Origin of the sequence: Sphingobacterium sp. LRF_L2, assembly GCF_965644235.1 — a bacterium.
GTDB lineage: Bacteria > Bacteroidota > Bacteroidia > Sphingobacteriales > Sphingobacteriaceae > Sphingobacterium.
In genome coordinates this window covers 57672-115342 of sequence record NZ_CBFFRI010000013.1, presented here as the reverse complement: position 1 = coordinate 115342, position 57671 = coordinate 57672, and the positions used below count along the sequence as shown (strand labels likewise).

The following is a 57671-nucleotide window of genomic DNA, read 5'->3' as shown; positions in this document are numbered from 1 at the left end:
CTATACCAGTAAAGAAGAATAGCAAACCAACAACGCCTGCATCACGTTGTTTTTTTCCAAAATGCCAAAACGCACCCAAAAGCCCTATAATCAATGGAAGAAAGAAGTAGGTATTTCTGGATGGATCACTTTTCGCAGAAGATGGCAGGTTGTTCTGTCCACCGATCAAAGCATTATCAATTGGTTTAATCCCACTTACCCAATTTCCCTCTGTAAAGGATCCATGCCCTTGTTGGTCGTTTTGACGACCCGCAAAATTCCATAACAAATAACGTCCATACATATGGCCAATTTGATATCCAAAGAAGAATTTCAAATTATCAGCAAAAGAAGGAGCCTCATCCGGGCCTAAACCTAAATATTCTCTATAGTAATCTGGGTGTCCCCCTTTATCACTATAGATACGAGGAAACAGCGTTTCTTTATCGTAGGTATAAACAGGATTACGTTTTGCAACCACATATTTATCACCATCTTTCCGGTAAATTTTCTTTCCTTCCTCCATACCCGTAGGTTTAGAGTCAAAAAAACGTCCCTTAAACAAAGGCTCATCACCATACTGTTCCCTATTGAGGTAACTTAAGAAAGAAAAGGCATTATCTGGATCACTATTGTTTAATGTAGGATTAGCCTTCGCCCGAATCATAATCATTGCAAACGAGCTATACCCGAGAAGAATAAAAGCTGTACTAATTAAAGCGATATTCAACAATGGTTTAGTCTTCTTAATCGAATAATAAATACCGTATGTTATTCCGCCAATAACCAATAGCGCAAAAACTGCAGCCCCATATCCAAAACCTGTACCTAGCGAATTCACAAAAAATAAATCGAAGTAGGCCGCGATTTTGATTGAATATTGTATAACCCCCCATAGAATTACACCTAAGATCACCACGCCCAACACGAAAGCCTTTAGAATACCGGCACTTGTACTTTCCTTAGCTTTTCTAAAATAAATAACCAAAGCAATAGCTGGAATAACCAAAAGGTTCAGCAAATGCACGCCAATAGAAAGCCCCATGACATAAGCGATAAAAACAAGCCATCTATCTGCTTGCGGCTCGTCGGCTCGGGCCTCCCATTTTAAGATACCCCAAAAAACGACAGCTGTACACAAGGAAGACATCGCGTATACCTCTGATTCGACCGCTGAAAACCAAAATGTATCGGTAAAGGCATAAGCTAGTGCCCCTACAACACCCGAAGACAACACAAGGAATAATTGCGTTGAGGAAAGAGAAGCTTCTCGCGAATTACCAACGAAAATTTTACGCCCCAACGCTGTGATCGTCCAAAAAAGAAAAAGAATAGTCAATCCACTGCTTACGGCAGAGCCCATATTCATCCAGAAGGCAATTCTGGATCCGTCTCCCATGGCCAAATTAGAAAATACATTTTGTACCATTAAAAACAAAGGCGCCCCAGGTTGGTGAACGATTTGCATCTTAAAAGCAGAGGCAATAAACTCACCACAATCCCACCAACTTACTGTACGTTCGAGCGTCATCACATAGACAATCGTGGCTATGGCTGCACAAACCCATCCCAAAAGGTTGTTAATCTTATTGTAATTCATTCTATATTGATAAGGTTATCCTATTTATGGCTCGAAAATAAGGAATACAAATCGACTATTAAACATTATTTACACATTTTAACGAAAGTTTTTGCAAAAAAGACCAGACAAAGAAAAAGAAGGCCTTCTCACAGGATGCGAGAAGGCCACAAAAAATATCACACTGAAAATCAGCCATGATAGCTCCATAAGCAAAAAAAGTTTTGGAAGTAATAAAATCTGCCGTATATTTGCATCGTCAAAACAAACAAACACAGTCTTGACAGCATGATTGTCCGATAGTATAAGGGTAGTACAAGTGATTTTGGTTCATTTAGTCTTGGTTCGAATCCAGGTCGGACAACAAAGAGGAGAGCGTAAAACTCTCCTCTTTTGTTTTATGCAGTGATACATTATGTTCTAAAAAATTGCAAAGCATCCTATTTTGTTTTCACAAACATTTGGCTAACTTTGCGACCATATAAAGAGCTGGTCTGTAGATAAAAATTGTCCGATAGTATAAGGGTAGTACAAGTGATTTTGGTTCATTTAGTCTTGGTTCGAATCCAGGTCGGACAACTTTCTAGATCATCTTTTAAAGAATTGGAAATATTGAGTAATCCAACATAAAATCACGCATAATGCCTTTGCAATTTAACACGGTAAAACTGTTCGCTGGGTCAGGAACAGTCGAGTTGGCAGAAAAAATCTCCAAATCGTACGGTAAGCCCTTGGGTAGCAAAACTCTCTCGAAATTTAGCGACGGAGAAATCCAACCATTTTACAATGAGTCCGTACGTGGAAGTGACGTTTTCCTTGTACAATCCACCAACCAACCAACCGACAATCTTCTAGAGCTTTTAATGATGATTGATGCCGCCAAAAGAGCGTCAGCACACTACATTACAGCGGTAGTCCCCTACTTTGGTTTTGCTCGTCAAGACAGGAAAGACAAACCACGTGTCGCGATAGGAGCTAAATTGATTGCGAATTTAATAACTGCTGCTGGCGCACATCGTATCATGACGATGGATCTTCATGCGGCTCAAATTCAAGGTTTTTTTGATATCCCTGTTGATCACTTAGATGGTTCGATTATTTTCGTACCTTATATAAAATCATTAAATCTTCCGAATCTCACTATAGCATCTCCTGATATGGGTGGCTCATATCGTGCGCGTACATTCGCTAAATTCTTTAATGCGGAAGTAATTATCTGTGATAAAAGGCGCAAAAGAGCGAATGAAATCGAATCGATGTCTATCATCGGAGAAGTAAAAGGGCAAGATGTAGTTTTAATTGATGACATTTGCGACACTGCAGGAACATTATCAAAAGCAGCAGCGCTGATTATGGAAAACGGGGCTAATTCAGTAAGAGCAGTATGTACCCATGCTGTATTTTCGGGTAAGGCTTATGAAACCATAGAAAACTCCGTATTAACAGAGATGATTGTCACAGACACTATCCAACTTGATCCAGAAAAATCACAGCTTTGCAGCAAAATAAAACTTCTTTCAACAGCTGATTTATTTGCAAATGCTATAAAAAATGTAAACGAGCATGGTTCTATTTCGGATTTATTCACGATTGAATAACCTAGCCATCAGTTCAATGATAAAAAAAGGATGATTTCATAAAATCATCCTTTTTTTATTTTTTACAAAAAAAAACTTATTTTTGCACCTCAAATTTAATTAAATATAAAAATGAAATCAATTGCTATTAGCGGTTCTGCTAGACAGAACGTAGGGAAAAGAGATGCGAAAGAGTTGCGTTACGAAGGACAAATTCCAGCGGTACTTTACGGAGGTAAAGAACAAACTCACTTTTCTGTATCCGCAGCTGATTTGAAACCAGTTCTTTATACACCAGATGTTGTATTTGTAGAATTGGAAATCAACGGCAAAAAATCAAGAGCTATCGTTCAAGAGGCACAATTCCACCCTCTAACTGACCTTGTTACACACGTTGACTTCTTAGAGTTATTCGATGACAAAGCAGTATCTGTAAACATTCCTATTAAATTGACAGGAACTTCTCCAGGTGTTAAAATGGGGGGTAAATTAGTTCAGAAATTACGTAGTCTTCGTGTAAAAGCATTACCAAACGCTCTTCCTCAAGAGATCGAAGTACCAATGGAATCTTTGGAAGTTGGTAAATCATTCCGCGTAGGTCAAGTAAAATTAGAGAATGCAGCAGTATTGAATAACGCTGATGATACAATCGTATCAGTTATCATGTCTCGTGCATTACGTCAAGCTGAACAAGAGGCTGCAAAAGCTTCAAAAGGCGGTAAAAAATAATTTAATCTACAAAAGATTAACCAAAAGGCACCGGATATCCGGTGCCTTTTTTTATAGCTCATATTTTTATATTTTTGCAGCCATGAATTACTTAATTGTAGGACTCGGTAATATTGGAAAAGAATACGAAGACACTCGTCACAACATAGGGTTTATCGTCGTAGATGAAGTTGCAAAACAAGCGAGCACAAGTTGGTCACTTCTCAAACTAGCTTATTATTCAGAATTTAAGCAAAGAGGCCGAAATGTGTACCTAATAAAACCAACGACGTTCATGAACCTTAGCGGAAAGGCTGTCAATTATTGGATGCAGCAATTGAAAGTTCCCATAGAAAATGTACTCGTTATCGTAGATGATCTCGCCATCCCTTTTGGTTCGCTACGAATCAAACCAAAAGGATCTGCTGCGGGACATAATGGACTCCGCTCTATAGAAGCAACCTGTGGTGGGCAGAATTACCCACGACTCCGATTCGGCATTGGAGACAACTACCCCAAAGGAAGACAAGTTGATTATGTCTTGGGGCCTTTTGACAAAGAGGAACAAAAAGATCTTCCAGCACTGATCGAACATGCAACCAAAATGGTGCAAAGCTTCGTTAATATTGGAATAGAACTGACCATGACAAATCTCAATACAAAGTAAAAGGAATACCGGTCAATAGCTAAATCGGCGGTATTCCTTTTCCATATTTTCAGGCGCGGAGCGCCTCCTTCACAAGTAAATTAATCGCCGTAAGAATGTTATTTACGTTCGATATAGGGAGAAGAGTTTTTAGATGGATCCACAATAAGTTCTATTCGACGTTGTCCATTATATATCGAAACAAAACTACCTCGATTCCTATTCTTATTTCCATCTGTAAGCGATAATACACCCATCACATTTTTAGGCAGATTACTATTTCTTTCTGTGAGATCTGTAGCGCTCAATTGAGAAACCTCTTCTGCTTTAATTTTTTTCAAATCAGCTTCGTTAGCTATCTTGCCATTGATAATCAATACAAAATCAGCTTTGAGGTCTATATTAGAACGATTATCATCTAAAAATTTCTTCAATTTTTCTGCATCAGATTCGTTGACTTTTTGAATATTGTCAAACGTTACATTGTCCATCTTTTTTCCAACAACAACAATCTCTTTAGCTCCGGTATGCCCTTCATTCTTCAAGTCACTAGTCGAATTAGATTGTTTTGATTTTGTTGTAATCAAAATGACACCATCCACCGCTCTGTTACCATATATCGATTTTCCTTTTGTATCCTTAAGCACCTCAACACTTTCGATTGTATTGGGATCAATTTTATTTATACCCGTAAATCCATTCTCCTGAGGTACACCATCGATGACATACAATACACCCTTTTTGATCGTATTAGTCTGATCAGCATGTTTGGTCGTAATTTCAATCACGCCATCTTTTGCCTCTTGCCCATAGATACTAACGGTTTTCGCCTCGGTTTTCCAAACAGCCATTTCCTTAATATCTTCAGGATTTAGGTCTTTAATTTCGAAATCCCTACCTTTTCGTACTCCGTCCACAACCAACAAAGGACGTTTTACACTATCTGGAGACGTTCTTATAAAAACTAATGGCTCGCCCTCCGTTTTCCTCGTCATCGTATCGATTTCTAAGGTATCCGTTCCAAGTACTTCCATCAGGGCCGCTCCTGCCTCTCCACCCATCTTTACCTTCAGCAGAGAATCTGGCTTTAAAATAGTCTGTAAATTTGTTTCTTTCACCAGACTTACCGCTTCCTCTATCGTGTCATCCGCTTTACTTACTGTAAATGCCCCTGCCGAAAAAATAATGATCGGAAGCAGGAAAGCATACTTGCTCAACTGGATCTTCGATGATCTCTTTTTGTTCATCATCATAATGCGCTTTTTTAAAAGTTTAAAATTAAATTGATTACTAATGCTTACCGAAGCCCCATGCTTCGATACTTGCAGCAAAGAATACTGATAGGCTTGCCGATCCGCCCCCTTGTCTAGCACCTGTTGATCAGTCAGGAATTCTAAATTTTGACGCACAGCTCTGCGCATGAGCCATACGAAGGGATTATACCAACATCCTATCAGCAACATCTCAAACAGCAGGATATCCAAACTATGAAGGCCTTTCACGTGGATATCTTCATGTTTGAAAATATCATAAAGCTCCACCTCTCGATGTTGCTCTTTATGTAAATAGATTTTATTTAAAAACGAAAATGGAACAATAGGGAACAACACATGTCGATACATATAATTTCTCCATGAAGCGTCAACAGAACGCAAATGTATACGTAACAAACTACCGAGTTGTATCCCCAAACGTATGGTAAACCACAATATGCCAAGAGCTACAAACAAATAAATCAAGTGTTCCAATGTATAGGCTGTAGACTTTTCATTTACGGGTTGTAACAAAGGCAACAAATCAATCCATTCCCCTACTGGCTCAATATGTCTTTGAAAGAGCGACTTGATATCCAAAAAAGGATAAGTCAGCGCGAAGACTACCGCAAACAAGAAATAGTATCTATTTAAGTTATAGAAGGTCAACGTTTTCAATAAAAGGACGTAACCTCCATACACAACCGCCAGTAGAATGTTTACCTGTAAAATATAAGCAAATAGGGAATCCATAACTTATGACGATTTGTTATTTTTAATCATATCCATAATTTCCTCCAGTTCCTTTGGACTTAACTTCTCCTCTTTGACGAAAAAAGAGACCATTTCTTTGTAGGAATTACGAAAGTAGTCGCCCACAAAGCCGTTCATAAATTTACCTTTATATTCTTCTTCAGAAATCAATGGCTCATACCTCTTTGCGTTGGCGTGCTTTACCGCTTTCACATATCCCTTTTTCTCTAAATTCTTAATCGTAGAAGCTAAAGTTGTATAAGGCGGCTTCTCTCCTTTTAAATTATCCAGCACGTCTTTCACAAAACCTCCTCCTAATTGCCAAACGGACAACATCGCATCTTCTTCCTGTATTGTTAACTTTTCCATAATCATTATTGAACAACACAATATTACGAAATTTTCGTAATTACCAAAAGAGAATTAACATTTTCCATAAATCATTCCAATTAAAGTCCTTATACCGAAAAACACCAAAACTTAATTCGACCTTTAAAAAGGACAGTACATGAATAAAAAAAGCCTAAAATGACGTATTTGTGTCATTTTAATTTCCAAGCATATTCGGATTTTTCACTGATTTTTATACATTTGTAGAAACTAGATTATTAAATATGTCGGATAAAGCAACAATAAATTTAGATGGTGGATCGTACGAACTGCCGGTTATTATTGGTACTGAAAACGAAAAAGCAGTTGATATCTCGAAATTAAGAGACCAATCGGGATACATCACCCTGGACCCAGGCTTCAAAAATACAGGCGCAACGAAAAGTGCCATTACCTTTTTGGACGGAGAGGAAGGGGTTTTACGTTACCGTGGGTACCCTATTGAACAATTGGCAGAGAAGTCTACTTTTTTGGAGGTAGCTTATCTATTGATATATGGAGAACTTCCTAGTAAGGAAGTTTTGGAGAAATTTCGTTCTGACATCCGGAAACAAATGATGATCCATGAAGACATGAAAAATTTCTTCACTGGATTTCCGTCCAAATCTCATCCTATGGGCCAATTATCCTGTTTAGTGGGTGCTTTGTCTGCCTTCTATCCAGAATCTTTAAATCCAAATGCGACAAACGAAGAGGAAAACAAAACCATTATCAACTTGTTGGCTAAAATGCCAACGATCGTATCTTGGATTCAAAAAAAATCATTAGGTCAACCTGTAGTATATCCTAAAAATAATCTAGGCTATATCGAAAACTTCCTGAACATGATTTTCGGAGAAGTAACTGGCGAAAGCACTTTTGATCCAGTCGTTATCAGCGCAATGCATAAATTGTTGATCCTACATGCCGACCACGAACAAAACTGTTCAACATCAACAGTCCGCATTGTTGGCTCATCAAATGCGAATCTTTATGCGTCTATCTCGGCAGGAATCAATGCGTTGTGGGGTCCTCTACATGGTGGAGCAAATCAGGCCGTTATTGAAATGCTTGAAGCGATCAAAAATGATGGTGGAGACGCCGAGAAATATTTAGCGAAAGCAAAGGATAAAAACGATCCTTTCCGCTTAATGGGCTTCGGTCACCGCGTCTATAAAAACTTCGATCCTCGTGCAAAAATCATCAAAAAAGCTTGTGACGATATCTTAGAAAAACTTGGCGTTAACGATCCCGTACTTAATATCGCTAAGAAATTAGAAGAAGCCGCATTAAATGATCCTTATTTCATCGATAGAAAACTGTATCCAAATGTCGATTTCTATTCTGGAATTATCTATCGTGCTTTGGGCTTTGAATCTGACATGTTTACTGTATTATTTGCATTAGGTCGCCTTCCTGGTTGGATCGCGCAATGGAAAGAAATGCGCGACAACAAAGAGCCTATCGGCCGCCCTCGTCAAGTATATACAGGTGCCGAAACTAGAGAATACGTTGATATTGACAAAAGATAGTTTCTATATATAACATAAAAAAAGCTCAAAGTTTGACTTTGAGCTTTTTTTATGTTACATCATTTGACCAATCTATTTCCGTTGAAATCTCATAATAACAATATCACCCATAATAAATTGTAATGTTTTTTCATCAACACTAAATGTATTGACTTTCTGCATTGTGGAGAAAAAAACGGCTTCTCCATTGCCTTCACAAGCCATCTTAGTGGACATTAGCGGTCCGAACTTAATTTTTGTTTCATTAATCTCAACCGATCCATTATAATTATTACATCCGCCATTCCCATTTACCCTTCCTTCATCCAAATCAAAATTTATAGTTGGCTTTTTTCCAGGAAATAATCCATCAAGGGCAATCTTACTACCGGAAATATAGTCCAATTCCCAAGTCCCGATGAGCGCTTCGGAATTATCTTGCCATAAAGAGAATTTTGCCTTTGTAGCTCCCCCTTTTTTTGATAATATCAGTATATTTTGATCTACTTCATAACTATCAATTGCCGCAAACAATTGCTTTAACCCGTGCTCAATACTCATATCTTCACAATACATCATAGTAGACATTCCAGGTTTAATTTCTATCCCCCCCTTTCCAGACAACTTAAATTCACCGCCAATGCCATTACATCCGCCATTGGCCTCATAACGTCCATCTTCAGTAAGAAACTTGATATAAGGAATCTGTCCGTTGACTTTTCCACTAATGGCCTTTCCATCTAGTTCTATCAATCGCCATTTCTTGTCCAACAATAAAGAAGTATTGTCCTTTGCTTGTCGTGAAACGGCACATCCCGCCAATAACAAGATACCAAAAACATAATAAGTCATTTTCCAACCTTTCATAAAATTCACTTTTTATCTGTTTAAATACAAATGAAAGAACGAAAGGTTTGTTTCCAACGCTACACTTGTAGTGGCTCTTTGCACATGCCCATACACCCCTATTCTACACCTATCAAAAAAAACTGTCATCCCTAAGTTGTATTCTCTACTGTTTTAGTATATTTTCTTTATTTTTATGGGCTTTTGCCTCGTTTTATGTATGTTTGCATCCAATTAAGAATAATTCTAAAAAAGTCACGTTGACCGATCTATTTATCCATATCCTTGTTCCGATAGCAATATTTACATTTATTGCTGGCTTCACGTTGTTTGCAGTTTATGCGGAACGGAAAATAGCAGGTTTTGTGCAAGATCGTCTTGGCCCAATGGAGACAGGAAAATATGGACTTATCCAAACACTCGCAGACATCTTAAAACTTCTACAAAAAGAATTTATTACCCCTTCTTCTGCTGATCGCATATTATTTGCACTGGCACCTATCGTTATTTTCACAGCAGTATTTATCGGGTTCAGTGTAATCCCTTGGGCCCCTGATTTCATGCCCGCGGACACCAATACAGGACTCTTTTTTATCATGGCCATTGTTTCTATCGATGCAATAGGTATACTGATGGCCGGTTGGGGTTCAAATAATAAATACTCCCTCTTGGGCGCTGTCCGAGCAATTGCACAGATGGTTTCCTATGAAATTCCTGTCGGCTTATCACTTATCGCAGCCGTGATGATCACCCAAACTTTAAATCTCAACGAAATTGGTCATCTACAAGGCATAAATTCTCCGGAAAGCATCTACTTTATGGGATTTTGGGATGTCACTGATATTGGCGGAATTTTCGCGTGGCATATTTTTCAAGCGCCACACCTCCTCATCGTGTATATCATCTTTTTTATTGCATCTTTAGCGGAATGCAATCGTGCACCTTTTGATATTCCTGAAGCAGAGTCTGAGCTCATCGGTGGGTTTCACACCGAATATGGTGGAATCAAATTTGCGTTCCTATTCCTAGCAGAATATGCCATGATGTTTTTGGTGTCTATATTGGGGGTTGTTATCTTCCTGGGAGGCTGGAACAGTCCGCTTCCAAATATCGGAAGTATACGGCTAGCTGATTGGACAACAGGATTAGGTTGGGGCCTATTTTGGACAATAACAAAATCGTTGACAATTGTAGGTATCCAAATGTGGATACGCTGGACATTACCTCGTTTCAGAGCAGACCAGCTTATGACCTTATGTTGGAAGATCCTTATACCGGCATCATTTATTTGTCTCTTGATCTCCGGATTATGGAGAATAATCGTAATGTTGTAAATTGTGATAGTAAAGACAACCATACAAGGCTTTTTAACAGCTGTTAAGGGAATGTCCTTAACAATCAAGCACCTTTTTGCAGCTCGGACTTCAAGAAGAGCGCTTGATATTCGAGACGAGAACTACTTTGATCAGCAACAGGGAGTAACCACAGTACAATATCCCAAAGAAAAGATGCCCATCCCCGAAGTGGCTCGATACCAGCTGGAGGTAGAAATTGATGATTGCATTGTATGTGATCTTTGTGCTAAAGCTTGTCCCGTTGATTGCATCGATATTCAGTCTATAAAATCACCAGAGGCAATTGGCAAAACATCAGACGGAAGTGTCAAAAGGCTTTATCCAGCCAAGTTTGACATTGACATGGCTAAATGTATGTATTGTGGTTTATGTACGGTAGTTTGTCCGACGGAGTGTATAACCATGACCAATCAATACGATAGGAGTACACAAAAGTTGACTGATCTCATCTACGGATTTTCGGAGATGAGCAATCAAGAAATTGAACAAAGAAAAGAAGAATGGACGCGTTTTCAAGCTGAAAAGGAGGCAGCAAAAAAGAAATAATGAACATTGAGCAATTTCTTTTTTATGCCTTTGCTGCCATGGCTATTCTTTCCGCCCTACTGTTGGTCAACATAAGAAATACAGCAAGAGCTTTATTTCTCCTATTTATCGTTTTGTTTGCTATGGCAGGACTCTATTTGTTCGCTTTGGCCGACTTTGTCGCTATCACTCAAATTTTAGTTTATGTGGGAGGCGTTCTGATCTTACTGATCTTTGCCTTTATGCTTTCCAATAAAGAACTATTAGCAGATTTACAATCGACTTCCAAGCGTTTTATTTCGTTGCCTAATTGGCAATCGCTATTACTTTCTTCTGCGTTCTTAGCTACCATGGTATACACTTTCCTTAATTGGTCAAGGGAAATGCCAGACTGGATTCAACGGGCACAACGACAAGGTACACTCATTGTATCTACAGATAATAATATTGAAACACTGGGATTCAAGTTTATGACGCAATATGTACTTCCATTTGAAATCATTTCTATTTTTCTTATGATGGCACTGATTGGAGCAGCCCATTTATCCCGAAAGGAGGACAAAAATTGATAACTTTCGGCCATTTTCTGATCGTCAGCGCTTGCATATTCTGTATTGGTCTTTATGCGATATTAGCGAAGCGGAATGCAATTATGATCCTTGTAGGAATTGAGCTTATGATTAATGCTGCAATTCTCAATTTTGTCGCATTTGCACGTTATGACAAAACAAACTATGGAGGGCAAATATTTGCTTTGTTCGCAATTGTATTGGCAGCTGCAGCTGTAGCTGTAGGATTAGCCATTATATTAAATGTATATCGACAGTTTAAAACGATCAATCCCAAAAATATACACGAACTGAAAGACTAACGTGAACGACCTCATCAACATATCGCCAATTACTGCTTCCATCTGGGCTGTGCTATTGCCTTTTCTTGCTTTTCTAATCCAAGCAATAGTAGGTAAGAAATACCGATCAGGTAATATCGGATTGGTAGCTATCATAGGAAGTACGACAATCAGCTTGCTGGCCGTTTTTTTAAAAATTTGGGATAGTGAACCGATGAGTGCTCAATTCACATGGTTTACAATAGGTGAAAGATCTATCGGATTTGGCATTTTGTTAAACAATCTCACAGCTCTGATGCAACTTATAGTCTGCATCATTGCCTTGCCTGTTCACATTTATTCAAGAGCCTACATGAAAGGAGATCAGGGGATACACCGTTATTGGATGTACCTTAGTCTTTTTTGCTTTGCTATGCTAGGTCTAACCGTATCCATCAATCTTCTACAATTGTATATTTTTTGGGAATTAGTAGGATTTGCATCCTATCTTCTCATCGGATTCTGGTTCACAAAGGACACTGCTGTACAAGCGAACAAAAAAGCTTTTTTGATAAATAGAATCGGTGACCTCGGATTTCTGATAGGTATTGCTTTGGTTTACGCGCATTGTGGGACCCTAGACCTCATCCAATTATTTGGTCCTCATGGACTGATCTCTACGACGGATACCTCCATATTTTTAGGTCAAGATACTTCTTGGATGACTTATGCAGGCTTAGGTTTCTTTCTGGGCGCTATGGCAAAATCTGCTCAATTCCCTTTACATGTTTGGCTTCCCGACGCCATGGAAGGCCCGACTTCTGTTTCATCGCTCATACACGCAGCCACGATGGTTGCCGCAGGCGTTTTCCTGTTATGCACGGTGTTCCCATTGTTTAATCAAAGTGTCCTACTCATTATCGCTATAGTAGGATGTGTCACAGCCTTGACAGCTGCAATCTTTGCTTTAGGGCAATATGATATCAAAAAGATTCTTGCCTTTTCAACCATATCACAACTTGGATTTATGATGGTGGGTGTGGGTATAGGCGCATGGGATGCCGCTATGTTTCATTTAGCGACTCATGCTTTTTTCAAATGTTTGTTATTCTTGGCAGCGGGAGCGGTAATCCATGAAATGGCTCACTTCAAAGAACATGCGCATCTTGATATTGACGCACAGGATTTACGAAATATGGGAGGTCTACGTCATTACATGCCTAAAACATTTATCTGCATGAGCCTCGCGTCACTCGCTCTAGCAGGTTTCCCATTAACTTCGGGTTATCTATCCAAAGATAGCATCGTTGTAAGTGCTTACGAATGGGCATCATCGCAAGGTGGATTCCATTTTCTTATTCCCATAATATTAATCACCGTCAGCATATTGACGGCATTCTATATCGGTCGATTGATTTTTAAAACCTTTTTCGGTACGTTCCGACATAGTACACATATTGATAGCCATCACCAGCTTCACGAAGCTCCGGCACAGATGTACGGGCCGATGTTTTTCTTAGCGATATGCAGCGTGTTTCCCTTATTCGGATTACACCCGTTTGATTATCATGCCAGCTGGATCATCCATACTTTTCACGTGGAAACATATTTTTCACAAATTCCAGCCGCTCATACGGTCATTCCAATAATACTGACCGGCGGAGCTATACTTTCTTGGTTACTTGGTTGGTATTGGTATGTTAAAAATCGTTATTCGCTTAAAGAGGATAATATTTGGGTCCGTTTCGCAAACAAGCAAGGATATCTCAATGAGATAAATCACAGTGTCTTCGTTAAAGGTACAGAAGGACTTAGCAAGGTACTATATGCTGTTGATAAGTATGTGGTTGATGGACTCACCAAACTCTTGTCCTATAGCACAAGACAGTTGTCCGTCGTTATAGATTGGTTTGATAAAAATATTGTTGATGGTTTTGTAAATTGGGTTGCCAATAGCACCTATTTTATAGGTCACTTAGCCCGGCAGGTTCAAAATGGACAGTTACAAGGCTATATCGGATTTACATTGACGATGGTTATTTTAGGGATTCTTTATTTGATAATTAAATAGAAATGGGCATATTATCCATATTGATATTTCTACCGCTCGTGGCGGCTTTGTTGATTTTAATATTACCTGCCACAAAAAAGGCGCTGTACAAATATATAGCCTTAGGCTTTACCTTCATTCAACTTGGACTTTCGCTCTACCTGTATCAGCATTTTGATCCATCTTTAGCGGGAATTGATCAGTTGTCCGGATACCAATTTGTGGAGCAATTACCGTGGATACGTCTTGATCTGGGAAGCATCGGAAAACTCGAAATCGACTATTTAGTCGCTGTCGATGGTGTTTCTCTGCCCCTGATTGTGCTCAGTGCTTTAGTGATGCTCATGGGAATTGGTGCCTCATGGCATATAACAAAAAGTACGAAAGGGTACTTTACGTTACTTATGCTATTGAATACCGCGGTGATGGGAATATTTGCCGCATTGGATTTTTTTCTATTTTATGTATTCTACGAGGTTATGTTACTTCCTCTTTACTTTCTCATCGGTATTTGGGGAGGGGAAAGGCGCGAATATGCCGCAATTAAATTCTTTATCTATACCTTGCTGGGATCTGTGCTCATGTTGCTCGTTATTGTAGGGCTTTATTTCTCCGTAATCAACCCAACAACCGGCGCACATACATTTAACATGCTGCATATGATGAACCCGAACAATTATATTGACGGTTCATTTTTTGGCTTTATCAACAACTATCACGAGGTATTCGGTATCCCTCCTCGTTTGATTGGTTTTATCATCCTATTTTTTGCATTTGCGATCAAAGTCCCTATTGTACCGTTGCATACATGGCTTCCAGATGCCCACGTAGAAGCACCGACGCCAGTTTCCATTATTTTGGCGGGTATTCTACTAAAAATTGGGGGCTATGGCATTATTCGTGTTTGTTACAGCATCTTTCCCGATGTCGCAGCAACCACCAATTGGTGGATCGCTTTGATCGGTGTAGTTTCGATACTATATGGTGCATTGAATGCCCTTGCACAAAAAGACCTGAAACGTATGATTGCATATTCATCCGTCTCTCACATGGGATTTGTTCTTCTAGGCATAGCTTCTTTAACCGCGGAAGGTGTTTCTGGAGCCCTATTTCAAATGATATCACATGGTTTTTTAAGTGCTGCCTTATTTTTCTTAGTAGGGGTTATTTATGACCGAGTACACGATCGATACATTTATAATTTCCGAGGGCTAGCCTCTATTATGCCAAAATATACGGCATACGTTGCAATCGCTTTTTTTGCTTCCCTAGGATTACCTGGCTTTTCAGCATTCATAGGTGAGGCATTTGTTATTATTGGTACATTTAATGCCGAAACGATGCTGACCGGAATACCGAGATGGATGGCCGTAGGCGGGTCGATAGGGATTTTGTTAAGTGCAGCCTATTTTCTGTGGACATTACAACGCATGTTTTTTGGACAAACTCGCCTTCAGGGAGGACAAGCTTGGCAGAATGCATTAGTTGATCTTTCCATTCGCGAACAAGTTATCTTATTTCCTACATTAGCTTTGGCACTACTTCTAGGCATTGTACCTTCGTTAATTTTCGGAAATCTGAACGCCTCAGTCTTACAGCTGATCGCACTAATAAAACCTTATTTGTAAGCTCAACTATTTAACAGTGAATCTTCCTATCACCGACATACTTGATCAAATCTTAGCTTCGGTCCCTCTCTTAAGACCGGAATTAGCGCTTATATGCGGGTTTATAATCTGTATTTTAGTTAGTCTTTTTTTTGGAAAAAGATGGAAAGCAGCTCCTTTTCTTATTTGTTTAGCGACCTTAACAATAACATTTTATCTACTTACTGTTCCTCTTAGTTTTTCAACTACTGGTTTTTCCGGAATGTGGCTCGTTGATCGCTTGGGTACACTTGCGCGTATGTTAATCGTCTTCAGCTCATTTATTATTGCCCTTTTCTTCCAGGAGAGACATAAGCGTAATAACGGCGACATCTACAGTATATTACTTGCGGCAACATTAGGTATGAACGTCCTCGCCTGCACAACGAATTGGTTAATGGCATTTATTGGCATAGAGACAATCTCTATAGCATCCTATATTTTGGTTGGCTATTTCTCCAGTACTAAAACGCAATCCGAAGCAGCCATGAAGTATGCATTATTTGGATCAGTATGCGCTGCTGTGATGTTGTATGGACTTTCACTAATCTATGGATTAACAGGTGACTTAGATTTCCAATCTCCCCAACACCTGCAGGGGTTAATGGCTGCTCCGCAAGCAATTACAACCTTAGCGTTGTTATTCGTCTTCGTTGGAATAGGTTTCAAGCTTAGCTTTGTCCCTTTTCACGTGTGGAGTCCCGATGTCTATCAAGGAGCACCAACAGCAGTTACCGCCTTTCTATCTACGGTTCCAAAAATAGCTGCTATTATTTTATTTACTCGATTATACCAAGCTTGGTCGTCAACTGATTTCTACTTTTCCGATCTCACGAATTGGTTCATCATTATTGTAGCCATTTCAACTATGCTCTTGGGAAATCTAGCGGCACTTCGTCAGACAGATATCAAGCGCATGATGGCTTATTCTTCTATTGCGCATACAGGATTCTTGATGATGGCAGTTTTTGCTTATCAGGATTCCTTCAATTATTTGCTTTTTTACATCATCGCTTACGTGATTATGAATTTAGCAACATTTATCTTTATCGATCACGTTGAGCAGCGCACCGGTTCAACTACATTAGCTGATTATTCTGGTTTAGGGAAAAAAATGCCTGTTTTATTCACGTCATTTACCTTAGTGGGTATCTCCCTGATCGGCTTACCCCCTACCATAGGCTTCATGGGTAAGCTACTTGTGTTTTCTTCCGTATTCGATCTTTACCAGGAAACTGGGGATATTGGTCCCCTAATACTCTTAATCGTTGGGGCACTTACTTCTGTGATTTCACTTTTTTTCTATTTTCGGATTCCACTTTATGCTTTTCTACGTGACAATAAAAAAAGTTATCCTCAAAATAGCGTGTCGCCTACATTAACTACGATAGCAGTGATATTCAGTTTTCTTATCATTCTATTGGGACTCTTTCCGAGTATATTATTACAGGCACTGTAAGTCAGCAAGGCGATTTGTTCACCATTTCGATTCTGTTTCCAATTTAGGGAATAAAAAAACATCTCTTCTAGGAACATTTAGTTCAATACGGATTAGGTTCGTGGAAATAAATTATTTACTATCTTTGCGCTTATGATTAGTGCAGTTGCCAACAAGATATTCAAGCAAGCTATTGATGATTATCATCAGTATGATAACATTGACCATCCTATCAATAACCCTTATGACAAAAGTTCCATAGAACATTTGTTATACCTCAAATGTTGGATAGATACCGTACAATGGCATATGGAAGACGTTGTCAGAAATCCTGAAATTGCACCAGCAGAAGGTCTTCATTGGAAGCGTCGTATTGATGAATCAAATCAATACCGTACCGATACCGTGGAATATATCGATAGCTACTATTTGCAGTTATTTGCACAAAGTAAGCCGAACGCCGACGCTCGTATTAATACAGAAAGTCCAGCTTGGGCAATTGACCGTCTCTCTATCTTAGCACTGAAAATTTATCATATGCAACAAGAGACCCTACGTACAGACGCCGCGAAAACACATATCGACGCTTGTCAATCGAAGCTGGACATTTTACTCGAGCAACGAATAGATCTTTCACAAAGTATCGATGAACTTATCGCTGATATACTGGCCGGAAATAAAATAATGAAGGTGTACAAACAGATGAAAATGTACAACGATCCTGCATTAAATCCCGTTCTTTACGGACAACAAAAGTAGGTACAACGCATGAAAAAGATCCGAGTGCTGGTCACACGCTTTTCGGCAATGGGAGATGTTGCCATGGTAGCTTCCGTACTTCGTGAGCTGAAAGCGCAGCATAAAAATCTTGAACTGGTCATGGTTAGCAGGCCACATTTTGCTCCTTTTTTTGAGAATATCCCTCAACTAAAGTTTCATCCTATTTTTCCAGAAGACCAACACAAGGGACCTAAGGGACTATGGCGCTTATTTAACGAGTTAAAAAATTACGATATTGACTATGTAGCGGATCTCCATAATAATATACGTTCAAGGATACTCACCTTATTTTTTAAAACTGCAGGTTATAGGTTAGCGACATTAGACAAAGGCCGACATCAAAAAAAAGATCTCGTACGAAAAAAAGGGAAAGTGTTTACGCCGTTACGTGCCACAGTGGAACGTTATGCAGACGTTTTCCGCGCACTTGATTTACCCCTAAAACTCCATCATCAATTAAAACATAGCGAAAGACCTGTACCCGTTGCTTTCCAAGCTGTATTAGAGACAGAAAAAGTAAAGATAGGCATAGCTCCTTTTGCACAACACCCCTATAAAGTTTGGAAAACGGCGAATTGGGAAACAGTATTTAATGAATTTCCAGCTTCAACGCATGAGTTTTTCATATTCGGGGGCGGAAAACAGGAGCAAGAAATAGCCGATCAATGGAAGTCTCAATATCCTCATGTCAAGAATACCATAGGCGTTATGAATGTCAAAACAGAACTCGACCTCATAAGCCATTTAGATGTAATGATAAGTATGGATTCATCAGGCATGCATATGGCTTCTTTAGTGGGCACTCGATGCTTATCCATATGGGGAGCAACCCACCCTTATGCCGGATTTTTAGGTTACGGACAATCGCTAAACGATTGTATACAAGTAGATCATCCCAATAGACCTAGCTCTGTATACGGGAATAAATCCTGTTTATGTGATGGTGTCGAAGCAATAGACTTGATCTCTCCTCAAATGGTAATAGAAAGACTGAAAAAAATCTGATTAAAATCGGCCATTATCTTCTTTATAATTTTTAACTAACTCTTGTTAAATTTGATTTTTTAATTGAACTGACAAGTTTATCTTTAGACAATTTTTACTCTCTATGCGAATAGGATACGATGCAAAAAGATACTTTAATAACCGATCCGGCTTAGGTAACTACAGCAGAGACCTCGTCCGCATACTACACGAATATAGTCCTGATAACGATTACGTTCTCTATACGCCAAAAAAACCAACTAATCCGCCAGTACTGAACAACGTCACTGTAAGATATCCTCAACATGGCATCATCAATAGAATGCTGCCTTCTTTTTGGCGTAGCCGAACTATTGTTGATGATCTACAACGTGATGAGATTGATATCTATCACGGTTTGTCAGGAGAAATACCGTTGAAGATGAAGTCCTCGGGAATAAAGTCTATCGTAAGTATGCATGACTTAATCTTTCTTCGATATCCCCAACTTTATAAACCCCTCGATCGTTATATCTACAAAAAGAAATTCAGCTATGCTGTTCACCACGCTGATAAAATCGTTGCCATAAGCAAGCAGACCAAATCAGATCTGATCCACTATTTTGGTCTACATGAAGAGCAAATAGATGTCATTTATCAAGGTTGCCATCCTGCTTTTAAAACGCATAAAACGAAAGCACAGCTCGACGAAATCCAAGCACGCTATAACCTTCCAACAGATTTTATCTTAAATGTGGGATCCATCGAACCGCGTAAGAATGCATTTCAAATCGTAAAAGCCATAGAAGATCTTGACATTCCTTTAGTCATCATAGGCAAAGAAACCGAGTACGCGCTAGAAATAAAGAAATACATACAATCCAAAAATTTGCAACATAAAGTGTTGTTTCGGAAAGTGCAGGGTATGGAAGATCTGGCCTGTATTTACAAACTATCAAAAGCGTTTGTATACCCATCAACTTATGAAGGATTTGGTATTCCAATAATTGAAGCATTATACGCTGGTACGCCCGTAATCACAACCGATTCCGGTGTGTTTCCAGAAGCAGCCGGTCCTTTCTCCTACTTTGTAAATCCAAAGCGTATAGAAGAGATCAAACATGGTATCAACTCCGTGTTAACGTCGAGCACTATGCAAGAAGAGATGATTGAGAAAGGACTTGAATTTGTGCAACAATTCAACGATGATATTTTAGCGAAACAATGGATAGACTGCTATAAAAAAATCTTTTAAAGGTCTGTATTAGGCTTGACGACAGGTACGACTTTCTGCAGCTTTTTCCAATGTTGTGAACGATCTCCATAGATAAGGATCTTTCCCAATCTATATTTAAATTTCATCATATCTTTATAGTCGTCGGCTACCACGCGATATGCCACAGATGGATTAAGCCTGATTTCATCTTCAATAGCTTTAGTATAGGCTGATGGACCAGTCATGGCATGAACGTCATTTGGAAAAGCATTTTTCTGAATATTAGCGACGATATAGTCTATCGTCCGCTTTAAAAATGGATGCCCTTGCTCAAAAACAAGTGCCCATTGCGCATAATACTCAGGATGGTTCTTCTCTTTTGTAATTACCGCCTTATCATTATCAAAAATATATTGATCTAAATTTTTTAAGATATCGCTGTCTAAATCAAGATAAATACCTCCCTTTATATACAAAATAGCGTATCGAAAGAAATCAGCTTTTGCTGCACCAATCTGTAATCTACTATAAGCTTGGTAAACTTCAAGAGGAAATGAGCTGCGAATAAAATCGTCTATACGTACATCGTCATAAAATTCATGCTGATATCCCGGATTTTTACGCATAAAACGCCAAATATAAAACCGGGTTACCAACGGTATTTTCGATGTTTTAAAAGTCTGATAAATTACTTTAGGTATTGCCACAAAAGATAGATACAAATATTCACTACAAATATAGAACTTTACTTATTTACCGAATAAGTAATTCCTGCAAAATATTTTCGACGTTACTTTTAGTCAGCTATTTCGGTAATTGAATTGACTGATAGGGTTGAATATCTAAAACATACCGCAACCAATTATGGAAGCTATATTTACTCTTCAACTTTTCCTCCAGTGGACAATACGGCGAATTAATAAATTCTTCCAGCCCTACATATTCCTCATCTTGAATAACAAAAATATTTTTTGGATTGTAAAAGTCATATTTAACAATTTCCTTGTTATCGGTAATTAGCTTTTTATCATCGCCTATCGCTTCAAAAACCCGAAATGAAAGACCATAATGTACACCGTGAAGTATATCCACTAATATCTTAGCTCGACTTACTAGTGACAGATTTTCCTCGTATGGGATGTAATCAGAGAGGATTTCAAAGTCGTAATGACTATTCTTTTCAACAATTTTCTTTTTGTTTGAAATGATCTTTATCACACTCCTCGCATTAATTTCTCGAAGATAAGCGCTGAGAGATTGAATTTTTTTAATGCGAGATCTAACAAAATTAGCGAGGTAATACACATCAATATTTTGCGTAACCCTATCATAATCTCCTTCAAAATAAAAATTCGTAGCAGGCAATGCATTTGGACGACTCAGGTCGTTGGGATCAAAAACAAAAAAACGATCAAAGAGGGGAATTAAATCGTCGATGCTAGGAAATCGATTTAAACCATCCCACTGATAACCAATCAAGCTATTTGCTTTTTGCTTTATAAGTTCGACAATCTCTTTCGGATAATAATCTGCACGCAGCAAAAGGGCATAGTCAACCCGCTTTGTAAGTCGATTCAGTTTAGTTGTTATCGCCCGGCCCGTATCTCGATATTTAAGATAAGCTTTATATTTCTTATCCCTTAAGAATACTTTCCTAATAAAATTATAGGCTCTATCATTGAAATTTTTGTATTTAAATTTCTCCGTAAAAGGTATTCCTATCACTTCAAAGCCTAAAATCTCCAATTCCTTTTTCAATTTATCATACAAAAACCAATCAGGCATCCCTAACAGAATTGTTTTCCCTATTCCAAAATTATCCATCTAACTGCTAAACTAACTTTTTATATATTGCCCAATATGATTGCGCAGCTTTATCCCAACTAAATTTTTTTGATCTAAATTGCACTTGCTCTCTTTGTTTATCATCAATTTCAAAAAGGGAACTTTCTGCTCCAAGTTGTATTAAATACTCCGTATCAAAACTATCGAAATAACGAACGACATCACCTCCTATCTCTGGTAAGCTGGTATATGGAGATAATAAGATATTAGCTCCAAAATGCATTGCTTCCACAACAGGTAAGCCAAAGCCCTCCGTCAACGAAGGAAAACAGAAAAGATTACAGGTCTGTAGAAAGTAATACTTTTGAGCTTCGCTGACGGGCCCGGTAAAAAACACACGATGCTCCACATTTAATTTCTTAGCAAGCGCTATGATCTCCGCATGGTACGATTTATCAAAGATCTCACCACTAATGACCAAATTTGCATCATTATTAACCAGCAAATAGAGTAGACTGTGAAAATTTTTCTTCGGCAGAATAGCGCCTACCGTGTAAATCAATCTTTTTTTGTCATCAAAATTCGAAATCTCTATTTTTTCTGGCTTAATCGTATCTGAGACCGTATTCCCATTATAGATAACTTGGACTTCTTTACCATCCAAATTACAATACGAAGCCAATTCTTTTTTCACAAATTCCGAAATACAGACCACCACATCAGACTTCTCTACATTAGCCGATAAACGTCGTAAATACTTCTCTTGTTTTAGCTCACTCTTCTCACGCAGAAAATTTAAATCATGTACCGTCAATATTTTCTTTATCCCTTTTGCACTAGGCATATATTGTGTTAACTGCTGTGTTGCATGCCATACTTTTGGCTTCTTACGAAAAAGATGAAAGAATTTATGATAACCTTTAACGAATGCATAGCTGGGATTATTATCAAATATTCTCCCGTCAACAGGCACATACAGGGTAAAGTTGATACTCAGGTCTTGTAAACTTTCCTTTATAAGTGAATTTCCAAGATTTTTGCAGAAATGGAAAAGACCAACATTTTTGTATTTTATTCTTTCTGCATCAAAATATATTAGACTCATCGACAAAAAATAAACCAATAATAGTAAACTAAACACACATACCAAAATAATCGACTATATATTGTAACGATTATTATACAATACCTTTAACTGTGACTTCACAGATCCCTCAACAGTGCATTGCTTTTCCTTTGGAACGAGATTAGATACAATTCCGCTACATTAACACGCATTTTAATACAAGATTCGAAAAAGTATCAACCATAGATGATACAACTTCATTAAAACAAGCCAGATCGAAGCCCATATTCAACGATTCAAAAATTTAAAAAACGATGTAGCTTTTTCTTCAATTTAACCGTTATTAAATGAAAGAAGTTGCTCGCTACACTTGTTATGTAATTTGTCTTACAGAAAGTATACGTGTTAGAAGAAGCAAAAGGTTAGGCGTACTACATTCAAAGAGGTGAATATGAAAAGCAGACTACTCTTCGAAAAGTATATAAAATTCGGTTCACCTTATTAATTTAATTGCTAAAATGATAAAGTTAAGAGAATCTAATGCAATAAAAACGTGTAACACAAATCTGGTAATTGACATCAAAAAAAACACGCTATAAAAAGTCATTTTACTACCTTTGTACGCAAATCTTCTATTACATCTACTAACAACATATCAAGCAACAACAGCTACCTCATGAGGTATTTTCAATTGTTGAGCGATATTTTACATTAAATCAGGAACAGGATCCATTACAATAATGAACGGTATTAATATTTTAGGCTACATAAATAAACAATTCGGGTTAGGCGAAGGCGTAAGGAGTAATGTAAGATCAATTAAAGCGGCTAATATACCTTTTGTTTTAAATGATTTTAAAGGAGAAATCTCTCCCGATATTTTAAATGATGAAGTAACCAAACTGCATATCACATCTGACAATCCCTATCCTGTAAATCTTATTCAAATCAATGTTGACAATTTTGACAGATTGATTAATGATAACGGCAGATCGTATTTCCTAGGAAAATATAATATTGGATTTTGGGCCTGGGAATTGGAGAAATTTCCGACAAGTTTCCAGCAATATATCGATATGCTAGACGAAATATGGGTTCCCAGTAATTTCTGTTTAAATTCTATTTCCCAGGTATCGAATAAACCTGTATTAAGATTTATGCACTCAATCGCGATCCCCGAAACTCAAGTCAATAGAGCATCTTTTAATCTACCTCAAGATAGGTTAATTTTTCTTACTATGTTTGATTACCATAGCAGATTGCAGCGTAAAAATCCGTATGCTGTAATAGAAGCTTATGAAAATTCTTTCGATGATGACGATCAATCGCCTCTTCTAGTGATCAAAACATCATTGGGAATTGATTATGAGGACGAGAAGGAAAAATTAAAAAACCGAATCAAAAGCCGTAAAAACATCATTCTTATTGAGGACATATTACCCCAGCAAAAACTATACGAACTCATGAACAGCTGTGATGTCTATATATCTTTACACCGATCCGAAGGCTTTGGTTTGACAATGGCCGAAGCAATGGCATTAGGAAAACCCGTAATAGCAACCGGCTATTCGGCTAATGTGGAATTTATGAATGAGCGGAACAGTTATTTAGCCCCGTTCAAACTAATACCGACAGGCGATCAATACCTATACCCTGAATTGGAAAATTTCTGGGCTGATGTAGACATTGATTGGGTGAGCAAAATCATGACTTTTTTAGCAAAAAATCCGGATGAACGAGAGAGAATTGGTCAAATAGCCAAAGAAGAAATCAGTGTATCTTTGGCTCCCAAAACAATAGGATTAAAGATTAAAGAACGTTTGGATTATATTTATTCAAACTGCCTATCGACTAAGGATCAAGAAGATATCACGCTGGAATTAAAACTCGACAACATTTTGCTTACTAAAAAAGTAGATGCATTAAAGAAAATCAAAGCGGTACAATGGAAGCTGTCTTTCAAAAATCTAAAAAACAAGTTATTTGGAAAAACGAAAAAATACATCTGGGAAGATTAATAGTTCTACCTAGCAGAACGAGTTCTGCTAGGTAGAACTATTAATCACGTTATCTGGTCATAAAAATGATTTTGAAGTTCTTGTTTTTCGAGATCCTTTTCATGATACAGGCAGTAAGTATAATCTTCATGAGGTAGATGCATCACCTTTTTATAACCAACCAATATCTCATGAACTTTATTAGACCAATAAATCTCCCGTTGTTTCAACTTGATTATCCTCATTTGAAAATCAGGAAAGTTAATATATCCATCTTTATTCTGCGTCCAATTCCACTTGACCAAATATGCGGCTGTAATCCCATTGACGATATTAATCCGAGGAACACAAAAACAATCTACTTTTCTGTTTTTTTGCAAGAATGGAATCAGATTATCCAGCAGCGTGAGAGAAGGAATTTCATCTGCATCAATCTGAAAAAGGTAGTCACCGGTAGATTCATTGATGAGCTTGTTTTTAAAGGTTGCGAAATCACCATTTAATTTCGCCTTTATATGTTTAACACGATCGCCATAGGCCGTAATCAGTGCTGTGACTGAATCTTCTTCATTCGTAATATCCTGAAGGATAATAACCTCATCCCTATCGCTTATATGCTTAAGAAGATGTGTTAGCAATTTTTTGAGTTCATTGTATTCATTGCATACCGTAATACCAAAACTAATCGTAGGTTTTGTTTTTTTTAAAAATGAAAATATTCCCATAATACGATCTCCTACTATCTTCTCTTTATTAACTCGTTTTCTGAATGCGCTAAGTGCGTGATAAGAACTTTTATCCTCCCAATACGAAACTTCCGGCTATTGAAAAATAGACGCTTAAAAAAATTTCTTTTTTTAGAAAGCTTATTCTGCAATCGTACAGGAAAATCCCTTAATGTCACAAAGTCCTTATCTCTCAACTTCTCCATATCAATAAGCAGCGTTATCCCATGATCATTAGCGGATTCATCTATAGGTTTAAACCTACTACGCAAATCGATACTGGTTTTACCTTGATATTTCTCTATATAAGCCTCCACATTTGCATCTGTATAAATAACCCCCACATAAGGTTCTAAATCGATCAAACGATCTACGTTTAAATGATCAACAATAGCCGCAATATCGTATCTATGCGTTAATGCAGAAGAAGGGCCAAACCTCCATTTTCTAAAAAAATTCGCTACCGAATGTTCTTCAATCAAACGTGTTTTTTGAGCATATTCCTCCGAAAACCGCGAAGTTTTACTGACAAAATGATAAGCAATAGCCTTGGGAACCTGCTTGTGTCTAATATTGTCCAGTTTAAACCGGAGTAATAAATCACTATCTTCACAGAACATCGGAGAAAAAAGAGGATCTAACCCTCCGAGCTCTAATAACCACGCACGATCCGCACATAAGAAAAAGCAAGGATCTTTCGTCTCAAAAGTCAAAAGGTTATCATCACCTAAACGTGTCCTCGCAAAAACAGCAAAATCATCGGCTCTAAAGCTTGCAAGATCATCTCCAAAATCTTTAACCACTTTCCATTGATGCTTATCCTCTGCAAAGATTGGGGGCTCTACAACGGTGTAAAAAAGAACAGTATTCTCCTCCCAAGCAGCGATCAGCTCTTCTGCAAAGCCTTCAGAAAGCACCATGTCATTATGGAGATAAGCAATCAAGTTTCCTGTAGCTATCTCTACTCCTTTATTGTAAGTGTCGGATAAGGTTTTCGACTCTACAGAATAAAAATGACGCACAAAATCATCAGCTAAAGACGCTAACCATTCATGTGTACCATCTGTACTACCGTAACTCACAAAAACAATCTCGAGAGAGGGATAAAGCTGCCTTACATTCAGGTAAAATGATTTGGTATACTCCAAATTATTCCGAAGTCCTACGATCAGGGATAAGTTCATTGTTATTTCTGGCATTGACGATTCCTTAATAAAGTATTGCAATTTACATACAATAATCTTCTTGTTTATCTTTTAAAACGAACTTACTTTATACACCGATACAATCAACAAAATATTTACCCTTCGTTAACTGTAATGTATTAACAGCACTCTTTTACCCTTCAAATTGTACACAAAAAAATTACTTTCTGTATCTTTAAGAATGGAAACGAAATCACTCTATATCATTCGACATGCCAAAGCCGAGGAATATTCCTTTTCAAAAAAGGATTTTGACAGAGATCTTATCGACCGGGGAGTATTACGGGCGACACAAATTGCACAGGATTTAAAGAAGCAAATAGATGCTCCTGCTCAAACTAAAACATTGATCATATCATCCACTGCCAATCGCGCTGCACAAACCGCACGTATTTTCTGCGATATATTGGCCTATCCACAAGAAGCTATTCTTTGGGAACCAAGTATCTACGAAGCGCATTACCTCATGATCTTAAAAGCATTAAACGATATCCCATCACAATACCAACAAGTTCTCGTGTTTGGACATAATCCTGGTCTATCAGACTTTATCGATTACATAGCTGACACGTATGTCAATTTAAAAACTTCTCACGCTGCTTTCCTCCAATTGGAACCTGGCATTGATTATTCGACTTTGTCAGCAAACACAGCAACACTAAAAAAAATATTTACGGCATCTTAAACACGTAAGACATATCAACAATAGCATTTTTCAGCCCATGTCAAATAAACTACTAAACGAAAATTCACCTTATTTAAAACAACATGCTTCCAATCCCGTAAACTGGATGCCCTGGGGGGATGAAGCATTAGAAAAAGCGAAAAATGAAAATAAGCTCATTATCGTAAGTATAGGTTATTCCGCTTGCCATTGGTGCCATGTCATGGAAAGAGAAAGTTTCGAAAACGAAGCGATCGCCCAAACGATGAATAATTTTTATGTTTCCATAAAGATCGATCGTGAAGAGCGACCAGACATCGACCAAATTTATATGATTGCTGTCCAACTCATGACAAATGCTGGAGGTTGGCCTCTAAACTGCATCTGCCTTCCAGACGGCCGTCCTATTTATGGAGGAACGTATTTCAAGCCACACGACTGGCAACAGGTACTCTTACAAATTGCAAAAATGTGGGAAGAAACACCGGAAGTCGCTATAGATTATGCGGAACGCTTAACAAAAGGCATTCACAAGGCAGAAAACCTTCCTATTGCACCTATCCCTAAACAATACACAACGGCCGATTTATCAGCAGTAGTTGATCCGTGGAAAGTACAATTCGACAGCACAGATGGTGGCTACAAACGGGCTCCAAAATTCCCGCTACCTAACAACTGGCTTTTCCTATTACGTTATGCGGTATTAAGTAAAGATACATCACTACTCAATCATGTACATTTCACGTTAGAAAAGCTTGCTAACGGGGGGATATACGATCATGTAGGTGGAGGATTTGCCCGCTACGCCGTAGACGGTAAATGGCATGTACCACACTTCGAAAAAATGCTCTATGACAACGGACAACTTATTTCCTTATATAGCGAGGCCTATCAACAAAAACCTACGCCTCTTTATAAACGAGTGGTCGAAGAAACAATACACTGGGCCCAACGAGAAATGTTAGCAGAAAATGGCGGTTTTTTTTCCGCTCTTGATGCCGATAGCGAAGGAGTGGAAGGTAAATTTTACACATTTCAGCAGGAAGAATTAGAAAAAATACTCGGCGAAGATGCCTCGCTCTTTATCGCGTATTTCAACTGTACTCCAGAAGGCAATTGGCAGGAAGAGCATACAAATGTTCTACATTGCGATATGGATAGTCAACAATTCATTCAAGAAAGCGGGTTCAGCGTAGCGCAATGGGAAAACTATTTACGGGAGATAAAGGATAAACTGCTCACCTATAGAGAAACCCGTATCCGCCCGGGACTAGACCATAAACAATTAACAACATGGAATGCACTGATGCTCAAAGGACTAATTGATGCATACCGCACTTTTGACGTAGAAAACTATTTGAATACGGCACGTCGTGTAGCGCAATTTATAACAGAGCAATGTTATTCTGCTGGCAACCTCTTACATCAGCCTGAAGACAAAAACAGGCAGATTCCAGGTTTCTTAGACGATTATGCTTTTACAATAGAAGCCTTTATAGCTTTATACGAAGCAACGTTTGAAGAAAGTTACCTAAAACATGCTGATGTATTAACCAAGCAGGCAATAACATACTTTTACGACGATGAAAACAAAACGTTCTATTATACCAGCGATAAAGATCAAACATTGATTGCACGAAAAAGCGAGATTATGGATAATGTAATCCCTTCTTCCTCGTCCACGATGGTGCGCAATCTTTACCGGCTTGGGGAGATGCTTAACCAGGAAGATTATATGGCCATCGCCGATCAGCTTTTCGCCAATGTATTTCCTCATATCCAACAATACGGCTCCGCTTACTCGAACTGGGCTATACAATTATTGGAGCATATTTATGGAAACAACGAAATTGCTATTACAGGACAGCAGCACATCAAATGGCGAAAGGAACTAGACAAATATTACATCCCCAACAAAATCACCTTAGGAGGAACAAAAAGTACATTACCTTTGTTAAAGGATAAGGAAGGTATCGAATCAAAAGCATACCTTTGTCGAAATAAAACCTGTAGTTTACCTCAACAGTCAATAACTGACTTAGTACAACTACTCAATGATAACGAGGACTCGTCCTCCATAAATTAAGTAAAATGGCAATAGAAAACAACAACGTAGTCACGTTGAATTACAAACTCCACACCATTGAAGAAAACGGCGAAAAATCATTTGTGGAAGAAACAACAACCGAAAACCCTTTAACCTTTCTATACGGTGTAGGCATGATGCTTCCTAAATTTGAGGAAAACATCGCAGGCTTAACAGAGGGCGACAAAACTTCTTTCACATTAGCTCCTTTGGATGCTTATGGAGAAAAAGACGAACGTGCAGTTGCGCAACTTCCTGCTGATATGTTCAACGAAACTGGACTTCCTCCGGTAGGTGAAGTGCTTCCTCTACAAGATAACCAAGGAAATCAATTCCGTGCAGTGGTAATCGAAGTAACACCGGAAGCTGTTGTTGCAGATCTTAATCACCCTATGGCTGGCAAGACATTAAGCTTTGAAATCGAAGTTTTGAATGTACGCACTGCTACAGAAGAAGAACTTGCTCACGGCCATTCACACGGTATCGATGGTGAATCAGGTCACTAAAAAATAAGTAAAAAAGGTGTCTAAAAGAAGTTTATTCAACGTTCTATTCTGCATTTAAACTGGGGTCATTATTTTTAACGACACCAATATTAAAAATCAGAAATACAACATTTTAGACACCTTTTTTAAACGCATTTTACAGCTCTCAACATTTCCCTTTTCCCTGGGGCTCCTGGAACTTTTTCAATCGAAAAACCAAGCGCTTTCATCGATCGCTTTAAATTACCAGTTATCGCATACGTTACGAAAACTCCTCCTTTTCGCAAGAAAGAACAAACATGCGCCAATGTCTCATCTGTCCACATCTCTGGTTGGTGTACAGCAGCAAAGGCATCAAAGTAAAGGACATCAAAAACTTGATCGGTATGAAATTCCAAAACTTTATGATGAGCGATAGTGAGCTGAATATGCTCTTCAATTGATACCGGTTCTTTTAATGCTTTTGTATAATTCTCTTGAAAATGTAACCATAGTGCTGGATCTACAAACTTGTCATAACCGGTATTGAAAATAATAGATTCCGGAAGTGGAAAAGCTTCAATACCGCAATAATCTAGATTGATCTTCGTATGAAATGCATAATCTGCGGTTAGAAGAAAATTCAATCCTGTACCAAACCCAACTTCCAAAATTGAAGCATGCTCCGTATGCTCTTTTTCTAAAAAGAAAGATAGTCCAGCGTTCAAAAATACATGCTGGCTTTCCTGCAATGCTCCATGTTTAGAATGATAATGTTCTCCCACTTCTGGATGATACAAGGTTGTAGAACCATCTGCGGTAATTACAAATTCCATAACTGTTTGTTTTAGCACAAAACTAAGACAAAAAACCACTATTTTAGTACGGATGAATAATATACTGCAGAATTACGGCAACATTATACTCCTACTAATCGGAATCATCTTAGGTAGTATGATCGGAATATGGATACCATCTGTTGTTGACTATATAAAACCACTCGGAGATATTTTCCTCAATCTTCTATTTGTTGCTATTATCCCCCTACTTTTTTTTGCCATAACATCCTCCATCGTCAATATAGAAAATGAACATCAGTTGAGTCGTATCGTCGGAATTATGGGCGTGGTATTTCTTACGACTATCGTCATAGCATCATTAGCCACCGTAGCTATACTTTATCTCTTCCCTATCAATTCCGGAATAGACACCACAGTAAATTTAACCAATCCGCTAACCGATGAAAACACAAGTTGGGGCGATCGTATTGTTAGTTTTCTAACCGTTAGTGAGTTTGGAAATCTGCTATCAAGACAGCATATACTCGCTTTTGTGATATTCTCCTTTCTGGTAGGTATATCCGCACGACAACGAAAAGTTCATACGCAAAAATTCATCGAGTTTATAGATGCGGCAAATGAAGTGATGAAACAACTCCTATTAAACATCATGAAGATTGCTCCAATTGGTTTAGGAGCTTACTTTGCTTATCAGGTGAAGACATTAGGCCCGCAGCTATTTGGATTCTATGCCAAACCCATGGCTCTTTATTATTTGTTTGGCTTTCTTTTTTTCTTAATTGCCTTTAGCATATATGCTTTCATTGCTAAGGGAAAAAGCGGCATCCCCCTCTTTTGGAAAAACAATATACTCCCTTCCTTAACGGCGCTAAGCACATGCAGCAGCCTGGCGACTATGCCTGCAAATTTTATTGCAGCAAAACGAATCGGTATTCCGCCAGCGATAGCAAATGTCGTCATTCCACTAGGAAATACCCTGTATAAAAACGGCTCCGCCATCTCTTCTATACTCAAAATTTATGTCGCGTTTTCTTTATTAGGTTGGAACTTTTTTACATGGGAAACAGTTTTAACAGCGGTAGCAATAACCGTTCTCGTCACCATCGTAGCAGGAGGCATTCCTAATGGCGGATACATCGGCGAAATGTTGATGATTTCAGTCTATGGACTTCCTGCTGAGGCGATTCCTGCTGTTATGATCATTGGCACGTTAGTCGACCCCTTAGCGACCATTTTAAATGCAACCGGAGACACCGTTGCAGCCATGCTTGTTACCCGATTTTCGAAAGCAAAATTTCTATCCCCTGAGGACGGCAAATCCATATAAAGCCAAAGCATCAACGTGGACTTAACAAAACATACTCCCATATATAAAAAAACATTAAATAGAACAGTTCTAAATAATATACAAAATTTGCCAAATTCCTTCCTTGTAAAAGCATTTCGTAATTTTGTACATTATTTAGAGGTAGTGCATTATGAAGAAAAGCTCAATTATCTTAATTGTAATCATCGCTGTAGCCATAGCTATGATATTAGTTATCTATACCGACTCGAGTACCTATTCGACTTTCACAGAAGCAAAGGAAAAGAATACAGAATTATATGTTGTTGGGGTACTAAACAAAGAAAAGGTTTTACACTACGATCCTGTTAAGGATGCAAATCATTTTTCATTTTTCATGTACGATAAAGACAGTACAGAGTGTCAAGTTGTATTTAATGGTGCTAAACCACAAGATATAGAACGCTCAGAGCAAATTGTACTTACAGGAAAAATGAACGGCAATGTCTTTCACGCTAGCAAAATTTTGATGAAATGTCCATCAAAATATAACAAAGATCAAGTAGAAGTAATTGAAACAACGGCTTATCTTCAGATGAATCCGCAACAAGAGTTTACTTTTTAAGGAAAAGATTACTTCGTCGAACTTTCCCTTATGTTGGGAAACCTTTGGAATACGACTTCCTAATTTTATAGTTTTAGTTTTTTAATTTTCAATTTGCATAATGGACGTTAACTACGTTGGAGAACATCTCTTACCAGGAAAAATAGGACAATTCTTTGTTATTCTTTCTTTTGGAGCCGCTTTTTTTTCTTTTATAAGCTATTTTTTTTCAACTCGGGAGCCTGAGGTAAAATCATGGAAAACACTTGCTCGCATTGGATTTTGGACCAATCTGATCTCGGTAGTTTCGATTGGTTCTATACTTTTCTATATCATCTATAATCACCTCTTCGAGTACCATTATGCATGGGCTCACTCCTCAAAATCACTTCCAACGCACTATATCATTTCTTCCTTTTGGGAAGGACAAGAAGGGAGTTTTTGGCTTTGGATGTTTTGGCAAGTTCTCATAGGAACGGTATTGCTATTTAAAGCCAAAAGTTGGGAATCACCCGTCATGACATTCATCATGCTGAGTCAGACGTTTTTAGCTTCCATGCTAATTGGGATTGAATTCTTCGGCTCACGCATCGGCAGTTCGCCATTCATTCTACTTCGGGATGCACTACAGGCCCCCATCTTTAGTGATCCAAATTATCTTTCGATGATTGCAGATGGTAGTGGTTTAAATGCAACCCTACAAAACTATTGGATGGTCATACATCCACCGACACTCTTTCTAGGTTTTGCATCTATGATCGTCCCATTCTCCTATGCTGCGGCTGGTCTATGGACAAAAAGATACAAGGAATGGATGAACCCTGGTTTGCCTTGGGCTTTATTTGCCGTTATGATTCTAGGTGCTGGAATTATCATGGGATCTTTTTGGGCCTATGAAGCGCTTAACTTTGGTGGCTTTTGGGCATGGGATCCCGTAGAGAACGTGTCGATTATCCCTTGGCTTACGCTAATCGCGGCAGTCCATGTTATGCTTGCCTACAAAAACTCGGGTCATGGTTTCTTCACCGCTACATTTCTAGCGCTAATAAGTTTCATTTTAGTTATTTATGCTTCTTACCTAACCCGTAGCGGTGTATTGGGCGAAACCTCTGTACACTCATTTACAAGTTTGGGGATGTCTGGGCAATTGATCGCATTTAATCTTACTTTTCTTGTGATCATGATCAGCATCTTGATTTGGAGAAATAAGGACATTCCTTCCACGAAACAAGAGGAAGATATCTATTCAAGAGAATTTTGGTTGTTCATTGGCGGGCTTGTACTTACTGTAGCCTGTATACAAATGATTGCGACAACATCAATTCCTGTATTCAATGCATTATTCGGAACAAAAGGAGCTCCTCCATTAGATCCTATTCCTCATTATAACAAATGGCAAGGTGCTTTTGCTGTTGTCGTTATGCTACTAACAGCTTTTACACAATTCTTAAAATACAAAAGAACAGATAGCAAAAAATTCTGGGCAGCTACCATAGCATCCCTCGTCATCACACTTATATTATCAGCGATCATTATCTACTTTACAAAAGTATACAGCAATGTCATGTATATTCTCTTGACGATTACTTGTGTCTTCTGTTTATTAGCAAATATGCGCATCTTAGGCGATGCATTTAAAGGAAAATGGAGGTTAGCAGGGTCCGCTGTTGCACATATAGGATTCGCTTTATTATTGTTGGGCGCATTGATTGCGGCTGCAACAAACGAAGTTTTATCGATTAATGAAAGTAAGTACATCGCTGTTCAAAATTTTGGTAAGGAAGGTGATAAATTTTCAGATCCAGGTGAAAACTTATTCCTGACGGAAGGCGAACCCGTCCAAATGGGCAATTATCGCGTCACTTATATCGGTGATAGCGTCGCTTCCCCCAATGTGTATTACCATATTAAATTCGAGCGTACAGATGAGGAAAGTGGTAAAGTAAAAGAATCTTTTGTTTTATCCCCATACGCGCAAAACAACCCAGATATGGGCGGGTTAATTGGAACACCAGGCACTCACCACAATATTACGCACGACGTTTATACGTTGATCACCGCGGCGGCATCTGATTCCCAAGCAAAAGCTGCAAATGTACCGGAAGAAGAAAAAACGGGCTATGAAGATTATGAGGAACCCGCTACGTACCAAGTCAGCCTAGGAGATACCTTACGTTATCGCAACGGTTTTTATGTTATCGAAGGAGTTAATAAAGATGCGAAATTAAACAACATCCCTAAAGGACCTGACGATGTCATCGTGGGTCTAAAAATCAAGGTTGTGGCAGCAGACAATAAGGAATATCATGTAGAACCTGTTTTCCTTATTAAAGATGGGCATAGCTACGATTTCAATAAAGATGTGAACGAGCAGGGCTTGCGCTTCCGTTTCAGCAATATTCTTCCGAAGGAAGATAAACTAGAGTTGATGCTGTACCAAAAGCCTCTTCCAGAAAAAAAATGGGTCGTTTTCAAAGCTATCAAGTTTCCCTACATTAACTTTTTTTGGGCAGGCACAATTATCATGACCATAGGCTTCTTGATGGCGATTTATCGCCGTGTTAAAGATGCTAAATTGTCCAAACAGTCAAAAAGCACACAGTAGCTATCGCGGAAATAGCAAGGGGTTTAGAAGATGAGATAAATTCTTACGCGTAAAACAACTAAGTTAATAGTCATGAAAATAGCCATCCTTGGAAGTGGAAATGTTGCTACACAACTGGGCAAAGCTTTTATTAAGGAACAACATACTATTGTACAAATCTATAGTAGAAATAAAGCCAATGCGAATGCATTGGCTTCTATATTACAGGCTAAGGCGATAGATAATCTACAAGTACTTGATGAGTCTGCAGATATTTATTTGCTAGCAGTCAGCGACGATGCGCTTTCCTCAATTATTCAACAGCTCCCAAAAACACTTAGAGGCACTGTTGTGCATTGTTCAGGTACCACTCCATTGAGCGTCTTAGCTGACTTTGCATCCAACGGAGTTATCTATCCCCCACAAAGCCTAAGGAAAGAAATAGAAACACCGTTCGCGGCTATTCCTTTTGCCGTGGAAGGAAATAGTCCCTCAACGACGCAAATGCTTGTAGATCTCTTGAAGTCTCTTGCTCCCAAAACCTTTTTTTGCACGAGTGCACAGCGCCTAGCTTTACATGTAGCGGCTGTCTTTACAAACAATTTCGCCAACGCACTCTTTCAAATTGGCTTCGAAATAGTAGAGCAACATAAACTCTCCTTTGATCTGCTAAGACCCTTGATTCTAGAAACCGCAGCGAACGTACAGCAAAACGAGCCAAAAGATGTGCAGACGGGCCCTGCTAAACGTGCAGACAACGCCACGATTGAAAGACATTTAAAGTTTCTCAGCGAAAGAAGCAATTGGCTTCAAATCTATCAACAACTTACCGAAGAAATAACGACAAAGAACAAATAAGAGGTTATCCATTAGCAAACCTATAATTCTTAACGATAGCACAAGGTTTTTATCATTTTCATCAAGTAACTTCCTAATTTTGCAATAAAATAGTAAGATTAGCGTCAGAACATCCAACACAGTAATATCTTCATGTTAGTGGCTCGCGTTTTGCTAGTTCTAAAGCATATCTTCGGGTATGTAGAACAAAATTGAGAAAGATAAACAACACTTTTTTATACAATCATCATGGCAGTTAGAAAGCTAATTCTTGCAACTATAGTTGTTATTAACTTGGTTATTTTTTCATTTGGTGTCATTTTCACATCAAGCTGGTTTTGGTTACTTATTGTTCCTTTCCCCCTATTGATACTCGCATGCTACAATAGCTTCCAAAGCAAACATGCAATCCTAAAAAACTATCCCGTATTGGGATACTTTAGATTCTTCTTCGAAAGTATCCGTCCAGAAATGAGACAATATTTTTGGGAATCGGATACCGATGGCAGACCTTTTAATCGGCGTCAACGCTCTATTGTATATCAAAGGGCTAAGAACGAACGAGAGACAGTTGCCTTTGGTATGCAATCCGATCCTCAAGCTATCGGGAACGAATGGGTGGCACATTCCGTATTTCCTTGTCATATTGAAAATCATGATCTCCGCACTACAGTCGGAAATCATCTTTGCAAACAACCTTATAGTTTGAGCGTATTCAATATCTCAGCAATGAGTTATGGAGCATTAAGTAAAACAGCGATAACCGCACTGAATAAAGGAGCAGCTTTGCAAAATTTCGCCCATAATACAGGAGAAGGCGGAATAAGTCCTTACCATATCAGTGGAGGGGATCTCATTTGGCAAGTTGGAACAGGTTATTTTGGTTGCCGTAATGAAATGGGGCTATTTGATGACGATCTTTTTGCGGAGAAAGCAAATCGCCCTTATGTCAAAATGATAGAATTAAAACTCTCCCAAGGAGCCAAACCGGGGCATGGAGGTATTCTTCCCGCAGCAAAGAACACACCCGAAGTAGCAGCAATTAGGCATGTTGTTCCAGGCACCGATGTGATGTCGCCTCCGGCACATAGTGCATTTAAATCGGCAGAAGAAATGATGACCTTCATACAACGGCTAAGGGAGTTATCTGGGTATAAGCCTGTGGGCTTTAAAATGTGTATTGGCGATAAACAAGAATTTATTGATATCTGTAATGCGATGCTTACCAGTCAGATATTCCCTGACTTTATTGCCATTGACGGATCTGAGGGAGGAACAGGTGCCGCTCCGTTGGAATTTACAGACAACATCGGCATGCCGCTATACGATGCATTGTCTTTTGTTACGACAACACTCATAAAATTCGGCTTAAAAAAACATATCAAGCTTATTGTATCCAGCCGGATTGTGACGGGATTTGATCTCCTGAAGGTTATCGCACTTGGAGCTGATGCTTGTTACAGTGCTCGTGGTATGATGTTCGCTTTAGGTTGTATACAAGCCCTAAAATGCAACGAGGATGTTTGTCCTGTAGGTGTTGCGACCCAACGTCCACAATTATACAAGGCATTGGATGTTGCGGACAAGTATGTACGCGTGGCCCAATTTCACCGCAACACACTACGAGCTACAGTAGAAATTATGGAAGCTTGCGGATTCAAAACACTGGATGATGTCTCTGCCGATAAATTCTTCAGAAAAGTGGACAACATCAATACATTGAGCTTTCAAGAAATCTATTTTAGAAATACAGGAAAATTAGTAAAAAACCATAGCGCCTTTGAAAGCCAAGAATTTTAATCCCTATAAAACCGGAAATGTAAACACTTTTTCTAGGCTTTACACCTAGAAAAAGTGTTTTTTTTGATTATTTCAAATTACTATACAAGACTTCTAACGTATTTTTTGCGTGTACCATCTCGTCGTATTTAAGCCCTTCTAAGGCTTGACCAATTGTACGCTTCGCTTGTCGCATACAAGCCTCCCGCAATTGCCGTCCCTGTTTTGTTAGGAAAATTAAATTAGAGCGCTTATCTTCTTTATCATTAACACGCATTACCAATTTGATTTTTTCCAGATTATTAATCAGTCGCGACACGCTAGGTTTATCACGAAAGGTTAAGCAAGCTAACTCTTGTTGCGTGCGTCCCTCTTCAATCCATAAGTAATAAAGGAGCGACCATTGCTCCGAAGTAATACTAATTCCTTCTTCCTTTAAATTCCGCTGTAACCGGCGCGCCAACGCAGCAGTAGCCTTCCCCGTAAGAAAAGAAAAAAATTCATCAGCATATTCAAAATTTGCAGCCATAATGGACAATATCTAGGTTAGTTGTTTATACAAACAAAGTAAAAAACGTGTTATAAAGCAAATAAAATTTCACATTTCGACATATTTTCATTATATTCCAACTATGGAAAACTTTTTACCTGTACTACTAATCGTGGGCGGAGCGATTTATAAGATATACTCTGAGTATAAAAAAGAGCAGGAAAAAGCTCGGCATAGGAAGCCAAACATTCCTCCCACGCCTCCTGTGACCACTATTCCGCCCCCTGTCATGCGAGAAACAATGAAAGCTAAACCAGCTATTCCTGTGGTCAAAAAGCAAAGTAATACGAAAGTAGACCTATATCCAGAGGAAGTCGCTCGTGTGAGAGAACAGAAAAAAACAACAAAGTCACAACATAAGGAAGTACCATCCTTAGAATTGGAAGTACTTAAAGAGCAAGAAATGGCCTTTGATTTGCGTCAGGCTATAATTCAGTCCGCTATATTAGAGAGACCATACAAATAAATAACGCCTAAATACCTCATAGGCCTTGGGAAAAACAGTTATCTTTCAAGTAACCTACAGCGAAAAATTATCGGCATCTTTTAAGAACGGTAATTGTTCTCGAGATTTCACAAGATCCGCCGGATTCAATGTAAACGTATATAAATCCTCATCTTCCGGCTTATAGTATACCACATCTCCCATCGGCGAGATACACATAGATCCTCCAGAATAGTAAATTTCATTTCCATCATACCCAACGCGATTTACACCAATCACATAAGCTTGATTTTCTATCGCCCGTGCAGGAATCAATGCCCGCCAATGTGCAGAACGTTTATCAGGCCAACTCGCCGTATACACCAGTAAATCATATGCTCCACCCAAGTTACGAGACCATACAGGAAAACGTAAATCATAACAAATCATAGGACAAACTTTCCAGCCTTTTAACTCCAGGACAATACGTGAACTTCCCGGCGTAAAGACAGCATCTTCGTTGGCCATTCCAAACAAGTGCCGCTTATCGTAATGCACAAAGCTACCGTCAGGAGACATCCAGACAAATCGATTAAAATATCGACCATTCTCTTCTATGATTAGTGTACCGGCAATAACGCATTCATAAGCTTTAGCATGCTCATACATCCAATGCATGGTTGGGCCATTCATTGTTTCAGCACACTTTTCAACATTCATAGTAAACCCCGTATTAAACATTTCAGGCAACAGAATCAGATCTGTTTTTTCCTTTAGCCCGGATAAACGCAAGGATAAATTATTCAAATTTTTCTCCACATTTTCCCAAAATAAATAAGCTTGAAATACTGTAATCTTTATCGGTTCCATATTCGTCATGCGCACGTCCACTAAATATAAGTTTAAACTATGATAATTTGACAAATTACAAAAAATCTGCCATTTAAGCAATTTCCATAAAGGAAATACTATTGAACCCGATGCATCAGTGCATCAGCCAGCCCGTATAATGCGGCCTTTTTATCTTGAGCTACCGCTATATGAGCGAGCTTCTCGTAAGCAATTGCTGTAAATTTCTCTTTCTGAAGAACAGCTAAGGTTTCTATGTCATACTTTGTATACAGCGCCTTCATTTTTCGGATCTTGTCTTCCGAACCATCTACTAGAAGTTGCTCTAGAAGAAGTGCATCTTCATCGTTCACTAACTCTTTCAACTTAACGAAAAGAATAGTTTTTTTATTAGAAAGGATGTCACCTCCAATTTGCTTCCCAAAAGTCTCTGGGTTACCATACACATCCAATAAATCATCCTGCAATTGGAAAGCAATCCCCAAGTTGACACCAAATTCATACAACAGTGTCTGCGCCTCATTATTCGCCTGAGCAATGATCGCCCCCATCTGCAGCGCACAGCCGAGTAAAACCGAAGTCTTTAAACGAATCATCTCAATATATTCCGTTTCAGACACCCATTCACGATCTTCGAAATCCATGTCGAGCTGCTGTCCTTCACACACCTCTAACGCAGTCTTATTGAACAACCGCAACAGTGCAACCATATTTTCGACTGGACATTTTGCTAGTTCCTCATAAGCTTTAACTAATAAAGCATCTCCCGATAAAATAGCAACACTATCGTTCCATTTTTGATGTACAGTAGGCTTCCCTCTTCTTAAAGGAGCTTTATCCATAATATCATCGTGAATCAGAGAAAAGTTATGAAAATATTCTATAGCAGTAGCAGCAGGTAAAGAGCTGGCGATCTTAGTTTCATCAAACAATGCTGTCCCCATAGCGACTAACGAAGGTCGAATCCGTTTCCCTGCAAGAGACAAAATGTAGCGGATAGGATCATATAGATTAGCTGGGTACGTTGGAAAATCAACCTGATCTAAATATGTTTTAAAGTCTTTTGCGTGTACTAATTCTTGGAACATATAGCTAAAAAAATGTTACGCGAAGATACGGATAATAGTGGAAATACTATCTTTGTGAAAATCCTTATACCCATGCGTATCTTAATTATTCATAATTTTTATCAACATGCAGGTGGTGAAGATACTGTTTTCCAACAGGAAGTTGAAATGCTCTCTAAACAACATCAAGTTGAAGTATTTACCGTAAAAAATCAGAAGGGCTTATCCGGTATAAGGCAATTCCTCACTTATCCATTCAACATATTAGAAAGTTATAAGCTAAAAAAAATCATCGCTAAGTTTACACCTGACATTGTCCATATCCATAATTTACACTATGCGATTGGTCCATGGTTTATTCATGCTATTTATCGACGAAAAATACCGATAGTGATGACCTTACATAACTTTCGTCTACTTTGCCCCTCCGCTAGTTTATTTTTCCACGGGCAAATATTTACGAATAGTTTGGCGGTCAATTTCCCATGGGAAGCAATCAAACTTCGCGTGCTGGATCATTCTTTCCTAAAAACATTGATCACCGCCTTCACCTATTGGTGGCATCGCAAAATTGGGACATGGAATAAGATTAATACATATATCGTCTTATCCGAATTCGCTAAGAATATTTTTAATGAATCTACATTTCCGGTCGCCGCCTCTCGCTTTGCGATACATCCCAACAGTGTGTCTCTTCATCCGTTAAAAATCCAAAAAACAGCATCATTTGTTTACATAGGGCGCTTGGCTGAGGAAAAAGGTATCATGCCTTTGTTACAAGCCATCAGTGGAATGGGAATTCCGTTATATATTTATGGCGATGGGCCTCAACGGGATCAAGTTTTGGATTTCGCAGAACGCTACCCTGATATTCATTATATGGGTTATCAATCACGAGAAGTACTATTGGAGGCTTTGGCACAGGCCGATGCCCTAATTGTCCCATCGGTATGCTATGAGGGAATGCCTATTACTATCATTGAAGCCTTAGCACAGGGTACGCCTGTATTGGCAAGTGCTATTGGTATTTTAAAAGAAATGATCATACCTTTGTATACGGGTATGCATTTCGATCCGTTCGACCGGCAAGATATCAAAAAAGTACTCCACGAGTGGAAAATGCTGTCGGCAAAGAAAAAGTTGGAGATCGCATCGAATTGCAAAGAGGAATATGCAAAAAAATACACCTTAGAAAGAAGCGAAGAACGGTTGCTTTCTATTTACAGAAACGCTATTAGACATTAAAAAAACAAATACTATGTCGATTATTATAATGGATAAATTGAATCTCGCAAAAGAAATTCAAGCCCAACTAGAAACAGTCTATGACCCAGAACTACGTCCTGCGAATATCGTCGACCTTGGTTTAGTATATGAAATTATAACCAAAGAAGATGGTATTGCCAAAATTGTGATGACGTTAACAGCGCCTGGCTGCCCAGTTGCGGGTGATATCATGAATGAGGTGCAAGAAAAAGTGGCCGCAGTAGATGGCGTAAAAGAGGCTTTGGTCGAACTCACATTTGATCCACCTTGGACAAAGGACATGATGAGCGAAGAAGCAAAACTAGAACTTGGCTTTTTATAATCAAAGTGGCTGTTTTGCCGATTGTTCTAACTGTTCTAATGTTTTCTTAGGCTTCAAAGGCGCTTGATCCTTTCCGAATAAGGCTGTCCACAGCTTACGTGATTCCTTTGTCAATAAAGGCGAAACAATGGAGAGGATCAAGACATATACGACAACAAAGGATTGAACGATTGGCAACAAGCCTCCAGCTTTCCCGATGTTTGCCATGATAATGGAGAATTCCCCTCTAGCAGATAATGTAAAACCAATATCAAATGATGCTTTTGGCTTTCTACCGGAAAACTTCGCTGCAAAGTAACCCGAAGCGAGATTCCCCAAAATAGTTACAACTGCTGCTAGTGTAGCCCAACCTACAGCTCCGCCTAAAGTATACATATCTATAGAAAGACCGAAGCTGAAAAAAAACATCGCTCCAAAAAAATCCCTGTAAGGAGAAATCATGCCCTCGATTTTCTTAATATATTTAGAATCAGCGAAAACCAGTCCAGCCATTAGTGCACCTATCGCCTCAGCAACATGTATTGTTTCTGAAAAACCAGCGATAATGAATAACAAACTAAACACAATAAGTATAAAAAGCTCCGAAGATTTCTCCTGAAGCAATTTATCGATTGCAGGAACAAGCTTACGTCCTAAAACCAAAAAGGTGAGGATAAAACCTAATGCCAATAAAGAAGTTCCTGCTACCGACCAAAAAGATGTCCCTCCCGTAAGGATTAGTCCGGAGAGAAACGAAATATGCATCGCGATGAAAAGATCATCAAACATGATCATTCCCATGATGACTTCGGTTTCCGGATTTGCAGTTCTCTTCAAATCCGTCAAGACTTTAGCGACTATTGCTGTGGACGAACTGGTCATCACGCCACAAAGTACCATCATCTCTTTAAAAGGAAGATCCATCAACCATCCAACCAATAGACCGGATACGAAATTCAATAAAACGTATATAGAGCCTCCAGTCACAATAGCCTTGCCTGATTTCATCAGGCGTCCTACCGAAAACTCCAGCCCTAAATAAAACAGGAGAAATAACACCCCTAAACGCCCCATAAAATCAATAAAGGGTTTGCTTTCGGTAAATGTCAAATCAATATGCCAAAACTGTGGCGCATGCTGACCAACCAACATACCAATAATAATAAAAAATGGTATAACTGAAAATCGCAATCTATTCGCCAATAAACCAACGACTGCCACTAAAAACACAGCGATACCGACTTCTAAAATTAAGGTAGGTGACAACATATTATCAAATTAGTATTTCTTTCAAAAGTTTAATGTTTGCTTTTTTGCCTGCAACAACCAACGTTGTGCCCGAGGTTATCACATATTCAGGCCCAGGATTAATCGTTGTCTCATCTTCTCGAATAGCAGCGATAATCGAAGCTCCAGTTCGCTGACGAACACCTAGTTCCCCAATACTCTTGTTCACTCCATCATTAGATTCGCCGACTTTATACCATTCGATGCGCAGATCATCCAAAGCAACCTCCATTGTTTCCAAAGCCTTAGGTTTGTAAGATAATCCTCCAATAATTCCGGCAACTTGACGAGATTCTTCATCAGAGAGCGTCATCACACAATGTGTTTCACTATCATCATCCTCCGAACGATAAAGCTCGCGCCGTCCATCATCATGTATAACAACAACCATGTTATCGCCCGCTTCCGTCTCGATCTGGTATTTTTTCCCAATACCTATCAGGTCACTTTCTCTAACTATTGACATAGCAAAAAAATTTATTTGATTTCGTATTATAAATACATACAATATTATATACAAAATTAGCTAATTTTACTGATATGCCCAAGCTACCGCTCAGGCCCTAAAAAATTAAAGCGTATCAATATTTAAAAAATCAAACAAATAACATGAAAAGAACCAGCTTAATACTTGCTTTCATTTGCTTTCTAACAGTCGCTTTTGCGCAAAAAAACAACTATGCTATAGATACTAAAAGTTCAATTATCAAATGGGACGCAAAAAAGGTCATTGGTGGACATGTAGGAACAATCCAAATTAACAACGGAACACTTCAAGTAGAGAAAAGTAAAATTGTAGGGGGAGAATTCATTATTAACATGAATTCCATGACGTGTACCGATGCTCCAAAATTAGATGATCACCTTAAAAATGAAGATTTTTTTAATGTACCCGCTTATCCGACGGCCAAGTTTGTTATCACCAAAGTAGACAACAGCAAAACAACGCCGACGATAACAGGTAATCTTACTATTAAAAACAAAACTAAATCAATCTCCTTTCCAGCAAAAATCACGAATACATCCGGAAACAGCATAGAAGCAGAAGCCAGTCGCATCAAAATAAACCGCTTGGATTTTGACATACAGTATAGATCGGCTAGCCTTTTCTCAGACTTGGGAAATCGTGCCATTGAGGACGAATTCACGCTAGATGTCAAGATTAAAGCTACTAAGTAAGGATATCATCTGAATTGTTTTAACGCAATTAAAAGGCCCTAAACTTCTTAAACTAGTTTTTAAAACAAAAAAACTTTAGCATAAAAACAAGGAGAGCAAAATTGCTCTCCTTGTTTTATTTGATACTGACATCACTAATTTTATACGTCTCATCGTCCTTCTTCTCTGCTTTCCCAATAGCAATGCTCTTCGAGTGGTAAAACAGATAAACCCAATCATCCACGCGTCCTTCCTCCCAGTATTTCTGGCGTAAGTCTCGGGCAAGTCGACCGTCGTAATCGTATTTTGCGATAAAATTCTTAAATATCTCTTCCGGTTCGGGTAAAACATCACCACCAAAAAAGTAATGCTCCCCTCCTACATGAATATGGAACGCCTGATGGAAAGGAGTATGCGCTCCATTTACCTCATAAGCTATTTGATGATCAATCTGTCCATCACCATCCAAAAGATTCAGGTTACCGCTGCGTTGTATCACATCGAAAATTTCGGTTTTGTAGGACGGGTTATCGCCACTAAAAGCATATTCCCATTCTCCTCGTTGAACGTAGTACTCCGCATTAGGAAAGGCAATACGCCCCACGCCATTATTAAAATCGACCATCCCGCCTGTATGATCTTTATGAAGGTGGGACATCAATACATATTTCACATCCTCAGGCTCAAAGCCTAGTTGGCGAATATTATGGTGAATCAACAATTCGCCATCATCTGTACGGAATCCTAATCCAGTGTCGCACAAAATCAGACCGTCATCGCCTACGATTAAAAAAGGATGCACATGAACGAAAATAGCGCCTTTTCGGGATAAAGGATCATCTTTTTTTGCATCAAATGGAACGAATTCTTTTGAAGCATCAACAGAGAAAGAGCCCTCATATAAAGAGTATGCTTGAATCATTTTTTATTTTTCTGTAATCACGTAAGTCACAAGGCCTTTATCAGCAAGCCCAGACATGTATTAGGTAAACCAATTTACAAAACGTATATTTACACGTTAAATCAGCGGCAAAGATATGCAAAAAAGGTGGGTAGTAAAGCCAAAAAATGATGTTCAAAAGACGACAAAACTCCGTGACGAACTTGGTGTAAGCCACGTCATGGCAGAATTACTTCTACATCGTGGCGTTGATACCTTCGAACAAGCAAAAAACTTTTTCCGTCCCACCTTGGAAATGCTGCATGATCCTTTCCTGATGAAGGATATGGACAAAGCCATTTCTCGCATAGAAAAAGCCATCGGAAACAAAGAAAAAATTCTGATCTACGGTGATTATGATGTGGATGGGACTACAGCTGTTTCCGTTGTTTACAGTTTTTTTCGTGATTTTCATTCAGGACTAGAATTTTATATTCCCGATCGATATTTAGAAGGCTACGGCATATCAACAAAAGGCATAGATTACGCAGAAGAAAACGGATTTTCATTGATAATTGCGCTAGACTGCGGTATCAAAGCAATTGAAAAAGTAAACTATGCAAAATCGAAAAACATTGATTTTATCATCGGTGATCACCACCTCCCTGGATTAACCATACCTGATGCTGTAGCAGTTTTAGATCCAAAGCGTTCCGACTGTCCTTATCCTTACAAAGAACTTTCAGGATGCGGCATTGGCTTTAAGATCATTCAAGCGTTCATACAGAAAAATGATATGGACATCCAATTGGCTTACCAATATTTGGATCTCGTCGCAGTCAGTATTGCTTCAGATATCGTACCGCTTACCGGTGAGAATAGAATACTCACCCATTTCGGACTAAAAAAGCTCAACACCAATCCCAATTGCGGTCTACAAGCATTAATCAATCTGTCCTCCAATAAAACCGGTCATTTCTCTGTCAACGATATTGTGTTTCAAATAGGTCCTAGAATTAATGCTGCTGGGCGTATTGAACATGCAAAGGATGCTGTCAAATTATTAATCTCAAAATCACTTCAGGAAGCGAAAGATTATTCCGCAACAGTCGATGATCAAAATAATTTACGGAAAGACTTTGATTTAAAGATCACAGAGGAAGCGCTCGATATTATCAATCAAAATGAAGTCCTACAGGCACGCAAATCAACTGTGCTGTTTAAAGAAGATTGGCACAAGGGAGTCATAGGGATCGTTGCCTCAAGGCTTACTGAAAAATACTATAGACCAACGATCATTCTCACACAAACAAACGGTCATATCGCTGGATCAGCACGCTCTGTTATTGGCTTTGACCTCTACGAAGCGCTGAGCGAGTGCAGTGATCTACTGGAACAATACGGTGGTCATAAATACGCCGCAGGGTTAACAATGCGTGTTGAAAATCTTTTAGCTTTTCAGGAAAAATTTGAGTTGGTCGTCAGCAATAGCATTAAACCGGAAATGCTCCAACAGGAGGTGTTAATAGATACGGAGCTACAGCTAAAGGACATTGACACCAAATTTTACCGCATATTGAAACAATTTGAACCATTTGGCCCACAGAATGAGGCGCCCATATTATTAACAAAAAAAGTTCATGGGTCGGGTTATATTGTAGGCACAAACCATATCAAAATTACGGTACGCCAAGCCGAAACAAACTCCTTTGAATGTATCGGTTTTGGATTAGCGGAATACATTGACCATATCAACGCTGGACATCCATTCGATATATGCTACACCATCGAAGAGAACAACTGGCGGGGTAAAAAGAATTTACAATTAAATATCAAAGCTATTCGATATTAAAATATATTTGTAATCAAACGATTAAGCAGCTGATGATTTTAAAGGCGGAACACCTAATCAAAAAATACAAACAACGGACAGTTGTTAATGATGTCTCTTTTCATGTAGAACAAGGAGAAATTGTAGGGTTACTAGGTCCCAACGGCGCTGGAAAAACTACTTCATTTTATATGATTGTGGGGCTTATCAAACCCAATGAGGGGCAGGTTTTTCTCGACGAACAAGAGATTACCCAGGACGCCATGTTCCAACGTGCTCAAAAAGGAATAGGTTACTTAGCACAAGAGGCCTCTGTATTTCGGAAACTATCTGTCGAAAACAACATCCTAGCTGTACTTGAAATCCATTATCCCAACAAAGAAGAGCGATTGGCGAAATTAGAGGAATTGTTATCCGAATTCAGCTTACATCGTGTTCGTAAAAACAGAGGCGATTTACTTTCCGGCGGAGAGAGAAGACGTACGGAAATAGCGAGAGCGCTAGCAGCGAACCCACATTTTATTTTACTGGACGAGCCCTTCGCGGGCGTGGATCCTATAGCTGTGGAAGAAATTCAGACGATAGTATCCAAACTAAAAAGAAAGAATATCGGCGTGCTGATAACGGATCACAATGTGCAGGAAACGCTCTCCATAACTGATCGCGCATACCTACTCACGGAGGGAAAAATCATGCTTACAGGTACACCGGAAGAAATAGCCGACAATGAGCTTGCCCGCAAATTCTATTTAGGGCGCCACTTCGAGCTCCGAAGAAAAAAATTATAAACATTGTAAAAATTATTGACCCTCTATGGCATTACTGAACTCCCTCTTTACGTGGATCATGAAAAAGCGTATTCATCAAATTGAGCTTTTCATGAAATACCCGCATGACGTACAAGATGAGTGGTTCCAAAGCTTAATATCCACCGCTGAAGCAACCGAGTGGGGTAAGAAATATGATTACAACAGTATATTAACTCCCGAAGAGTACAAAAACAGGGTACCGATCCAAGAGTATGAAGACATTAAGATCTATGTAGACCGGATGATAAAGGGAGAACAAAATCTTATTTGGCCTTCCGATATCAAGTGGTTTGCAAAATCTTCTGGCACAACATCAGACAGGTCAAAATTTATTCCTGTGAGTATGGAAGCCTTGGAAGATTGCCACTATCAAGGGGGCAAAGATATGCTCTCTATCTATTGTCACAACAAACCAGAAAATAAAGTCTTTACTGGCAAATCCGTCGTTATAGGAGGATCTTCCCAAATAAACAACTTCAGTCCCGATTCTTATTACGGCGATTTATCGTCTATCCTTATCCGGAATTTACCCTTTTGGGCAGAATTCAAACGGACTCCAAATCTAGAGGTCACGTTAAATCCAAACTTTGAAGAAAAGATTGAGCAGATTGCTCAAATCACCATAAAGGAAAATGTAACCAGCTTGGCCGGTGTCCCAACATGGAATATTGTTATGGCAAAACGTGTGCTAGAAATCACCGGAAAAAGTAATCTCCTTGAAGTATGGCCAAACTTGGAGTTTTATGGGCATGGAGGGGTTAGTTTTAAACCCTATCGCGAGCAATTCAAACAGTTGATTCCATCGGAGAACATGTATTATCTTGAAAACTACAACGCCTCCGAAGGATATTTTGGGTTACAAGATCAGTCAAATTCTGAAGATCTTCTGCTTATGTTAGATTATGGAATTTATTACGAATTTCTTCCTATGGAAAACATTCATGATGAACATCCGAAGACATTAAATTTAAGTGAAGTGGAGCTTGAGAAAAACTATGCACTGATCATTTCCACAAACGCTGGATTATGGCGCTATAAAATCGGCGATACCATCAAGTTCACATCGCTCTCCCCTTATCGTTTTCAGATTTCGGGTAGAACAAAGCACTATATTAATACCTTTGGAGAAGAAGTTATTGTAGATAATGCAGAGCAGGCCTTACACCAAGCCTGCCAAGAAACGGAAGCCATCATCAAAGATTATACCGCTGGGCCGGTTTATTTCGACAAGAACAAGGCTGGCGCACACGAATGGATTATCGAATTCGAAAAGCAACCAAACGACTTTCAACGTTTCTGCGAAACCCTCGATAAGCATTTACGGGAGATAAATTCAGATTACGATGCCAAGCGTTTCAAAAACATGGCTTTATCTTTTCCAATTGTGCACAACGCAAAAGAAGGCACATTTTACCAGTGGATGAAATCACGTGGTAAACTCGGCGGACAAAACAAAGTTCCTCGTTTATCGAACGACCGCACCTATTTAGACAGTCTCTTAAAAATGATAAAAAATTAGGTATAGCTATTCCTTTGCCATTTTTATCCTATTTTACATAAGTTCGGTAACAATCTATTGATTCTTTTTTCTAAATTGCACTCTATTAATTTTTAAAGTGATGAGCGAGACGAATACCTATTCCATTCGCGTAGAGCCGACACAACAATCAAGACTCTCGCAGGTAGATTTCAACAATTTGAAGTTTGGTCAAATCATGTCTGACCATATGTTAGTGGCTAACTATGAAAACGGAACATGGACAGACGTCAGTATTGTTCCTTATGGAGACCTAAGCATCAGCCCCTCCATGTCTGCAATCCATTATGGGCAGTCTATTTTTGAAGGGATAAAAGGCTATAAATTTGCAGACGGAACCGTTAGTATATTCCGCCCAGATCAAAACTGGGAACGTTTTAACAAATCTGCGAAACGTTTACAAATGCCGGAAGTACCAGAAGAAATTTTTATTGGCGGTTTAAAAGAGCTACTGCACACCGATAAAGATTGGGTACCTAGTGTAGAAGGAACTTCTCTCTATATCCGACCTTTCATGTTCGCGACAGAAGCAGCTTTAGGTGTACACCCTTCGGCTTCTTACAAGTTTATTATTATTACCTGTCCCGTAGGTGCATATTACAGTAAACCTATCAGTTTAAAAGTAGAAACTCATTATACAAGAGCAGCAGAAGGTGGTGTTGGTTTCTCAAAAAATGCTGGAAACTATGCACTATCCTTATACCCTACACAACTTGCTAATGAAGAAGGATATGATCAAATCATGTGGACAGATGCTGCCGAACATAAATACATTGAAGAAGCTGGAACAGCAAATTTAATCTTCCGCATTGGTGATACTATTATAACACCTCATGGTGATACCATTTTACATGGAGTCACTCGCCGAACAATCATTGAACTTGCTGAAAAATGGGGATACAAAGCCGAACAACGCAAAGTATCTGTACAAGAATTGATCGATGGAATTAAAAATGGCTCAGTTTCAGAAGCATTTGCAGCCGGAACAGCGGCAACTATAACCCATATCTCTAAAATAGGTTATAATGGTGAAGATTTCGAACTACCCCCGGTTGAAGGACGTGAGTTCTCTAACAAGGTTTTAGACTATTTGAATCAACTACGATACGGCAAAATAGAAGACCCTTTTGGTTGGAACTTTATCGTTTAAATAACATAAAAAAGGACAACACATGTTGTCCTTTTTTATGTTTGAATAGTTTTACGCCGATCTGAAGAAAGGCTTTCCATGTTTTCCAGATTACGATTTTTTAAACACCTTCCTCAATATAGGAAACAATAGCGTCAAATTCAGTTGGCTTAAACCATGTTGTATTGCCATATTTTTTAAACCAGGTTATTTGTCTTTTTGCGTAGCGTCGCGAATTCTGTTGAATGCTAGCAATCGCCAAACCCAAAGGCACCTTTCCTTCTAAATAATCAAATATCTCCACATAGCCCACGGTTAATAAGGCAGGTTTGTGTCTGTAAGATATGAGCGCTTTCACCTCCTCGACAAGACCTTTTTCTATCATGCGTTCTACCCGTTCATTGATCCTATTGTAAAGTTGTTCGCGTTCCATATCGAGTCCAATAGTTACAATTTCAAACGGACGAGCATCCACATCCCGTTGTCTGAAAGAAGAAAAAGGCGTGCCCGTTGCTTCAAAAATTTCTAATGCACGAATCACTCTTTGAGGATTTTGTATATCTGCATTTTCATAATAATCAGGATCAACCTCTTTCAATCGGCTTTGCAAAGGTTCAATCCCATACTCCTCAAACATATTGTTTAGCTTATCGCGTATTTCTGAAGGAACTTTAGGCAGATTATCTAAACCTTCACAAACAGCTCTCACAAATAGCCCAGACCCTCCCACCATAACAACATAGTCATATCGTTTAAAAAGATTAGCTAGAAGCGCTAAAGCATCCCGTTCAAAATCACCCGCTGAGTAGTCTTCTTCGATCGAATGAGAATCAATAAAATGGTGCTTAGCTTGATGCAGTTCTTCTGCATCTGGCTTAGCCGTTCCAATGGTCATTTCCTTATAAAACTGCCTAGAATCCGCAGAAATGATCTCCGTAGAAAAGTGTTTAGCAAGCGCTATTCCTAATGCCGTCTTTCCTACTGCCGTAGGGCCTACCACCACGATAAGTTTCTTTCTATTTGCTATCATAACATAAGAAAAATACCCCGAGCTAAGCTCGAGGTATTCTATTTTTAGAGGTTATACCCCAATTTAATATTCTTCCTCATATCCACTCGATTCTTTACTGCTTTCCTCCTCGCCGCTTTCTCCTTCTTCATCATCGAACATATCAAAATCTTCATCATCATCTACACCATATTCTGTATCATCTGTCGGTGTTTCGTCGTCATCGTCATCATCCTCCACTGCAGCAGACAGCGGAAAGTTCGACGCCGCAGCATTTTTTGGTGGGTCGCCTACAGTTTTAAATATCGACGGATAATCCTTTCCATCCTCTTCTTTTAAGATTTTAATGAGCTCTACATGAAAATCATAGGGACGATCGAAGTTATAAATGTAATAAAACTTCTGATGGGGATCATCGATAAACTTACTTAAGCGGATATTCTCCATGATTAGAACACCTGTATCCTTCTTGCGATCGGAAGGAAGTAATGCAATCTCAGTACCTTTCTTCCATTGATCGTTACTCACATAGAAAGAAGAAGAAACATCAGACCTGTAGCCTGTCGACGTGTGAATTGCTTCATGAAGTTGCAAAAAAGTACCTTTTGAAGGCATATCAATCTCACGATATACATCTTCATAATCCTCAAAAGTTACTCGAAATCTGTAAATAGCCATTCTTTATTTATTCGTTTAGTTGCTTATCGAAGGATAAAATTACAATATTTTTTAAACAATTAAAGTACTGTATTTTCCTTCCGCACAAGACCCATACTTTCACCCTTGGAAATTACAAAGCGGAGCGCCTCTTCACGGGAATTTGCAATCTCGCCTTCAAGGATTGCCTCACGCATCGCGTTTTTAAGAATACCTATCATACGACCAGGACCTAGATCAAATAGGTTCATAATATCTTCTCCTGTAACAGGAGGCTGCCAATTCCTTATCTGGTCTCGTTCCTCAACATCCTTCAACTTTTGCTTGACCAGCTCAAAATTATCGCGGTATTTCCTTTTTTTATACTCGTTCTTTGTCGTCACATCAGCATGACAAAGCAACATTAAAGCATCAATATCATCTCCAGCTTCAAAAAGCAAACGTCTCACCGCTGAATCGGTCACAATATCCTGTGCCAACACGATTGGCCGTAGATGCAATTGCACTAGTTTTTGTACAAATTTCATCTTCTCATGAAGGGGCAATTTAAGTTCGCCAAAAAGTTTGGGAACCATCTTTGCACCACGATCTTCATGTCCATGAAAAGTCCAACCTACTTTTTTGTCGAACCGCTTCGTAGCTGGCTTGGCAATATCATGCATTATAGCAGCCCATCTCAACCACAAATCGTCGGACATCTCGGCTACGTTATCTAAAACTTCCAATGTGTGATAGAAATTATCCTTATGACCACGACCATCAACAACATCTACTCCCTGTAAATTTTCCATAGCAGGAAAAATATGGTGCAACAATCCTGTATCAAATAGATAACGAAAGCCTACAGAAGGTTTAGCAGACAATACAATTTTATTCAATTCGTCAGCGATACGTTCCTTCGAAATAATCTTTATCCGTTCCACATTGTCCACAATAGCTTGAATGGCTTTCGCATCGATTTTAAAGCCCAACTGACTTGCAAAACGAATAGCTCTCATCATCCGAAGTGGGTCATCAGAAAACGTAATATTAGGATCTAATGGCGTGCGAATGACGCGCAAATCGATATCTTGAAGTCCATCAAATGGGTCTAGTAGCGCTCCAAATTGTTCACCATAAAGACCATAAGCCATAGCATTTATCGTAAAATCCCGCCGATTTTGATCATCTTCCAATGTTCCATCTTCCACAATAGGATTTCTAGAATTTGCTCTGTAGGATTCTTTTCGCGCTCCAACAAATTCTATATTGATATTATCATAAACAAGCATTGCAGTGCCGAAACTTTTATAAACGGCGACCTTTGTCTTTAAGATATCTCCTAGCTTATTAGCAAATGCTATACCACTCCCTATAACGACAATATCTACATCATTTTTAAAGGGACGTCCCATAATTCGGTCACGAACATAGCCCCCAATAACATAGCATTCCACTTCTTCCTTATTAGCTAAATCACTGATTATCTGAAAAATAGAATGTTGTAAATTTTCTCGCATAGCAATCTTCTCTAGGCTCAAGCCTATTAAGGTGCAAAAATAAGGATTATTTAATAAAAACTGTACGAAGCCAAAGCAAAGTCACGAGAATTCAATGGCCACATCGGGACTATCTTAACTTCTTGAGATCAGAAATTTCACCTGTAAAGTTCGAAATTTTAGTCCCGATCCTTTGACAGGCGACGGAAAGCTAACGGATTAGCGGCGAGTTCAGCTTGTTCTCGGCGTCTACGAACGATATGAACAGCATAAAAAATAGCTTCTAAAAAAGATTCATGTGAAGCTAAATTCTTACCGGCAATATCGTAACCTGTCCCGTGATCAGGAGATGTACGAACGAATGGTAGACCAGCTGTATAGTTCACACCTTTGCGAGACGCAATATGTTTAAAGGGAATAAGGCCTTGATCATGATACATCGCTAACACGCCATCAAACTTGGTGTACGTATCACTTGCAAAAAAGCCGTCGGCAGGATAAGGGCCAAAACAGAAAATACCAGCTTCTGTGGCTTCCAAAATAGCTGGCTTAACAACATCTTCATCTTCTGTGCCAATCAACCCATTATCCCCAGCATGTGGATTAAGACCTAGTACCGCAATTTTTGGCTTTTGAATCCAAAAATCTTTTTTCAAGCTATCATTCATCAGGATTAACTTCTCCAAAATAGCTTCTTTACTGATCGCGCTACTGATATCCTTCACGGGAATATGTCCACTAACAACACCGATGCGAAGCTCATCCGTTACCATAAACATCAAAACATCAGAAGCATTGCTTTTAGCCTGTAAATATTCCGTATGTCCAGGAAATTGAAAACCTTCTTGTTGAATATTATTTTTATTTATTGGCGCAGTGACTAACGCATCAATCTTCCCATTTTGCAGATCATCAACAGCTTTGTTTAACGACAAAAATGCATATTTCCCTCCCACTTCATTTTGTTCACCCAACGAAATCTTCACATCCTCCTGCCAGCAGTTGATCATATTGGCGCGTTTAGGGTTGGCTTGCTCAGGACTGTTAATAACATTAAAACTAAAATCCTGAACACCAATAGCCTTCCGATGAAATGAAGCAACTTTGGTATTTCCATACACAATAGGGGTAAAATATTCTAAAATGCGATTATCCATTAAAGACTTGATTATAACCTCTAATCCTATTCCATTGATATCCCCTACTGTAATACCTATTTTCAATTTTTCACTCATCTTCTGAAAGCTTTAAACCAAAATTACAAAATTTAGGTTAATAATAAAGTCTCCCGAACTCCCATTGTCACTATTATTACCAGTAAAGCTTTGATATCCTTAAACTATCACCCCTCAATCGAGGCTGTTGCGATGCAGTTGTTTCGTAAAAATCCCCATTTTCTACATGTACATTGAGCCAATGTACATGTACACTAAACAAAACGCAATGTAAAAAACAAAAAACTTCATGTAGTTGACAAAGAAGTTCATGAAGTTTTACGCAATGTACATATACACTGAGCCAGTGTATATGTACAAAATCAACAATTACATGAAGTTTACGCGAAACTCCATGTAAATGTTCAACAACTTCATGTAGTTTACAAAAAAGTGCATGGACATGTCGAACGACTACATGGAGTTCACAAACGACTACATGGAGTTTATCAATAAGTTCATGTAGTTTTCGAAAAACTCACCTGCGTTGCGCACAATGTACTTATACACCAAGACAATGTACATATACATTAAAGCAAAGTATGTATTGGGCGAGTCTTTGGATAAGTAGAAAAGGTTGTCGACAAAGCTGTCCGAAACAGCAACATCGTTAGGAAAAACGTCCACAAAGAACAACGTAAACAAGTCTAAAGACAACAGAACAATGTCACTATACAGCAGCGCCATGTCACCTGTCATTGACACAGTGTACAGCGACATTGAAACAATCTACCCCTACAACAGAAAACAAACATCAAACAACAGCAGCCTCTCGCTGTACAAGAAAGTCCTGTATTTGGAGTTACTGCTATCCGATAAACTTTCTATCAAGGGAAGATATTCTTAGTTTTTCCAATCCGCCGATTCGGCGATGCCATAGCCTACTCCACTATTTTAAAAATAGTATCTTTGTACAAAGCATAAATATGAGTACTGTACGCGCAAAAAAACACCTGGGACAACATTTTTTAAACGATAAAAATGCTGCAAAAAAAATTGTAGATGCCCTAGATCCTTCATTAGGCTTCACACAAGTCCTAGAAGTGGGACCAGGAATGGGCGTTTTATCCGATTTTCTTCTTCAACGCGAAACATACGAAACCTGGCTTATTGATGTTGACGACGAATCTATAGCCTATCTTGCGGACAAGTATCCACAACTAGAGCACCGATTGATCCATGGCGATTTTCTCAATTTGGATTTCCAAGCCCACTTTCACCCCCATATCGCTGTCATAGGTAACTTCCCCTATAATATTTCTTCACAAATACTTTTTAAGATACTAGAAGAAAGAGACCGCGTTATACAAATGACAGGAATGTTTCAAAAAGAAGTTGCAGAACGCTGTGTAGCAAAACCCGGTAGCAAAGAGTATGGAATTCTAAGCGTATTTCTGCAGGCATATTACGAAGTAGAATATTTATTTACAGTCAAAGCAGGGGCTTTTAATCCGCCTCCAAAAGTACTATCTGGCGTCATAAAAATGACACGCAATAAAATACAGACATTAGATTGCGACGAAAAGCTATTTTGGCGTGTCGTCAAAGCGGCATTCAACCAACGAAGAAAAACGCTACGCAATGCGCTTTCAGCCGTACTTCCTAAAGAAAAAATGAGTGACAATCCACTCTACGAACTACGCGCAGAACGACTGCATGTAAATGACTTTGAACAATTAACACGCGAGATCAGCGCTGTGTTATAAGAAGATTATATGGCGAAAAATTTTGCTATTATTGGAGGAGGGGTCGCCGGTTTAACCGCAGCCATAGGCCTACTGAATTTAGGCCATCATGTCACGATATTTGAACGTGTAGCGAAATTAAAAGGTATAGGCGCAGGCTTCGGTTTAGGTGCAAATGCTATGCATGCGCTAGCTATGCTTGGTTTGCGGGATGGTGTAGAGAAAATCGGGCATTTTTTACCCTCATACAATATCTTGGACCAAAAAGGCCACATATTGCTTGCCCCAGACACCAATAAATTAACAACAAATTTTAACCAAAAGAACTTCGCCATTCATCGTGCGGACCTACATCGTTTTCTGATCGACCAACTCCCGGCAGAAGTTATTCGAACGGGAAAAGAGGCGACCGGACTAAGACAGGATGAAAACAAAGTATATATAGAATTTGTAGATGGAGACAGCATGGAAGTGGACGCACTTATCGTTGCCGACGGAGTCAAATCGAAACTTCGACAACTATTGGTTCCCACTGCTACTCCCCGATATGCAGGCTATACTTGTTGGCGAGCGGTTATAGACAACAGCGAAGTAGCGCTGAAATTAGCTACTGAAACATGGGGCACCAAAGGCCGA

At 38.8% G+C, this 57671-nt stretch carries 54 protein-coding genes (2 of these 54 cut by a window edge); 33 read left to right on the top strand and 21 right to left on the bottom strand.

Annotated features, from left to right (window positions below):
* Positions 1-1579, bottom strand: the 5' portion of a protein-coding gene (locus ACSZOX_RS21750) for a glycosyltransferase family 117 protein (protein WP_437922322.1). It extends 1451 nt beyond the left edge of the window; the window shows 1579 of its 3030 coding nt (coding positions 1-1579); it begins with the start codon at positions 1577-1579; its stop codon lies beyond the left edge, outside the window.
* Positions 1580-2199: 620 nt separating this feature from the next.
* On the opposite strand from ACSZOX_RS21750, the gene ACSZOX_RS21745 reads away from it, so the two are divergent.
* The 3 genes from ACSZOX_RS21745 to pth all read left to right on the top strand — a co-directional run bounded on the left by ACSZOX_RS21745 (position 2200) and on the right by pth (position 4510).
* Positions 2200-3156 carry a ribose-phosphate pyrophosphokinase gene (locus ACSZOX_RS21745; RefSeq protein WP_437922321.1) on the top strand — a complete coding sequence of 319 codons (957 nt, stop codon included), beginning with the start codon at positions 2200-2202 and terminating at the stop codon, positions 3154-3156.
* Between the two features lie 111 nt (positions 3157-3267).
* Positions 3268-3864, top strand: coding sequence for a 50S ribosomal protein L25/general stress protein Ctc (locus ACSZOX_RS21740; RefSeq protein WP_437922320.1), 597 nt, complete (start codon positions 3268-3270; stop codon positions 3862-3864).
* A gap of 82 nt (positions 3865-3946) precedes the next feature.
* Positions 3947-4510, top strand: coding sequence for an aminoacyl-tRNA hydrolase (gene pth / locus ACSZOX_RS21735; RefSeq protein WP_437922319.1), 564 nt, complete (start codon positions 3947-3949; stop codon positions 4508-4510).
* Positions 4511-4608: 98 nt separating this feature from the next.
* On the opposite strand, the gene ACSZOX_RS21730 is transcribed toward pth, so the two are convergent.
* Together ACSZOX_RS21730 and ACSZOX_RS21725 are read right to left on the bottom strand one after the other, a co-directional pair.
* Entirely contained in the window at positions 4609-6495 is a 1887-nt protein-coding gene (locus ACSZOX_RS21730) for a TonB-dependent receptor plug domain-containing protein (RefSeq protein ID WP_437922318.1), read from the bottom strand.
* A gap of 3 nt (positions 6496-6498) precedes the next feature.
* A complete protein-coding gene (locus ACSZOX_RS21725) occupies positions 6499-6864 on the bottom strand; it encodes a BlaI/MecI/CopY family transcriptional regulator (protein WP_437922317.1) in 366 nt (121 codons plus the stop codon).
* A gap of 245 nt (positions 6865-7109) precedes the next feature.
* Between ACSZOX_RS21725 and ACSZOX_RS21720 the strand changes: the two genes are divergently transcribed.
* Positions 7110-8396: a citrate synthase gene (locus ACSZOX_RS21720; protein ID WP_437922316.1), complete on the top strand. Its 1287-nt coding sequence runs from the start codon at positions 7110-7112 to the stop codon at positions 8394-8396.
* A gap of 72 nt (positions 8397-8468) precedes the next feature.
* On the opposite strand, the gene ACSZOX_RS21715 is transcribed toward ACSZOX_RS21720, so the two are convergent.
* Entirely contained in the window at positions 8469-9242 is a 774-nt protein-coding gene (locus ACSZOX_RS21715; RefSeq protein ID WP_437922315.1) for an META domain-containing protein, read from the bottom strand.
* Positions 9243-9481: 239 nt separating this feature from the next.
* Here ACSZOX_RS21715 and nuoH point away from each other — a divergent pair, with 239 nt between their 5' ends.
* From nuoH to ACSZOX_RS21665, 10 genes are all read left to right on the top strand, one after another.
* The gene (gene nuoH, locus ACSZOX_RS21710; protein ID WP_437922314.1) at positions 9482-10555 is read left to right on the top strand and encodes an NADH-quinone oxidoreductase subunit NuoH; all 1074 of its coding nucleotides are present in this window, start codon (positions 9482-9484) and stop codon (positions 10553-10555) included.
* On the top strand, positions 10556-11122 hold the full coding sequence (locus tag ACSZOX_RS21705) for a NuoI/complex I 23 kDa subunit family protein (RefSeq protein ID WP_437922372.1): 567 nt from the start codon (positions 10556-10558) through the stop codon (positions 11120-11122).
* Positions 11122-11670 (top strand): NADH-quinone oxidoreductase subunit J family protein, encoded by a 549-nt coding sequence (locus ACSZOX_RS21700; protein ID WP_437922313.1) that lies wholly within the window; start codon positions 11122-11124, stop codon positions 11668-11670. Before ACSZOX_RS21705 ends, ACSZOX_RS21700 begins: the two co-directional genes overlap by 1 nt.
* Positions 11667-11972, top strand: a complete 306-nt coding sequence (gene nuoK / locus ACSZOX_RS21695; RefSeq protein WP_437922312.1) for an NADH-quinone oxidoreductase subunit NuoK — start codon at positions 11667-11669, stop codon at positions 11970-11972. Before ACSZOX_RS21700 ends, nuoK begins: the two co-directional genes overlap by 4 nt.
* A 1-nt stretch (position 11973) precedes the next feature.
* Positions 11974-14001 carry an NADH-quinone oxidoreductase subunit 5 family protein gene (locus ACSZOX_RS21690; protein ID WP_437922311.1) on the top strand — a complete coding sequence of 676 codons (2028 nt, stop codon included), beginning with the start codon at positions 11974-11976 and terminating at the stop codon, positions 13999-14001.
* A 2-nt stretch (positions 14002-14003) separates the two neighbouring features.
* Positions 14004-15608 carry a complex I subunit 4 family protein gene (locus tag ACSZOX_RS21685; RefSeq protein ID WP_437922310.1) on the top strand — a complete coding sequence of 535 codons (1605 nt, stop codon included), beginning with the start codon at positions 14004-14006 and terminating at the stop codon, positions 15606-15608.
* 16 nt (positions 15609-15624) lie between these two features.
* Positions 15625-17085 carry an NADH-quinone oxidoreductase subunit N gene (locus ACSZOX_RS21680; protein ID WP_437922309.1) on the top strand — a complete coding sequence of 487 codons (1461 nt, stop codon included), beginning with the start codon at positions 15625-15627 and terminating at the stop codon, positions 17083-17085.
* 132 nt (positions 17086-17217) lie between these two features.
* Complete coding sequence (locus ACSZOX_RS21675) at positions 17218-17823, top strand: DUF4254 domain-containing protein (protein WP_437922308.1); 606 nt, start codon at positions 17218-17220, stop codon at positions 17821-17823.
* Between the two features lie 9 nt (positions 17824-17832).
* Positions 17833-18849, top strand: a complete 1017-nt coding sequence (locus tag ACSZOX_RS21670) for a glycosyltransferase family 9 protein (protein WP_437922307.1) — start codon at positions 17833-17835, stop codon at positions 18847-18849.
* A gap of 103 nt (positions 18850-18952) precedes the next feature.
* Positions 18953-20062 (top strand): glycosyltransferase family 4 protein, encoded by a 1110-nt coding sequence (locus tag ACSZOX_RS21665; protein WP_437922306.1) that lies wholly within the window; start codon positions 18953-18955, stop codon positions 20060-20062.
* Here ACSZOX_RS21665 and ACSZOX_RS21660 read toward each other — a convergent pair.
* The 3 genes from ACSZOX_RS21660 to ACSZOX_RS21650 form a co-directional block, all read right to left on the bottom strand.
* Entirely contained in the window at positions 20059-20730 is a 672-nt protein-coding gene (locus ACSZOX_RS21660) for a glycosyltransferase family 32 protein (protein WP_437922305.1), read from the bottom strand. The two genes, ACSZOX_RS21665 and ACSZOX_RS21660, sit on opposite strands and share 4 nt — an antisense overlap.
* A gap of 97 nt (positions 20731-20827) precedes the next feature.
* Complete coding sequence (locus tag ACSZOX_RS21655) at positions 20828-21847, bottom strand: hypothetical protein (protein WP_437922304.1); 1020 nt, start codon at positions 21845-21847, stop codon at positions 20828-20830.
* A 7-nt stretch (positions 21848-21854) separates the two neighbouring features.
* Positions 21855-22913: a glycosyltransferase family 4 protein gene (locus ACSZOX_RS21650; protein ID WP_437922303.1), complete on the bottom strand. Its 1059-nt coding sequence runs from the start codon at positions 22911-22913 to the stop codon at positions 21855-21857.
* Between the two features lie 701 nt (positions 22914-23614).
* Here ACSZOX_RS21650 and ACSZOX_RS21645 point away from each other — a divergent pair.
* Complete coding sequence (locus ACSZOX_RS21645; RefSeq protein ID WP_437922302.1) at positions 23615-24892, top strand: glycosyltransferase; 1278 nt, start codon at positions 23615-23617, stop codon at positions 24890-24892.
* Between the two features lie 44 nt (positions 24893-24936).
* Here the strand turns inward: ACSZOX_RS21645 and ACSZOX_RS21640 are convergent, their stop codons facing one another.
* Together ACSZOX_RS21640 and ACSZOX_RS21635 are read right to left on the bottom strand one after the other, a co-directional pair.
* On the bottom strand, positions 24937-25596 hold the full coding sequence (locus ACSZOX_RS21640) for a glycosyltransferase (RefSeq protein ID WP_437922301.1): 660 nt from the start codon (positions 25594-25596) through the stop codon (positions 24937-24939).
* Between the two features lie 14 nt (positions 25597-25610).
* Positions 25611-26795 (bottom strand): glycosyltransferase family 2 protein, encoded by a 1185-nt coding sequence (locus tag ACSZOX_RS21635; RefSeq protein WP_437922300.1) that lies wholly within the window; start codon positions 26793-26795, stop codon positions 25611-25613.
* Positions 26796-26982: 187 nt separating this feature from the next.
* On the opposite strand from ACSZOX_RS21635, the gene ACSZOX_RS21630 reads away from it, so the two are divergent.
* From ACSZOX_RS21630 to ACSZOX_RS21620, 3 genes are read left to right on the top strand one after another with little or no spacing between them, the layout of a single operon-like run.
* The gene (locus ACSZOX_RS21630) at positions 26983-27486 is read left to right on the top strand and encodes a SixA phosphatase family protein (RefSeq protein WP_437922299.1); all 504 of its coding nucleotides are present in this window, start codon (positions 26983-26985) and stop codon (positions 27484-27486) included.
* 37 nt (positions 27487-27523) lie between these two features.
* The gene (locus tag ACSZOX_RS21625; protein ID WP_437922298.1) at positions 27524-29551 is read left to right on the top strand and encodes a thioredoxin domain-containing protein; all 2028 of its coding nucleotides are present in this window, start codon (positions 27524-27526) and stop codon (positions 29549-29551) included.
* Positions 29552-29556: 5 nt separating this feature from the next.
* The gene (locus ACSZOX_RS21620) at positions 29557-30057 is read left to right on the top strand and encodes an FKBP-type peptidyl-prolyl cis-trans isomerase (protein WP_437922297.1); all 501 of its coding nucleotides are present in this window, start codon (positions 29557-29559) and stop codon (positions 30055-30057) included.
* 125 nt (positions 30058-30182) lie between these two features.
* On the opposite strand, the gene mnmD is transcribed toward ACSZOX_RS21620, so the two are convergent.
* A complete protein-coding gene (gene mnmD, locus ACSZOX_RS21615) occupies positions 30183-30851 on the bottom strand; it encodes a tRNA (5-methylaminomethyl-2-thiouridine)(34)-methyltransferase MnmD (protein ID WP_437922296.1) in 669 nt (222 codons plus the stop codon).
* A gap of 52 nt (positions 30852-30903) precedes the next feature.
* Between mnmD and ACSZOX_RS21610 the strand changes: the two genes are divergently transcribed.
* The 5 genes from ACSZOX_RS21610 to ACSZOX_RS21590 all read left to right on the top strand — a co-directional run bounded on the left by ACSZOX_RS21610 (position 30904) and on the right by ACSZOX_RS21590 (position 37925).
* A complete protein-coding gene (locus ACSZOX_RS21610) occupies positions 30904-32142 on the top strand; it encodes a dicarboxylate/amino acid:cation symporter (RefSeq protein WP_437922295.1) in 1239 nt (412 codons plus the stop codon).
* A gap of 151 nt (positions 32143-32293) precedes the next feature.
* Positions 32294-32725 (top strand): cytochrome c maturation protein CcmE domain-containing protein, encoded by a 432-nt coding sequence (locus ACSZOX_RS21605; RefSeq protein WP_437922294.1) that lies wholly within the window; start codon positions 32294-32296, stop codon positions 32723-32725.
* Between the two features lie 100 nt (positions 32726-32825).
* Positions 32826-35309 carry a cytochrome c biogenesis protein CcsA gene (gene ccsA, locus ACSZOX_RS21600; RefSeq protein ID WP_437922293.1) on the top strand — a complete coding sequence of 828 codons (2484 nt, stop codon included), beginning with the start codon at positions 32826-32828 and terminating at the stop codon, positions 35307-35309.
* A gap of 72 nt (positions 35310-35381) precedes the next feature.
* A complete protein-coding gene (locus ACSZOX_RS21595) occupies positions 35382-36146 on the top strand; it encodes a Rossmann-like and DUF2520 domain-containing protein (protein WP_437922292.1) in 765 nt (254 codons plus the stop codon).
* 228 nt (positions 36147-36374) lie between these two features.
* On the top strand, positions 36375-37925 hold the full coding sequence (locus tag ACSZOX_RS21590; protein WP_437922291.1) for an FMN-binding glutamate synthase family protein: 1551 nt from the start codon (positions 36375-36377) through the stop codon (positions 37923-37925).
* Positions 37926-37992: 67 nt separating this feature from the next.
* Here ACSZOX_RS21590 and ACSZOX_RS21585 read toward each other — a convergent pair whose 3' ends face one another.
* Complete coding sequence (locus ACSZOX_RS21585; protein WP_437922290.1) at positions 37993-38433, bottom strand: MarR family winged helix-turn-helix transcriptional regulator; 441 nt, start codon at positions 38431-38433, stop codon at positions 37993-37995.
* Positions 38434-38536: 103 nt separating this feature from the next.
* Here ACSZOX_RS21585 and ACSZOX_RS21580 point away from each other — a divergent pair, with 103 nt between their 5' ends.
* Positions 38537-38920: a hypothetical protein gene (locus tag ACSZOX_RS21580; protein ID WP_437922289.1), complete on the top strand. Its 384-nt coding sequence runs from the start codon at positions 38537-38539 to the stop codon at positions 38918-38920.
* A 54-nt stretch (positions 38921-38974) separates the two neighbouring features.
* On the opposite strand, the gene ACSZOX_RS21575 is transcribed toward ACSZOX_RS21580, so the two are convergent.
* Together ACSZOX_RS21575 and ACSZOX_RS21570 are read right to left on the bottom strand one after the other, a co-directional pair.
* Positions 38975-39748, bottom strand: a complete 774-nt coding sequence (locus tag ACSZOX_RS21575) for an amidohydrolase (protein WP_437922371.1) — start codon at positions 39746-39748, stop codon at positions 38975-38977.
* 98 nt (positions 39749-39846) lie between these two features.
* Entirely contained in the window at positions 39847-40815 is a 969-nt protein-coding gene (locus ACSZOX_RS21570; protein ID WP_437922288.1) for a polyprenyl synthetase family protein, read from the bottom strand.
* Between the two features lie 12 nt (positions 40816-40827).
* On the opposite strand from ACSZOX_RS21570, the gene ACSZOX_RS21565 reads away from it, so the two are divergent.
* Positions 40828-42039: a glycosyltransferase family 4 protein gene (locus tag ACSZOX_RS21565; RefSeq protein ID WP_437922287.1), complete on the top strand. Its 1212-nt coding sequence runs from the start codon at positions 40828-40830 to the stop codon at positions 42037-42039.
* A gap of 13 nt (positions 42040-42052) precedes the next feature.
* On the top strand, positions 42053-42382 hold the full coding sequence (locus ACSZOX_RS21560) for a metal-sulfur cluster assembly factor (RefSeq protein ID WP_437922286.1): 330 nt from the start codon (positions 42053-42055) through the stop codon (positions 42380-42382).
* Here the strand turns inward: ACSZOX_RS21560 and ACSZOX_RS21555 are convergent, their stop codons facing one another.
* Both ACSZOX_RS21555 and ACSZOX_RS21550 read right to left on the bottom strand, forming a co-directional pair.
* On the bottom strand, positions 42383-43630 hold the full coding sequence (locus ACSZOX_RS21555) for a cation:proton antiporter (RefSeq protein ID WP_437922285.1): 1248 nt from the start codon (positions 43628-43630) through the stop codon (positions 42383-42385). It abuts the gene before it with no gap.
* Positions 43631-43634: 4 nt separating this feature from the next.
* Positions 43635-44114, bottom strand: a complete 480-nt coding sequence (locus tag ACSZOX_RS21550; protein ID WP_437922284.1) for a cation:proton antiporter regulatory subunit — start codon at positions 44112-44114, stop codon at positions 43635-43637.
* 143 nt (positions 44115-44257) lie between these two features.
* Here ACSZOX_RS21550 and ACSZOX_RS21545 point away from each other — a divergent pair, with 143 nt between their 5' ends.
* Entirely contained in the window at positions 44258-44827 is a 570-nt protein-coding gene (locus ACSZOX_RS21545) for a YceI family protein (RefSeq protein ID WP_437922283.1), read from the top strand.
* A gap of 115 nt (positions 44828-44942) precedes the next feature.
* Here the strand turns inward: ACSZOX_RS21545 and ACSZOX_RS21540 are convergent, their stop codons facing one another.
* On the bottom strand, positions 44943-45728 hold the full coding sequence (locus tag ACSZOX_RS21540) for an MBL fold metallo-hydrolase (RefSeq protein ID WP_437922282.1): 786 nt from the start codon (positions 45726-45728) through the stop codon (positions 44943-44945).
* A gap of 115 nt (positions 45729-45843) precedes the next feature.
* Between ACSZOX_RS21540 and recJ the strand changes: the two genes are divergently transcribed.
* From recJ to ACSZOX_RS21520, 4 genes are all read left to right on the top strand, one after another.
* Positions 45844-47538 carry a single-stranded-DNA-specific exonuclease RecJ gene (gene recJ, locus ACSZOX_RS21535; RefSeq protein ID WP_437922280.1) on the top strand — a complete coding sequence of 565 codons (1695 nt, stop codon included), beginning with the start codon at positions 45844-45846 and terminating at the stop codon, positions 47536-47538.
* 32 nt (positions 47539-47570) lie between these two features.
* The gene (gene lptB / locus ACSZOX_RS21530; RefSeq protein WP_437922279.1) at positions 47571-48305 is read left to right on the top strand and encodes an LPS export ABC transporter ATP-binding protein; all 735 of its coding nucleotides are present in this window, start codon (positions 47571-47573) and stop codon (positions 48303-48305) included.
* A gap of 25 nt (positions 48306-48330) precedes the next feature.
* On the top strand, positions 48331-49845 hold the full coding sequence (locus ACSZOX_RS21525; protein WP_437922278.1) for a GH3 auxin-responsive promoter family protein: 1515 nt from the start codon (positions 48331-48333) through the stop codon (positions 49843-49845).
* Between the two features lie 100 nt (positions 49846-49945).
* Positions 49946-51013 (top strand): branched-chain amino acid aminotransferase, encoded by a 1068-nt coding sequence (locus ACSZOX_RS21520; protein ID WP_437922277.1) that lies wholly within the window; start codon positions 49946-49948, stop codon positions 51011-51013.
* A 100-nt stretch (positions 51014-51113) separates the two neighbouring features.
* Here the strand turns inward: ACSZOX_RS21520 and miaA are convergent, their stop codons facing one another.
* From miaA to ACSZOX_RS21495, 5 genes are all read right to left on the bottom strand, one after another.
* Positions 51114-52022 (bottom strand): tRNA (adenosine(37)-N6)-dimethylallyltransferase MiaA, encoded by a 909-nt coding sequence (miaA, locus tag ACSZOX_RS21515; RefSeq protein WP_437922276.1) that lies wholly within the window; start codon positions 52020-52022, stop codon positions 51114-51116.
* A gap of 63 nt (positions 52023-52085) precedes the next feature.
* Positions 52086-52679 (bottom strand): IS1096 element passenger TnpR family protein, encoded by a 594-nt coding sequence (locus ACSZOX_RS21510; RefSeq protein ID WP_437922275.1) that lies wholly within the window; start codon positions 52677-52679, stop codon positions 52086-52088.
* A gap of 59 nt (positions 52680-52738) precedes the next feature.
* Positions 52739-54157 (bottom strand): CCA tRNA nucleotidyltransferase, encoded by a 1419-nt coding sequence (locus ACSZOX_RS21505; protein WP_437922274.1) that lies wholly within the window; start codon positions 54155-54157, stop codon positions 52739-52741.
* 158 nt (positions 54158-54315) lie between these two features.
* Positions 54316-55371: a 4-hydroxythreonine-4-phosphate dehydrogenase PdxA gene (pdxA, locus tag ACSZOX_RS21500; protein WP_437922273.1), complete on the bottom strand. Its 1056-nt coding sequence runs from the start codon at positions 55369-55371 to the stop codon at positions 54316-54318.
* A 414-nt stretch (positions 55372-55785) separates the two neighbouring features.
* Positions 55786-56070 (bottom strand): hypothetical protein, encoded by a 285-nt coding sequence (locus ACSZOX_RS21495; protein ID WP_437922272.1) that lies wholly within the window; start codon positions 56068-56070, stop codon positions 55786-55788.
* Between the two features lie 206 nt (positions 56071-56276).
* Here ACSZOX_RS21495 and rsmA point away from each other — a divergent pair, with 206 nt between their 5' ends.
* On the top strand, positions 56277-57056 hold the full coding sequence (rsmA, locus tag ACSZOX_RS21490; RefSeq protein ID WP_437922271.1) for a 16S rRNA (adenine(1518)-N(6)/adenine(1519)-N(6))-dimethyltransferase RsmA: 780 nt from the start codon (positions 56277-56279) through the stop codon (positions 57054-57056).
* 9 nt (positions 57057-57065) lie between these two features.
* On the top strand, positions 57066-57671 hold the 5' portion of the coding sequence (locus ACSZOX_RS21485) for an FAD-dependent monooxygenase (RefSeq protein WP_437922270.1). Its footprint extends 549 nt past the window's final position; only the first 606 of its 1155 coding nucleotides appear in the window; it begins with the start codon at positions 57066-57068; the stop codon falls past the right edge of the window.

Bases quoted from the DNA above. Each gene is read 5' to 3' on its own strand.
- ACSZOX_RS21745 (WP_437922321.1), top strand. From the start codon at position 2,200: ATGCCTTTGCAATTTAACACGGTAAAACTGTTCGCTGGGTCAGGAACA.
- ACSZOX_RS21740 (WP_437922320.1), top strand. From the start codon at position 3,268: ATGAAATCAATTGCTATTAGCGGTTCTGCTAGACAGAACGTAGGGAAA.
- pth (WP_437922319.1), top strand. From the start codon at position 3,947: ATGAATTACTTAATTGTAGGACTCGGTAATATTGGAAAAGAATACGAA.
- ACSZOX_RS21730 (WP_437922318.1), bottom strand. From the start codon at position 6,495: ATGGATTCCCTATTTGCTTATATTTTACAGGTAAACATTCTACTGGCG.
- ACSZOX_RS21725 (WP_437922317.1), bottom strand. From the start codon at position 6,864: ATGGAAAAGTTAACAATACAGGAAGAAGATGCGATGTTGTCCGTTTGG.
- ACSZOX_RS21720 (WP_437922316.1), top strand. From the start codon at position 7,110: ATGTCGGATAAAGCAACAATAAATTTAGATGGTGGATCGTACGAACTG.
- ACSZOX_RS21715 (WP_437922315.1), bottom strand. From the start codon at position 9,242: ATGAAAGGTTGGAAAATGACTTATTATGTTTTTGGTATCTTGTTATTG.
- ACSZOX_RS21700 (WP_437922313.1), top strand. From the start codon at position 11,122: ATGAACATTGAGCAATTTCTTTTTTATGCCTTTGCTGCCATGGCTATT.
- ACSZOX_RS21685 (WP_437922310.1), top strand. From the start codon at position 14,004: ATGGGCATATTATCCATATTGATATTTCTACCGCTCGTGGCGGCTTTG.
- ACSZOX_RS21675 (WP_437922308.1), top strand. From the start codon at position 17,218: ATGATTAGTGCAGTTGCCAACAAGATATTCAAGCAAGCTATTGATGAT.
- ACSZOX_RS21670 (WP_437922307.1), top strand. From the start codon at position 17,833: ATGAAAAAGATCCGAGTGCTGGTCACACGCTTTTCGGCAATGGGAGAT.
- ACSZOX_RS21665 (WP_437922306.1), top strand. From the start codon at position 18,953: ATGCGAATAGGATACGATGCAAAAAGATACTTTAATAACCGATCCGGC.
- ACSZOX_RS21655 (WP_437922304.1), bottom strand. From the start codon at position 21,847: ATGGATAATTTTGGAATAGGGAAAACAATTCTGTTAGGGATGCCTGAT.
- ACSZOX_RS21650 (WP_437922303.1), bottom strand. From the start codon at position 22,913: ATGAGTCTAATATATTTTGATGCAGAAAGAATAAAATACAAAAATGTT.
- ACSZOX_RS21645 (WP_437922302.1), top strand. From the start codon at position 23,615: ATGAACGGTATTAATATTTTAGGCTACATAAATAAACAATTCGGGTTA.
- ACSZOX_RS21640 (WP_437922301.1), bottom strand. From the start codon at position 25,596: ATGGGAATATTTTCATTTTTAAAAAAAACAAAACCTACGATTAGTTTT.
- ACSZOX_RS21635 (WP_437922300.1), bottom strand. From the start codon at position 26,795: ATGCCAGAAATAACAATGAACTTATCCCTGATCGTAGGACTTCGGAAT.
- ACSZOX_RS21630 (WP_437922299.1), top strand. From the start codon at position 26,983: ATGGAAACGAAATCACTCTATATCATTCGACATGCCAAAGCCGAGGAA.
- ACSZOX_RS21625 (WP_437922298.1), top strand. From the start codon at position 27,524: ATGTCAAATAAACTACTAAACGAAAATTCACCTTATTTAAAACAACAT.
- ACSZOX_RS21620 (WP_437922297.1), top strand. From the start codon at position 29,557: ATGGCAATAGAAAACAACAACGTAGTCACGTTGAATTACAAACTCCAC.
- mnmD (WP_437922296.1), bottom strand. From the start codon at position 30,851: ATGGAATTTGTAATTACCGCAGATGGTTCTACAACCTTGTATCATCCA.
- ACSZOX_RS21610 (WP_437922295.1), top strand. From the start codon at position 30,904: ATGAATAATATACTGCAGAATTACGGCAACATTATACTCCTACTAATC.
- ACSZOX_RS21605 (WP_437922294.1), top strand. From the start codon at position 32,294: ATGAAGAAAAGCTCAATTATCTTAATTGTAATCATCGCTGTAGCCATA.
- ccsA (WP_437922293.1), top strand. From the start codon at position 32,826: ATGGACGTTAACTACGTTGGAGAACATCTCTTACCAGGAAAAATAGGA.
- ACSZOX_RS21595 (WP_437922292.1), top strand. From the start codon at position 35,382: ATGAAAATAGCCATCCTTGGAAGTGGAAATGTTGCTACACAACTGGGC.
- ACSZOX_RS21590 (WP_437922291.1), top strand. From the start codon at position 36,375: ATGGCAGTTAGAAAGCTAATTCTTGCAACTATAGTTGTTATTAACTTG.
- ACSZOX_RS21585 (WP_437922290.1), bottom strand. From the start codon at position 38,433: ATGGCTGCAAATTTTGAATATGCTGATGAATTTTTTTCTTTTCTTACG.
- ACSZOX_RS21580 (WP_437922289.1), top strand. From the start codon at position 38,537: ATGGAAAACTTTTTACCTGTACTACTAATCGTGGGCGGAGCGATTTAT.
- ACSZOX_RS21575 (WP_437922371.1), bottom strand. From the start codon at position 39,748: ATGGAACCGATAAAGATTACAGTATTTCAAGCTTATTTATTTTGGGAA.
- ACSZOX_RS21570 (WP_437922288.1), bottom strand. From the start codon at position 40,815: ATGTTCCAAGAATTAGTACACGCAAAAGACTTTAAAACATATTTAGAT.
- ACSZOX_RS21565 (WP_437922287.1), top strand. From the start codon at position 40,828: ATGTTACGCGAAGATACGGATAATAGTGGAAATACTATCTTTGTGAAA.
- ACSZOX_RS21560 (WP_437922286.1), top strand. From the start codon at position 42,053: ATGTCGATTATTATAATGGATAAATTGAATCTCGCAAAAGAAATTCAA.
- ACSZOX_RS21555 (WP_437922285.1), bottom strand. From the start codon at position 43,630: ATGTTGTCACCTACCTTAATTTTAGAAGTCGGTATCGCTGTGTTTTTA.
- ACSZOX_RS21550 (WP_437922284.1), bottom strand. From the start codon at position 44,114: ATGTCAATAGTTAGAGAAAGTGACCTGATAGGTATTGGGAAAAAATAC.
- ACSZOX_RS21545 (WP_437922283.1), top strand. From the start codon at position 44,258: ATGAAAAGAACCAGCTTAATACTTGCTTTCATTTGCTTTCTAACAGTC.
- ACSZOX_RS21540 (WP_437922282.1), bottom strand. From the start codon at position 45,728: ATGATTCAAGCATACTCTTTATATGAGGGCTCTTTCTCTGTTGATGCT.
- recJ (WP_437922280.1), top strand. From the start codon at position 45,844: ATGCAAAAAAGGTGGGTAGTAAAGCCAAAAAATGATGTTCAAAAGACG.
- lptB (WP_437922279.1), top strand. From the start codon at position 47,571: ATGATTTTAAAGGCGGAACACCTAATCAAAAAATACAAACAACGGACA.
- ACSZOX_RS21525 (WP_437922278.1), top strand. From the start codon at position 48,331: ATGGCATTACTGAACTCCCTCTTTACGTGGATCATGAAAAAGCGTATT.
- ACSZOX_RS21520 (WP_437922277.1), top strand. From the start codon at position 49,946: ATGAGCGAGACGAATACCTATTCCATTCGCGTAGAGCCGACACAACAA.
- miaA (WP_437922276.1), bottom strand. From the start codon at position 52,022: ATGATAGCAAATAGAAAGAAACTTATCGTGGTGGTAGGCCCTACGGCA.
- ACSZOX_RS21510 (WP_437922275.1), bottom strand. From the start codon at position 52,679: ATGGCTATTTACAGATTTCGAGTAACTTTTGAGGATTATGAAGATGTA.
- ACSZOX_RS21505 (WP_437922274.1), bottom strand. From the start codon at position 54,157: ATGCGAGAAAATTTACAACATTCTATTTTTCAGATAATCAGTGATTTA.
- pdxA (WP_437922273.1), bottom strand. From the start codon at position 55,371: ATGAGTGAAAAATTGAAAATAGGTATTACAGTAGGGGATATCAATGGA.
- ACSZOX_RS21495 (WP_437922272.1), bottom strand. From the start codon at position 56,070: ATGTCGCTGTACACTGTGTCAATGACAGGTGACATGGCGCTGCTGTAT.
- rsmA (WP_437922271.1), top strand. From the start codon at position 56,277: ATGAGTACTGTACGCGCAAAAAAACACCTGGGACAACATTTTTTAAAC.